The 57,671-nt window shown below is 61.2% G+C and carries 39 protein-coding genes and 3 pseudogenes (1 of these 42 only partly in view); 26 read left to right on the top strand and 16 right to left on the bottom strand.

Annotated elements, in window-relative coordinates:
• Positions 1–629 precede the first annotated feature (629 nt).
• On the top strand, positions 630–1,004 hold the full coding sequence (locus JQF37_RS23320) for a transporter (RefSeq protein ID WP_130211046.1): 375 nt from the start codon (positions 630–632) through the stop codon (positions 1,002–1,004).
• 10 nt (positions 1,005–1,014) lie between these two features.
• Positions 1,015–1,413 carry an EamA family transporter gene (locus JQF37_RS23325; RefSeq protein WP_204149767.1) on the top strand — a complete coding sequence of 133 codons (399 nt, stop codon included), beginning with the start codon at positions 1,015–1,017 and terminating at the stop codon, positions 1,411–1,413.
• Between the two features lie 50 nt (positions 1,414–1,463).
• Here JQF37_RS23325 and JQF37_RS23330 read toward each other — a convergent pair whose 3' ends face one another.
• Positions 1,464–2,225: a MipA/OmpV family protein gene (locus JQF37_RS23330; protein ID WP_204149768.1), complete on the bottom strand. Its 762-nt coding sequence runs from the start codon at positions 2,223–2,225 to the stop codon at positions 1,464–1,466.
• A gap of 219 nt (positions 2,226–2,444) precedes the next feature.
• Between JQF37_RS23330 and JQF37_RS23335 the strand changes: the two genes are divergently transcribed.
• From JQF37_RS23335 to JQF37_RS23355, 5 genes are all read left to right on the top strand, one after another.
• Positions 2,445–3,143 carry an HAD-IB family phosphatase gene (locus JQF37_RS23335; RefSeq protein WP_130207567.1) on the top strand — a complete coding sequence of 233 codons (699 nt, stop codon included), beginning with the start codon at positions 2,445–2,447 and terminating at the stop codon, positions 3,141–3,143.
• Positions 3,136–4,530 (top strand): aminotransferase class III-fold pyridoxal phosphate-dependent enzyme, encoded by a 1,395-nt coding sequence (locus JQF37_RS23340; RefSeq protein ID WP_130207565.1) that lies wholly within the window; start codon positions 3,136–3,138, stop codon positions 4,528–4,530. Before JQF37_RS23335 ends, JQF37_RS23340 begins: the two co-directional genes overlap by 8 nt.
• Positions 4,527–5,417, top strand: coding sequence for an alpha/beta fold hydrolase (locus tag JQF37_RS23345; RefSeq protein WP_130207563.1), 891 nt, complete (start codon positions 4,527–4,529; stop codon positions 5,415–5,417). The genes JQF37_RS23340 and JQF37_RS23345 overlap by 4 nt, the downstream gene beginning before the upstream one ends.
• A 116-nt stretch (positions 5,418–5,533) precedes the next feature.
• Positions 5,534–7,306, top strand: a complete 1,773-nt coding sequence (locus JQF37_RS23350) for an ATP-binding protein (protein ID WP_130207561.1) — start codon at positions 5,534–5,536, stop codon at positions 7,304–7,306.
• On the top strand, positions 7,296–8,687 hold the full coding sequence (locus JQF37_RS23355; RefSeq protein WP_130207559.1) for a sigma-54 dependent transcriptional regulator: 1,392 nt from the start codon (positions 7,296–7,298) through the stop codon (positions 8,685–8,687). Before JQF37_RS23350 ends, JQF37_RS23355 begins: the two co-directional genes overlap by 11 nt.
• Before the next feature lie 56 nt (positions 8,688–8,743).
• Here the strand turns inward: JQF37_RS23355 and JQF37_RS23360 are convergent, their stop codons facing one another.
• From JQF37_RS23360 to JQF37_RS23370, 3 genes are all read right to left on the bottom strand, one after another.
• Positions 8,744–9,652, bottom strand: coding sequence for a hypothetical protein (locus JQF37_RS23360; protein WP_130207557.1), 909 nt, complete (start codon positions 9,650–9,652; stop codon positions 8,744–8,746).
• Complete coding sequence (locus JQF37_RS23365; protein ID WP_130207555.1) at positions 9,649–10,344, bottom strand: hypothetical protein; 696 nt, start codon at positions 10,342–10,344, stop codon at positions 9,649–9,651. Before JQF37_RS23365 ends, JQF37_RS23360 begins: the two co-directional genes overlap by 4 nt.
• A gap of 135 nt (positions 10,345–10,479) precedes the next feature.
• Positions 10,480–11,511 carry an alpha/beta hydrolase gene (locus tag JQF37_RS23370; RefSeq protein WP_130207553.1) on the bottom strand — a complete coding sequence of 344 codons (1,032 nt, stop codon included), beginning with the start codon at positions 11,509–11,511 and terminating at the stop codon, positions 10,480–10,482.
• Between the two features lie 209 nt (positions 11,512–11,720).
• Here JQF37_RS23370 and JQF37_RS23375 point away from each other — a divergent pair, with 209 nt between their 5' ends.
• On the top strand, positions 11,721–16,934 hold the full coding sequence (locus JQF37_RS23375) for a DUF6543 domain-containing protein (protein WP_130207551.1): 5,214 nt from the start codon (positions 11,721–11,723) through the stop codon (positions 16,932–16,934).
• 141 nt (positions 16,935–17,075) lie between these two features.
• Here JQF37_RS23375 and metE read toward each other — a convergent pair whose 3' ends face one another.
• Positions 17,076–19,388 carry a 5-methyltetrahydropteroyltriglutamate--homocysteine S-methyltransferase gene (gene metE / locus JQF37_RS23380; protein WP_130207549.1) on the bottom strand — a complete coding sequence of 771 codons (2,313 nt, stop codon included), beginning with the start codon at positions 19,386–19,388 and terminating at the stop codon, positions 17,076–17,078.
• Positions 19,389–19,495: 107 nt separating this feature from the next.
• On the opposite strand from metE, the gene metR reads away from it, so the two are divergent.
• A complete protein-coding gene (metR, locus tag JQF37_RS23385; protein WP_130207547.1) occupies positions 19,496–20,413 on the top strand; it encodes a transcriptional regulator MetR in 918 nt (305 codons plus the stop codon).
• 78 nt (positions 20,414–20,491) lie between these two features.
• Here the strand turns inward: metR and JQF37_RS23390 are convergent, their stop codons facing one another.
• The 3 genes from JQF37_RS23390 to JQF37_RS23400 are packed head-to-tail and all read right to left on the bottom strand — an operon-like array spanning position 20,492 to position 22,138.
• Positions 20,492–21,031, bottom strand: a complete 540-nt coding sequence (locus tag JQF37_RS23390; protein ID WP_130207545.1) for a GNAT family N-acetyltransferase — start codon at positions 21,029–21,031, stop codon at positions 20,492–20,494.
• 2 nt (positions 21,032–21,033) lie between these two features.
• Positions 21,034–21,672 (bottom strand): LysE family translocator, encoded by a 639-nt coding sequence (locus tag JQF37_RS23395; protein WP_130207543.1) that lies wholly within the window; start codon positions 21,670–21,672, stop codon positions 21,034–21,036.
• A gap of 22 nt (positions 21,673–21,694) precedes the next feature.
• Positions 21,695–22,138 (bottom strand): NUDIX domain-containing protein, encoded by a 444-nt coding sequence (locus JQF37_RS23400; protein ID WP_130207541.1) that lies wholly within the window; start codon positions 22,136–22,138, stop codon positions 21,695–21,697.
• A 192-nt stretch (positions 22,139–22,330) separates the two neighbouring features.
• Here JQF37_RS23400 and JQF37_RS23405 point away from each other — a divergent pair, with 192 nt between their 5' ends.
• The 3 genes and pseudogenes from JQF37_RS23405 to JQF37_RS23415 all read left to right on the top strand — a co-directional run bounded on the left by JQF37_RS23405 (position 22,331) and on the right by JQF37_RS23415 (position 25,082).
• Positions 22,331–22,801, top strand: a complete 471-nt coding sequence (locus tag JQF37_RS23405) for a hypothetical protein (RefSeq protein ID WP_130207539.1) — start codon at positions 22,331–22,333, stop codon at positions 22,799–22,801.
• Positions 22,802–23,028: 227 nt separating this feature from the next.
• Positions 23,029–23,293: pseudogene (locus tag JQF37_RS23410) on the top strand (LuxR C-terminal-related transcriptional regulator); the annotation flags it as partial.
• Positions 23,294–23,462: 169 nt separating this feature from the next.
• Positions 23,463–25,082, top strand: a complete 1,620-nt coding sequence (locus JQF37_RS23415) for an FMN-binding glutamate synthase family protein (protein ID WP_130207537.1) — start codon at positions 23,463–23,465, stop codon at positions 25,080–25,082.
• Between the two features lie 24 nt (positions 25,083–25,106).
• Here the strand turns inward: JQF37_RS23415 and JQF37_RS23420 are convergent, their stop codons facing one another.
• Entirely contained in the window at positions 25,107–26,615 is a 1,509-nt protein-coding gene (locus JQF37_RS23420) for a glucosyltransferase domain-containing protein (protein WP_130207535.1), read from the bottom strand.
• A gap of 365 nt (positions 26,616–26,980) precedes the next feature.
• Between JQF37_RS23420 and JQF37_RS23425 the strand changes: the two genes are divergently transcribed.
• Complete coding sequence (locus JQF37_RS23425) at positions 26,981–28,120, top strand: OpgC domain-containing protein (RefSeq protein ID WP_130207533.1); 1,140 nt, start codon at positions 26,981–26,983, stop codon at positions 28,118–28,120.
• A 95-nt stretch (positions 28,121–28,215) separates the two neighbouring features.
• On the opposite strand, the gene JQF37_RS23430 is transcribed toward JQF37_RS23425, so the two are convergent.
• The gene (locus JQF37_RS23430) at positions 28,216–29,637 is read right to left on the bottom strand and encodes an amino acid permease (protein ID WP_130207531.1); all 1,422 of its coding nucleotides are present in this window, start codon (positions 29,635–29,637) and stop codon (positions 28,216–28,218) included.
• A 633-nt stretch (positions 29,638–30,270) separates the two neighbouring features.
• Here JQF37_RS23430 and JQF37_RS23435 point away from each other — a divergent pair.
• Together JQF37_RS23435 and JQF37_RS23440 are read left to right on the top strand one after the other, a co-directional pair.
• The gene (locus tag JQF37_RS23435) at positions 30,271–33,390 is read left to right on the top strand and encodes a transglycosylase domain-containing protein (RefSeq protein WP_130207529.1); all 3,120 of its coding nucleotides are present in this window, start codon (positions 30,271–30,273) and stop codon (positions 33,388–33,390) included.
• Between the two features lie 164 nt (positions 33,391–33,554).
• Positions 33,555–36,809, top strand: a complete 3,255-nt coding sequence (locus JQF37_RS23440) for a DUF6543 domain-containing protein (protein ID WP_321197582.1) — start codon at positions 33,555–33,557, stop codon at positions 36,807–36,809.
• A gap of 259 nt (positions 36,810–37,068) precedes the next feature.
• Here JQF37_RS23440 and JQF37_RS23445 read toward each other — a convergent pair.
• Together JQF37_RS23445 and JQF37_RS23450 are read right to left on the bottom strand one after the other, a co-directional pair.
• Positions 37,069–38,373, bottom strand: a pseudogene (locus JQF37_RS23445) (TcfC E-set like domain-containing protein); the annotation flags it as partial.
• A gap of 102 nt (positions 38,374–38,475) precedes the next feature.
• Positions 38,476–38,960, bottom strand: a pseudogene (locus tag JQF37_RS23450) (CS1 type fimbrial major subunit).
• Between the two features lie 502 nt (positions 38,961–39,462).
• Here JQF37_RS23450 and JQF37_RS23455 point away from each other — a divergent pair.
• Both JQF37_RS23455 and JQF37_RS23460 read left to right on the top strand, forming a co-directional pair.
• Positions 39,463–40,038: a PadR family transcriptional regulator gene (locus tag JQF37_RS23455; RefSeq protein ID WP_130207527.1), complete on the top strand. Its 576-nt coding sequence runs from the start codon at positions 39,463–39,465 to the stop codon at positions 40,036–40,038.
• On the top strand, positions 40,035–40,820 hold the full coding sequence (locus tag JQF37_RS23460) for a siderophore-interacting protein (RefSeq protein ID WP_130207525.1): 786 nt from the start codon (positions 40,035–40,037) through the stop codon (positions 40,818–40,820). The genes JQF37_RS23455 and JQF37_RS23460 overlap by 4 nt, the downstream gene beginning before the upstream one ends.
• A gap of 104 nt (positions 40,821–40,924) precedes the next feature.
• Here the strand turns inward: JQF37_RS23460 and JQF37_RS23465 are convergent, their stop codons facing one another.
• Positions 40,925–41,584: a Pr6Pr family membrane protein gene (locus JQF37_RS23465; RefSeq protein WP_204149769.1), complete on the bottom strand. Its 660-nt coding sequence runs from the start codon at positions 41,582–41,584 to the stop codon at positions 40,925–40,927.
• 14 nt (positions 41,585–41,598) lie between these two features.
• Positions 41,599–41,829: a VF530 family protein gene (locus JQF37_RS23470; protein ID WP_007985772.1), complete on the bottom strand. Its 231-nt coding sequence runs from the start codon at positions 41,827–41,829 to the stop codon at positions 41,599–41,601.
• 368 nt (positions 41,830–42,197) lie between these two features.
• Here JQF37_RS23470 and JQF37_RS23475 point away from each other — a divergent pair, with 368 nt between their 5' ends.
• From JQF37_RS23475 to cmoB, 7 genes are all read left to right on the top strand, one after another.
• Entirely contained in the window at positions 42,198–43,580 is a 1,383-nt protein-coding gene (locus JQF37_RS23475; RefSeq protein ID WP_130207521.1) for a carbohydrate porin, read from the top strand.
• A 210-nt stretch (positions 43,581–43,790) separates the two neighbouring features.
• Complete coding sequence (locus JQF37_RS23480) at positions 43,791–46,202, top strand: glucose/quinate/shikimate family membrane-bound PQQ-dependent dehydrogenase (RefSeq protein WP_130207519.1); 2,412 nt, start codon at positions 43,791–43,793, stop codon at positions 46,200–46,202.
• Between the two features lie 317 nt (positions 46,203–46,519).
• Positions 46,520–48,937 carry an endopeptidase La gene (gene lon / locus JQF37_RS23485; RefSeq protein ID WP_130207517.1) on the top strand — a complete coding sequence of 806 codons (2,418 nt, stop codon included), beginning with the start codon at positions 46,520–46,522 and terminating at the stop codon, positions 48,935–48,937.
• A 214-nt stretch (positions 48,938–49,151) separates the two neighbouring features.
• Positions 49,152–49,544, top strand: a complete 393-nt coding sequence (locus tag JQF37_RS23490) for a protease inhibitor I42 family protein (protein WP_130207515.1) — start codon at positions 49,152–49,154, stop codon at positions 49,542–49,544.
• Positions 49,545–49,546: 2 nt separating this feature from the next.
• Positions 49,547–50,182, top strand: a complete 636-nt coding sequence (locus JQF37_RS23495; RefSeq protein ID WP_130207513.1) for a lysoplasmalogenase — start codon at positions 49,547–49,549, stop codon at positions 50,180–50,182.
• Between the two features lie 181 nt (positions 50,183–50,363).
• Complete coding sequence (gene cmoA / locus JQF37_RS23500) at positions 50,364–51,143, top strand: carboxy-S-adenosyl-L-methionine synthase CmoA (RefSeq protein WP_189340409.1); 780 nt, start codon at positions 50,364–50,366, stop codon at positions 51,141–51,143.
• Positions 51,140–52,096: a tRNA 5-methoxyuridine(34)/uridine 5-oxyacetic acid(34) synthase CmoB gene (cmoB, locus tag JQF37_RS23505; RefSeq protein WP_130207509.1), complete on the top strand. Its 957-nt coding sequence runs from the start codon at positions 51,140–51,142 to the stop codon at positions 52,094–52,096. Before cmoA ends, cmoB begins: the two co-directional genes overlap by 4 nt.
• Positions 52,097–52,218: 122 nt before the next feature.
• Here the strand turns inward: cmoB and tadA are convergent, their stop codons facing one another.
• Both tadA and JQF37_RS23515 read right to left on the bottom strand, forming a co-directional pair.
• The gene (gene tadA, locus JQF37_RS23510; protein ID WP_047538171.1) at positions 52,219–52,716 is read right to left on the bottom strand and encodes a tRNA adenosine(34) deaminase TadA; all 498 of its coding nucleotides are present in this window, start codon (positions 52,714–52,716) and stop codon (positions 52,219–52,221) included.
• Positions 52,716–54,092: a multicopper oxidase family protein gene (locus JQF37_RS23515; protein ID WP_130207507.1), complete on the bottom strand. Its 1,377-nt coding sequence runs from the start codon at positions 54,090–54,092 to the stop codon at positions 52,716–52,718. Before JQF37_RS23515 ends, tadA begins: the two co-directional genes overlap by 1 nt.
• Before the next feature lie 188 nt (positions 54,093–54,280).
• Here JQF37_RS23515 and JQF37_RS23520 point away from each other — a divergent pair, with 188 nt between their 5' ends.
• Both JQF37_RS23520 and JQF37_RS23525 read left to right on the top strand, forming a co-directional pair.
• Positions 54,281–57,307, top strand: coding sequence for a membrane-targeted effector domain-containing toxin (locus JQF37_RS23520; RefSeq protein WP_204149770.1), 3,027 nt, complete (start codon positions 54,281–54,283; stop codon positions 57,305–57,307).
• A gap of 250 nt (positions 57,308–57,557) precedes the next feature.
• Positions 57,558–57,671 carry the beginning of a membrane-targeted effector domain-containing toxin gene (locus JQF37_RS23525; protein ID WP_130207503.1) on the top strand. Its footprint extends 2,850 nt past the window's final position, so only the first 114 of its 2,964 coding nucleotides appear in the window; it begins with the start codon at positions 57,558–57,560; its stop codon lies beyond the right edge, outside the window.

A 57,671-nucleotide genomic window follows, 5' to 3' on the forward strand; every position in this document is an offset into this window, starting at 1 on the left:
AGTGTTCGTGGATGTACGCCGAGTCCGTGAACGCACCAAATCCTGTGGGAGCTGGCTTGCCAGCGAAGGCGGTGTGTCAGGCGACATCGATGCTGAATGTGCCGCCCCCTTCGCGGGCAAGCCCGCTCCCACAGTGTTCGTGGATGTACGCCGAGTCCGTGAACGCACCAAGTCCTGTGGGAGTGAGCTTGCTCGCGATGAATATGCAGGCGATGGGGTTTTCCAGGCAGCCTGCGTCGTCGTTAACGTCCATCGCGAGCAGGCTCGCTCCTACAGTGTTCGTGGATGTACGCCGAGTCCGTGAACGCACCAAACTCTGTGGGAGCTGGCTTGCCAGCGAAGGCGGTGTGTCAGGCGACATCGATGCTGAATGTACCGCCCCCTTCGCGGGCTTGCTCGCGATGAATATGCAGGCGATGGGTTTTTCCAGGCAGTCTGCGTCGTCGTTAACGTCCATCGCGAGCAGGCTCGCTCCTACAATGTTTGTCCCGGGTTTGGCGCGTCCCTTGCATTTACCCACTAAAGCCCTCTCGCCCGGCCTTCAGGCTGGATGAACCTGCGGGGGCGATTGCCAAAGGGTAAATCCTGACTGTGAACATCGTGATTGCAAACCGAAAGGCGCCACGCCCATGACCTTCACCGTGATCGTGCTGGTGGCGTGTTCCATTGTGATGGACGTCATTGGCCAGCTCTGTTTCAAGCTCGGCCTGGACCGAATGCCGGAGCTCGAAGGCGGGTTTCGCCTGAATGCGTTCTGGGGCCAGGTGTTCAACGCACCGCTGCTGTGGTGCGGGATCGGCGCCTTTGTGGTCGAGTTTCTGGTCTGGCTCGAGGCCCTGTCCCGGGCGCCGCTGAGCCTGCTGTTTCCGGCGGCGGCCCTGGCTTACTGCGGCGTGGTGCTGGCGAGCAAAGTGATCCTCGGTGAAACCGTCAGTCGCCGTCGCTGGGCGGGTACGCTGGTGATCTCGGCGGGCGTGATGCTCGTGTGTGTCGCTCATGGATGAGGGTCAATCGATGATCGACAGCAAGACGGGCTGGCTGCACGAACGGCTCGGCACCCTCGTGCTCTGGGCCTTGCTGATCAGCTTCGAAAGCGCCGGCCAGATCGCCAGCAAAGTCGGCGGCGATCAACTCGGGCAGATGGACTTCACCCTGCAATGGCTGTTGGCCGTGGCCGACAATCCCGGGGTGTGGGTGGCGATCGCCTGCTACATCGGCGCGTTCTTCGTCTGGATGCTGATCCTGCGACGCAGCAGCCTGTCCCTGGCGTTTCCCCTCAGTTCGCTGGTGTTTGTCGGGGTACTGCTGGGGTCATGGCTGGGGCTGGGAGAGCAGATCAGCGTGCTGCACTGGGTGGGGGTGGCGGTGATCATGGGCGGGGTGGCGTTGCTGGCCGAGGGTGAGCAAACCTGAAGCTACCGCGACTTTTGTGGCGAGGGCGCTCACTCCCTCGCCACACCCTCTCATTTGAACTTGTAGGCAATCGCCACCTGCGCTTCACCCTGATTGGTATCGCCAACGGCTTTGACAATGCTGCTGTCCGCCGCCGACCCCGTCAGGTGAATCCAGCTGGCACTGGTCAGCAGCGACCAATGGGGCGCCAACGGGAACTCGAAACTCTGGGTCAGCGCCACGTTCTGCAACCCGCCGCCGGCGTTGTAGCGACGAATCCCCGAGGCCTGTGACTCATCGGCGCTGACGCCGAAGTAGGTCTGGGTCTGTCGGGCATCGGCGAAATGCGCCGTCAGGTTCGTGCTGCCGATCACCCCGCCACCGAGCGGATAACCCACCTCGCCACCGACCCGCCCCAGCACCCCACCCTGCCCGCTGCCGCCGCCCACTGCCTGGCCGACCGAGGCAAACACCCGCCAGAAATCGGCCGGCGCGTACTGCACGAACCCGCCCACCTCGGCCATATCCGGCACATCGCGCAAGCCACGCAACGACCCGTTCGCGGTGCGGCCCGGCAGGTAGTTCGCAAAAGGCCCGGCGCTGAAACCGTTGGCCTTGAAGGCACTCCAGGTCAGCCCGTCGTCAGTGCCGAGACTGACATCGCCCCAGTCCAGATCGAGGTACGGCACGGGTCGGGTTTCGTATCGACTGCCGGTCGGATCATGGGGTTCATAGCTCAGGCCCAGCCCGGCTTCGCCGGTGAGGCCATCGGCGTGGGCGTTGATGGAAAGACAGGTCAGCGCGGTAAAGAGCGCAACGGTAATCCTCGACATGAGGCAATTCCTTATACGGTACATGCGCGCATCAATCCCTGAATCGATGCCATCAGGCAAGCACTCATGTTGTTTGTAGCGACCTACAAAAATTGTAGCTTCACCAACGCGAACACAGGCCGGAACCCCAGCCCCGCTGGGCCGGACGCGATTGGCACAGTCCCTGCTCTACCCCTTTGGCAAGCGCAAACAGCGCGAAACGCTCAATAGGTACAACAGATGATTGACTGGCATATCGTGTGTGATTTCGACGGGACCATCACCCGCACCGACGTGATCGACAGCATCCTCCAACGATTCGCCGACCCAAGCTGGGAAACGATCGAAGAGGAGTGGCTGGCAGGCGACATCGGTTCCCGTGAATGCCTCAGTCGCCAGCTCGCACTGGTCAAGGCCACCCCGACCGAACTGCTCGGGTTCTTCGACGGCATCGACATCGACCCGGACTTTCCTGATTTCGTCGACCACGTCATCGGCCTCGGTGCGTCCCTTGAAGTGGTCAGCGACGGCATCGAACAAGGCATCGCGCGCATCCTGGCGCGCCACTACGTCAGCCTCCTGCCGATCCTTGCCAACCGCTTGCGTCAGGTCGATCACGACAGCTGGCGCATCGACTTCCCATACGCCAACGATGCCTGCCGCGCCGCTGCCGGCAACTGCAAATGCAAATCCACACCCAAGGCCAGGCGCGTGCTGGTGATCGGTGACGGCCAGTCCGACATGTGCGTGGCCTCCACCGCCGATTTCGTGTTCGCCAAGGATCGCCTGGCCGAGCACTGCGAGCGCAACGGCATTGCCTTTGCGCGCTTCGACAGCTTCGCGGAACTACCAGCCCTGGTGGCCCTTTTACCCAACGCCAACGCCGCCAACGCCACCTCTTTCAACGCAGAAACACAGGAACTTTTCCACCATGTCTGATATTCGAATCGCTACCGCCGAAGACCAAATCCTGCTGGAAAAGGAAGCCAGATACTGCTCCTACGGCGACACCGTTCACTACATCGAGCCGCCGCGCATTTTCAGTCGCTGCGAAGGCTCCTACGTCTGGGACACCAGTGACCAGGCTTATCTCGACCTGCAAATGTGGTACTCGGCGGTCAACTTCGGTTACGCCAACCCGCGCCTGAACAATGCACTGAAACAGCAGATCGATACCCTGCCGCAGATCGCCAGCCAATACCTGCACAAAGGCAAGATCGAGCTCTCGGAAATGATCGCCGTGGACGCGAAGAAGAAGTTCGGCCTCGACGGTCGCGTGCACTTCAACGTCGGCGGCTCGCAGTCCATCGAGGACTCGTTGAAAGTCGTGCGCAACGCCACCAACGGCAAGAGCCTGATGTTCGCCTTCGAGGGCGGTTATCACGGCCGCACTCTTGGCGCCTCGTCGATCACCTCCAGCTACCGCTATCGCCGCCGTTACGGCCACTTCGGCGAGCGCGCCAATTTCATCCCGTTCCCGTACCACTTCCGTGGCCCCAAGGGCATGACCAAGGAAGAGTACGGCAGCCACTGCGTGCAGCAATTCGCCCGCTTGTTCGAGACCGAATACAACGGCGTCTGGGACCCGAAAGTCGGCCAGAGCGAGTACGCCGCGTTCTACGTCGAGCCGATCCAGGGCACTGGCGGCTACGTGATCCCGCCGATGAACTTCTACAGCGAACTCAAGCACGTGCTCGACCAGCACGGCATTCTGATGGTGGTCGACGAAATCCAGATGGGCTTCTACCGTACCGGCAAGTTGTGGTCGATCGAGCACTTCGACGTCAAACCGGACGTGATCGTCTTCGGCAAGGCCTTGACCAACGGTCTCAATCCGCTGGGCGGCATCTGGGCCAGGGAAGAGTTGATCAACCCTAAAGTCTTCCCGCCGGGCTCCACCCACTCGACCTTTGCCTCCAACCCCCTGGGCACGGCGGTGGGTCTGGAAATGTTCAAGATGACCAGCGAAGTCGACTACGGCGCGATGGTCATGAACAAGGGCAAGTACTTCCTCGAAGGCCTGAAAGACTTGCAGAAACGCTACCCGATCATCGGCGACGTCGATGGCCTGGGCCTGGCCCTGCGCTGCGAAATCTGTGGCCCGGACGGCTTCACGCCGGACAAGGCGACCCTGGATTTCATGGTCGAAGAAGGCATGAAGGGCGACATCGAAATCGACGGCAAACGCCTGGGCCTGATCCTCGATGTCGGCGGTTACTACAAAAACGTGATCACCCTGGCCCCGTCGCTGGAAATCAGCTACCCGGAAATCGACCTCGGCATCGCCCTGCTCGATCGCCTGCTGCACCGAGCGATGAAACGATGAACGCGACGGTTTCACCGGACGCGATCGACATGGGTGAAGGCCGCGCCGGGTTTGTCCTCGGCAGCGGCGAGGTCGCGGTGTTGTTGATCCACGGCCTCACCGGCACCCCGACGGAACTGCGTCGGGTGGCCATGGGCCTGGCGAAAGCCGGGCACACGGTCTACGTGCCGACCCTGGCCGGCCACTGCGGGGGCAACGCCGACCTGCAAGCCACCGGCTGGCGTGACTGGTACGAAAGCGCCCGCAACACTTTCGTCGGTATACGGCGCAAGCACGAGCGCGTGTTCGTCGGCGGCTTGTCGATGGGCGCGGTACTGTCGATGTACCTGGCCGCCGAACACCCCGGGCAAATCGAAGGCTTGATGCTGTATTCCACCACCCTGCGCTACGACGGCTGGAGCATCAACAAACTGGCGTTCCTCACGCCCTTGCTGATGAGAATCCCGTTCGGCGTGCACCTGTGCAGCTTCGAAGAAAAACCGCCCTATGGCATCAAGAATGAACGCCTGCGAGCGATCGTCGAGCGCCAGATGAAAGAAGGCGAAAGCAGCCAGGCCGGTTTGCTGACCATGGAAGGCGTGACCGTGCGCGAACTGCACCGACTCAACGCCGTGGTGAAAAAGCGCATGCCGTCGATCACCACACCCACGTTGGTTCTGCACTCCCTGGAGGACGACATCACCAGCCGCTGGAACGCCGACTATGTCGAACGCAAGCTCGGCGGGCCAGTGGTCAAGGTCATGCTGGACGACTGCTATCACATGATCACCGTCGACCTGCAATACCACCGGGTGATCGAGCTGAGCGTCGACTTCATCCAGCAGCGCTTCATCCAGCAAATCTCCCTGCCACAGCCCCTGCGCCAGGACCATCGGCAACTGGCCTGACCCCCAGAGGGCGAGCCCGGCTGCAGCCGGGCTGCCACTGCCGAGGCAATGTCGGCTACTGTATTGCATCAGGCTTCACGATTTATCCCGAAATGGCTTTCGACAAGCGAAACCCGATGACCAGACACCGCCCCTCCAACGCCCGACCCTTTGCCCTCTCCGGCTGGAGCCTGCAACGCAAACTGGTACTGGCCTTCTGGCTGGTCAGCGTGATCCCAACCATGATCGCCGCCGAACTCGCGGCCACTACCCTGTCGCAGATTTTCGACAGCAACGTACGAATCTGGCTGCAGGAATCGACCAAGATCGTCGAAGACGAAATCGGCGAAATACTGCGCGACAATGCCCGGGCCGCACAGCTGTTCCTGCGTTACAGGCGCCCACCCATCGATCAACTGTCGGCCCAGAACGACCAACTGACCGCCGACATCGCCGACGCCATCGGCATCGACGTGGTGGCGCTGGTGCGCAACAGCGATCAGAAAGTGCTGTTCAGCACGGCCTCCGACGACATCGTCCGGCAGATCAGCCTCGCCCCCAAAGCCGTTTTGCAAACCCTGCAAGTCGGCGGTATCGCCACCGGCACGGTGGTCTCGACCTTCGAGACAGAGCAGGCCGGTGTCGAGTACAAACTGCTGGTGGCCACTTACCTGGACAGAAATTTCCTCACCAGCGTGGCCGAGGTGCACTCCCTGGACCTGCGGTTGTACCTGGCCAAGGCCAATGACTTCGCGGAAGTGTTCTCCTCCCAGCGCTTCGAAGATCACCCGTCGGCCGTACCGGAAAAAATCGAACAGATCCTGCGCGCCACCCGGGAACCGACCGAGCAGTTCACCAATCGCTACAGCGGCATCTACCGCCCGATCTTCAATGAAGAAGGTGAGCTGCAAGGCGTGATTTTCAGCGGTCTGCTACGCCACAGCAGCCTGTTGGGACTGGTCAATCAAAGCAACCTGTTCATCCTGATTTTCCTGCTCAGCTCGGCGGCGTCCCTGACGGTCGGCTGGCTGGTCTCGCAGCGCCTGACCAAACCCTTGCGCGGGCTCTCCAACGGCGTTCAAGCCGTGATCGCCGGGGACTACCGCCAACGCTTGCCGGTGACAGGCGGTGACGAACTGGCGGAACTGAGCAGCACCTTCAACCACATGAGTGAGCGCCTCGGCGAGTTGCAGCATCTGGAATCGCAGCTGCGTCGCCGCGATCGCCTGCATGCCCTGGGCGAAGTCGCGATGGGCCTGGCCCATGAAATCCGCAATCCACTGGGCATCATCAAAACCGCCACGCAACTGCTGCATCGACGCGCCGACCTGCCCGAAAGCGACAAGCGGCATCTGGAATACGTGGTCAGCGAAGTCAGCCGGATCAATGACCTGATCACCGACTTCCTCGATTTTGCCAAGCCCAGCGCACCGATGCGTTCGACCCAATCGGCGCGCCCGCTGGTGGATGAACTGGCCGGGTTCTGCGCGCCGGAACTGGCCAGCCACCACATCGACGTGCGCATCGACGATCAGGCCCCCGGCGCCACGGTTTACGCCGACGCACGGCAACTGAAACAGGCCGGCCTGAACCTGATCGTCAACGCCATCGACGCCATGCCCGACGGCGGACACCTGACCCTGGGCATCAGCCGCGACGGCCCCTACACCGTGATCAGCATCAGCGACACTGGCGAGGGCGTCGAACCGGACATGCTCGAACGCATCTTCACACCGTTCGTCACCACCAAGGCCTCTGGTACCGGGCTGGGTCTGGCGAAGGTCTTCTCGATCATGGAAAGTCATGACGGACGCATCGAATGCGTCAGCGAAAAACAGGCCGGGGCCACCTTCAGCCTGTACATCCCGGCCAACGGTGCCGACTTCGACGAGGGCAGCGATGACACATAACGTACTGGTGGTCGATGACGAGCCCAAGCTCTGCGACCTGCTCGCCTCGGCGTTGAGCCAGAACGGCATCAGCGTCTTCACCGCCGGCAACGGCCTGCACGCGCTCAAGGTGCTGGAGGTCGAAGACATCGACCTGGTAATCAGCGACTGGCGCATGCCCGGCATGGACGGCCCGCAATTGCTGGCGGAAATCAAAAGCCGTTTCCCGCAGCTGCCGGTGATCGTCATGACCGCCTACAGCACGGTGAAAAACGCCGTGCAGTCGATGCGCAACGGGGCCTTCGACTACATCGCCAAACCCTTCGACATCGATGAACTGGACATCACCGTCAGCAAGGCCCTGCAGTTTCGCGACATTCTCAAAGACAACCAGCGCATGCGCGCCGAACTCGATGAACACCAGCAGATCGACAGCCTGATTGGCGACAGCCCGAGCTTTCGCCGGGTGCTGCAGGCGATCGATTCAGTGCGCGAAAGCAACGCGACGATCCTGCTGACCGGCGAAAGCGGCACCGGCAAGGAAATGGTCGCCCGGGCGATCCACAAGCACGGCAATCGCGCCGACAAACCCTTCGTTGCGGTGAACTGTGCGGCCATCCCCGAAGGCTTGCTGGAAAGCGAAATGTTCGGCCACCGCAAAGGCGCCTTCACCGGCGCCGTGACCGACCGGATCGGACGGTTCCAGCAGGCCGACAAGGGCACGCTGTTTCTCGATGAAATAGGCGAAATGCCCCTGGCCCTGCAGGCGAAAATCCTTCGGGCCTTGCAAGAACGGGTGATCGAACCGGTGGGCGATCCCCGCGAGCGCAAGGTCGATGTGCGGGTCATCGCCGCCACCAATAAAAACCTGCTGGACGCGGTGGCCAACAAGGAGTTTCGCGAAGACCTCTACTATCGGCTCAACGTGTTCCCGATTCCCCTGCCGGCCCTGCGCGAACGCGTCGAAGACATCGCCCCGCTGGCCCGGCATTTCGCCCATTCGCTGGGCGCTGCCGCCGGCAAACGCATCACCGGTTTCAGCCCGCAAGCGTTACAGGCCATGGCCAATTATTCATGGCCGGGGAATATCCGCGAACTGCAAAACTGTGTGGAGCGCGCCACCATCGTCGCCTCGGGGGCGGTGATTGAAGACGATGATCTGCCGGCGTACCTGTTTGCTTCGTCGCCAGCCGGCAGCGGCGCCATTCTCAGCGAGGGCGCCAGCGTGCCGCCGGATCTGGACGCCGCGTTGGCGGAAGTCGAAAAGACCTACATTCTGGCGGCGCTGGCACAGAGCAACGGCGTACAGGCCGCCGCCGCGCAGTTGATCGGAATCTCCGAGCGCAGCTTCTGGTACAGGCTGAAAAAACTCGGGATTCATGTGGACAAGATCGTGCGCTGAGCCAGGAAACACACCACCCACTGTGGGAGCGAGCCTGCTGTGTCAGGCCTGGAGCGCTAGCGCCCTGAAACCTGCTGCAATTGCGCCTGGGTCATCGCATCCTCAAACGGCACGGGCACAGACTTCACCGCGCCGTAGAGGTTGCGATAGCGCCAATAGTTACCGTTGTTGGCCAGTTGATAACCGCGCTCGACCACGCGCCGACCGTCCAGTACATAGCGCAAGGTTTCCTGGGCTGCCGGAGGCGGTGTCGGCTGCATCAGGTCGGTGGCCAACACCCGCATGGACTCATCGATGCATTCATCGAGCACGGCGGTAACCTTCGCCAGTTCCAGGCTGCCGTCATCGATGCACTGCTGGCCGCAGCGGCGAATCGGCTGGCTGGCCACCTCGATGCGCATGCGATACAGCGGCGAACCGGCAATGTCCTGAACCTGCACCTGATTGACCAGCACAAAACTGCCGCGATCCGGGGTCAGCATCAGCTTCGGTTCGATCAACAAACGAGCCGTGACCTGGCCTTCGCCCTGCTTGAGCCCGGCACTTTGCGAAGCCCGTTGATAGCGCTGCTGCAGGCGTTCCTGCAACGCCACGCCACCGAGCAAATCGGCCATGGGTTGCGCGTCTTTGAGTGCGGCTTTTTCCGCATCGCGCTGCAGGCTGCCGCTGCCCACCTGGGTATTGACCACACTGGCCACCAGCAGCCCGGCCAGTCCGGCACTGTTACCCGAGTTCGCGACCAGGTTCTGGCTGATCGAAGCCGCCTTCAATGCAGCCTCGGAATCGATCACCGTGCTGGCACCGACAAACGCTTGCGGCACTTGGACATCGACCTTGAGCCCGTGGGCCTGGACGTAGGGCAATGCGCCCTGATCCTTGAAACCGGCGTCGGGGGCCGGTTTTTGTGCGCAACCCGTCAACATCAACAGGGCCAGCGCGCTGGCCCCAACGATTGGACGCTTCATTGTGCGAACGGAGTGATCATTTGCTGACGGCTGGTATCCACAGCCTGGTAGAACGCATTGGACAGGTTGCTGTAGGTCGGCTCATCCCACTCGCCCTGAGCGGCTTGAGTCACGACAAAAGGCTTGAACCACAACAGTTTGTTGTCGGCCAGGTCGACCACCAGGCCCTGCCCACCCACCTGCGCCATCGGCACGCTGGTCGGTATAAAGCCGTGGTAGCTTCGCGTGGCACCGGTGGCGTAGACGTTCACCAACAGCAACCGGTCCACCCCATAAGCCGCCTTGACCGGCGTCAGGTCGCGGGTCATGTAGCCTTCGTGGAACGAGATTTCCTTGTAGGTTTTCAAATCCAGCGGCTCGTCGATACGCTTGGCTTTGTAGCCCTTGGCCTGCAACTTGGCGACGATCAAGTCCGGCAAGGTGGTCAGATCACGCACTTGCCACTGCTCGACATTGGCACTGAGTTTGCTGTTGACGCCCTTGTTGATGGCGTAGTCGAGAAATCCCTGATTTCCGGTCAAGGCCAACACCGGCGGCGGTACCACGGTGATCGCCACACCAATGGTCGGCTCCTTGGCATCCCAGAATTGATGATCCAGCGGTACGGGAGGTTGGACATTGGCACAACCGGTGAGGGTCAGGCAGGCAAGCAAAGTCAGCGCAGCGATAGTGCGTAGAGCGTGAAAATTCATGGATCAAATCCCTATGATTGAAAACATCGCTGCCTGTATCGGCAGCCACGGTCAAAACCATAGTGGCATATAGCTACTTTTTTGACGACTGAAAAATGTCAGTCGACGGTTGCCCTCATGATCTGGGGCGGGGAGTCACAGCAGATTGTGTTCGGCCACCGGCTCTATCTGCGCCCAATGCGAGGTGTCCTCGCGATGAGCCCGCAAGTACGGCAACACCGCCGCCAGCAACGGCGCCTTGAACGCCTCCTGGAAACGATGGGCCAATCCCGGAATCAATTTCAACTGGCTGCCACGGATATGCGCCGCCAGGTGCACGCCATGCATCACCGGCAACAACGGATCGGCGGTGCCATGCACCACCAGCGCCGGAACGCGTAACTGGTTGAGCAACGCCACACGGCTCGGCTCGGCGAGGATCGCCATGATTTGCCGTTTCACCCCTTCAGGGTTGAACGCACGGTCATAGGACAGCGCCGCCTGATGCAACAGCGCCTGGCGATCATCCGTCACCATCGGGCTGCCCAGGGCCGCCAGCAAGTCAGCCTGTTGCTCCAGCGCGACCTCACGATTGGGTGCCCCGCGACGTGCGAGCAACTGCACCAACGCCGCACTCGGCGCCGGCAAGCCTTCGGCCCCGGAACTGGTCATGATCAGGGTCAGGCTTTCGACCCGTTGCGGGGCCATGGCGGCCATATGCTGGGCGATCATGCCGCCCATGCTCGCCCCCAATACGTGGAATTGCTCGATGTGCAAGGCATCCATCAGCCCCAGGCCGTCATCGGCCATGTCGGTCAACGAATACGGCGCCGACACCGGCAAGCCGAGCTTGTAGCGCAACACTTCGAAGGTCAGGTTGGCCTCGACCGGCGGTTGCCGCCAGGTGGACAGGCCGACATCGCGATTGTCATAACGGATCACCCGGAAGCCCTGCTGACACAGCGCGACCACCACCTCGTCCGGCCAGTGAATCAACTGCCCGCCCAGGCCCATCACCAGCAGCAACGCCGGATCGGAGGCGCGGCCGATGCTCTGGTAGGCCAGGCTCACCTGCGCCAGATCAACCCGTTCGGTCGGGACATTGACATCGCAACGAGACGCCGCCCATGACGGCAGGCCAAACAACGCGGCCATGAAAAAGACTGTCGATAAAAACAAAGCGCGCATGAAGAAACACCGAAACGCAGAACCCCAGTAGAGCGCGAGTCTGATGAAGTTTGTTCAAGCGCGCTGCCACAGTTCGATGACAGTTTGATGAAGTGTGCCGGGCGGTCATCAGGGCACACTCAGCGCCGCGCGATAACTATGTACCGCCCGCCCCTCGTTCGACCGACCTCTAATGACCCCGACTTTTTCACCCATCGGAGTCCTGCTTCATGCTCGAAACACCCACCGCACCGCCGGCCGACTTCGGCCTCGTTCCTCCATCAGCCCAAAACACCGACGAAAACCTGTACCTGAGCGCCTCGGCGCGCTGGAACGATTGTCGCGATCAGTGGCTGGCGCTCATGGCGCAGAACCCGCAAGCCCCCTTGACCGCCGACTGGTGGCAGGCACGCGCACGCGGCACCGACCGGTCGCGCAAGGCACAGGCCATTGGCTTGTATCGCCAGCATTTCGAGGCGTCGTGCCAATGGGCATTCACCCAGGGCACCTTGAATGCCGAACAGCTCAACGTGCTGCTGGAGCTCGTCACCCCGACCGCGCCAAACACCACCCCCGAAGTCCTGGTGTACGTCGAAACACTGTCGCTCAGGGGCGACAGCGGCCTGACGGTCGAACTGCCGGGCGCCCTGGTCATTACCCGCAACACCGACCAACCGGTCAGCCAAATGCTGTATTGGCCGTCTCGGCAAGTGCCGTGGATGACCTTTGAAAGCCGCAACGACATGGAACGCTGGTTGATCCGGCAGCAACCGCAACCGGGGACCAAGGTCACGGTCGACTACACCGTCCTCGACAAACCCGAGCTGGGGAAAAGTGCCGAATCCCTGTTGGCGCGACTGGCCACCGCCGCTGCCGAGCGGCCACGCAACGACGATGTTTTTGCCCCGCCCCCCGACCTGCCCATGGCGGACGCCAATGACGACGTCGCCCCGTTCGCGCAACTGAGCCCGGACATTCCATTTGACCTGCGCCGCAGTGCCGTACTGCACCAGCAAACAGCCCTGGAGAACCTGCTGGGCCCGAACTTGCCAGGCGACCCGAACGACCCGCGCCTGCAGCGGCTGCAACAGCAATTCGACGCCCTGCGCAGCGCCGAGCAGGCCAGCACCGAGGCCGCCAGCGCCCTCCTGGGTACCGACGGTGCACCGCAACTGCTCGAATTGCGCAAGCAGTCAGGTCCCCATTACACGGCCCTGTATCAGGCGCGCCTGAGTGGCCTGCGTGCCGAAGCCGACCTGCAATTGCGCCTGAATCAAATCAGCAACGATGAACATCAGTGGCTCACGACCGTGCTCGACGCGCCCGATCAGCCACGACCGGCTGACACAGCGGTCGCCCGACTGGTGCTGTCAGCGACGGTCAACGAAGGCGACACCGCCACGACGCACACCCAGGAACTGGATGGCGTGTTGGTGTTCGCCCGTCCATCGGCCTTGCTGGCGTCTGCCAGCGACAGTCTGCTGCTCTATTGGCCCGGACGTTTCGGCGGCCTGCAACGGTTCGCCTCCCGCCAGGCGCTGGAGCAGAGGTTGTTCAAGCGGCCGGCCAACGACGACACGCAAACCCTGGACCTCCCGACGCTGACCGGCAATCCGTTCGAATACGCCTTGCAAACCCAGCTTCAAAGCTGTGAACAGCAGGCGGCGCGACTGATGACCGCCAACCCCGTTCCGTCCCATGCCAGCCAACGCGCGGCGGAACTGGACAACCTGCGCGAACAGACCCTCGCCCGCCTCACCGTTCCCACGGCCCCCGCACGGGAGCTGGCCTTTGCCCACATCCTCGAGCAGAACCGCAGCGTCCTGCTGGCCACAGGCTTGCCGTCGTCCCTCAGCGCACTGTCCGCGGCCCAGCGCGACCGCATCAAAGCGCTATTCACCGCCTACATCGCGGCGATGAAGCGCTCCCATCAGTTGCTGGAGCGGGAACTGCCGCTGCGCGAGGCCTTCAGTAAAAAGGCCATCGACGCCCGCCTGCGCAAAGACTTCGCGCTCACGCAAAACGTTGAAGTGATGCTCGACCTCCCCGACACCACCACCTGGCGCAGAGAGCTGATCCAGGGCCCGGCGCCTGGCACACCGCAAAAAAGTGTACTGATCGGCAGCGAGCAACGCAGCCTGTTGTCCATCGCCGAACTGGCGCAAGGCAATATCGATCAGCCGATGGGGTGGCGCTTGTCGTTGATGCGGGTCCAGATCAGCGGCGCGGACGAGGGCGAACGGCAGAAGCTGCAAACCGGCATCACCCTGGCCTACCTGCGCAAACTGGTCACCGAACTGGATCTGGCCGGAAAATACGAGACGTTGATCCGCGAGACCTTCCTGGGCACTCCGGCCGCCTCGGCCTTCAGCAATGAATATCGACGTGAATGCCTGAGCGAACCCTGGCGCCTGATGCTTGAACTGCAAGGGGAGTTCGCCGTGCTCGCCAAAGACATCGATGTCGCCGGCCAGCGCGTGCTTCGGATCGCCATCGACGCCAACAGTCGTGAAGCCTTTGCGGTCGACGGCAAGCGCATCGTGTTGTTGCCTGCGCACCTGACCGTTGGCGGCACGGACACGCCGGGCCAGGGACCGAGCACCCTGGCCGGCGTGACCTTTATCGTCGAGCAAATCAGCGGCCTGACCCTGCTCTATCGGCCTGACTGCCCCGACGGGGTTTTTCTGCGTCAGTTCGACAGCCTCGAACAGGCGCGGAAGTTTCTGTTTAACCAATGCCTGCACAGCACGATGGTCAGCTACCTGGCCGGTCGCGCCCTGACCGGGGAGTTCGCCCGGCACGTCAGCCGGATCAACCAGGCCCTGCTGAAAAACTTCGACGCCCTGATCGGCATCGGTACCGCCTGGCCGAGCACCACATCCCTTACAGCGCATCTGCTCAATGTGCACATGGGCCGTCTGCTGGAGGCGCATCGGGCGACATCGCGCTCCAACGATGCCTTGTATCTGGAGCACGTCGCGCTGCGCTGCGGGGCCCTGTTCAACTACCTGAAAATGGCGCTGGGCGTCGTGCCTTTCGTGGGTACGGCCATTGCCCTGTACGACGCCTGGAGCAGCGCCAACCTGGCGGTGGCGGCCTTCTTGCGCGGTGATGTCGGCCATGGCCTGGCCGAGGTGGAAGCGGTGTTGCTGTCATTGATCGACGCCGCCATGGACCTGCTGCCCGGCGCCAGCGCGACGTCCGGCACCGCGCGTGCCGCCACGCGCGGGCGACAACTGCGCGCCATGACGAAAACACCGGGCGCCTTGCAGGTGTCGACCCCGCAGCAGGTCCGACGCACCCTCGAGCGCTTCAGGGGCTATGAGTACGAACACGAGATATCCCTGGCCGGCCTGCAACCGGGCACCGAAGGGATCTATCGCAACGTTTATCGACACACTGACGGCGACTTCATGGTCAGCCAGGGTCGCATCTATCGCATCGAATTGACCGACAACCCACCGCAATGGCGCTTGAGCGCCACGGGCACACGGACCTATAAACAACCCATCGCCCTGGACGAAGCCGGCCACTGGAATACCCACTACGCGGTGTACGGCACCGTGACCGCCGGAGGGGGTGCCGGTGGCGGCGCGGTGCTCGGGCATGTGGCTGACGGCCTCGACCCGCTGTGGCCCGCCGCGATTCGCCGCTGGTTGCCACGCTGGTGGGCCGACCGGGCCTTGCGCCGCCAGTTGACCCTGACCAACACCGTCGACGCCTACACCCGGCGGCTGCAAACCCAGACCCACGGCTCCAACGCGGTCCTGGGGCACTACTTCAAACTTGAATTGAACCAGCGTCCCCCCCTTCGTGCCAAAGTCGACACCGCCTGCGTGAACGACATCGAACTTGCACAGGCCCTGTACCTGAACCTTGAAGAGTTGATGCTGTTCAGCCATGGCCGAAAACGCACGCAGATCGAAGACTTTCAAAGCCGCTGCGCCTGGGTCATCGTTGATCGCACGGTGCGGCGGGTCGAATTGGCCAGAGAGCGACTGGTGGCACATCTCGACCGTATCGATCAACTGGTGGCCCGTTCGGACGCCACGCACTACAGCGATACCGCTGCACACGTGCAATTGATGGCGCAACGCAAGGAAGTGCGAATCGAGTTTCTCAAGGATTTTGAGCAGCTTCACGCACAGGCCGCAGAAGCCAATCGATGGAACGGCAGGATCACCCATCGCGTACAAAAATCGAAGATGGCCCCGGAGATGGCCACCATTAACGAAAAATTCAGCAATGCCAATTACCACTACCTCAAAGCGGCGCATGTGCTGGAGATCATCACCCACTACAGCGCCGTCACCGACCAGTCCTGGGTCTACTTTCACGTGCAATTGAAGGAGGCCCGCAACAAGGTCGGGCGTGCCCTGCTGACCCAACATCATTTGCCGGAAGTACAGGCCACGTTTACCCAGCGCAACAAGGTGCTCGAAGATTGCCTGGCGACCTATGCCAAGTTTCGCCGCCACCTTGGGGCCTGGTCGCTGGGTTATCCACAGCATCTGGATCTGGAGCGCGTCACAGCGTTTCTCGACATCCTGGAAAACGTCGAAGCGTCGGCTCGCCAGGCCATCAAGACACGCCCATCCAACACCCCGAAAGCGGGAAGCGCCGGGAAACAATTGTTCGAGACCGAAGACAACCAACTGCTCATCGGCGTTGCCAGCACCGATGCCGTGACCCGACAACAGCGCTTCACCGTCGAGGGCGTCGATGGTCACAGGGAAACCTGGCTACCCCGTTCCTCCAGCGGCAAATACCACCTCAGTGAACCCGTGACTGCTGCGCCAACGGAGCTGACGACCGATATCACGCCGTTGCTGGTGGAGGCCAGGAAACGACTCGGCACCGTGGACGCCTACAAAAGCAAAGTCGAAGGCTACGCCCGCCAGGACATGTTGCCGGTCGATCTGGAGCACATGATGATCAGTGAAGCCGCGGAACTGAACATGCGCGCCCGGGCCATCGAACGCCTGTCGCCCACGGAGACGGTCGCGCTGCAATTGCGCAATCGCGCGAATGAATTGACCCGTGCCGGCCGCACCCTGCGAATCGACCAGACCCTGAACAGCAAAACCCCGACCGAGGGCTACCTGGACTATCTGCTCGAACAACGCGTGGTGGACATCCGCAAGGAGGGCGGCCTGCGCGATCTGGGCAAACGCGCGGACGGGCGCAGGGATTTCCTCCAGGAGTACGAGGTCCGCGATGTGCGCGGTGAGTCACCGCAGACCTTGTGGTACGCGCATTTCCACTACGGCTCGGCGAAACCTGCGTTCAACGACTTCGTCAAAGGTCATTTGAAACTGCCGGAGCAACGCAACCTGGGCCTGCAATGGCAGCAGGCCCAGGCCGAGAGTGGCGCCCACGTGCAAGCGATCTGGCGCGGCGACATCGGCAAACCGCTGGGGATCAAACACTTCGCCGAACTCTAAACAGCGCAAACCCTTGTAGGAGCGAGCCTGCTCGCGAAAAACGCAGGTGCACCGCTGAGTATCCGGCTTCCCGCGTTATCGTTGACGTCCATCGTCGGAACGCCGCCCGGAGCCGGCTCGCTCCTACAGGGGGGGTAGTGATCAGGCCAGTTGGCTGCGCAACTGTCGCGCCGCCGCCACCATGTTGACCAGCGCTGCTTCGGTTTCCGGCCAGGCACGGGTTTTGAGACCGCAATCGGGGTTGACCCACAAACGCTCGGCCGGAATGCGCTTCACCGCTTTGCTCATCAGCTTGACCATCTCGGCGGTGTCCGGCACCCGTGGCGAGTGGATGTCGTAGACGCCCGGACCGATGTCGTTCGGGTAGTCGAACGCCTTGAACGCCTCCAGCAATTCCATGTCGGAACGCGACGTTTCAACGGTGATCACGTCGGCGTCCATGGCCGCGATGGCTTCGATCACGTCATTGAATTCGCTGTAGCACATGTGGGTGTGGATCTGGGTTTCGTCACGCACACCGCTGGCACTCAGGCGGAACGCTTCCACCGCCCAGTCGAGGTATTCCTGCCATTGCGCCCGACGCAGCGGCAGGCCTTCACGGAACGCGGCTTCGTCGATCTGCACGATCTTGATGCCTGCGGCTTCCAGGTCCAGCACTTCGTCACGCAGGGCCAGGGCCAGTTGTTGCGCCTGGACTTTGCGCGACACGTCTTCACGGGGGAACGACCACATCAGCATGGTCACGGGCCCGGTGAGCATGCCTTTCATGACCTTGTCGGTCTGGCCCTGTGCATAAGTGATCCAGTCGACGGTCATGGCGTTCGGTCGGCTCAGGTCACCGTAGATGATCGCCGGTTTCACGCAGCGCGAACCGTAGCTCTGCACCCAGCCGAAACGGGTAAACAGGTAGCCATCCAGCTGTTCGGCGAAGTACTCGACCATGTCGTTGCGCTCGGCTTCACCATGGACCAGCACATCCAGCCCCAGGCGCTCCTGGATCTGCACGGAGTGGCGGATTTCGTGGCGCATGGCATCGTTGTAGTCATTGGCCGACAGCTTGCCTTGCTTGAAGGCCTGGCGCGCCAGACGGATGGATGCCGTCTGCGGGAACGAGCCGATGGTGGTGGTCGGAAACGCCGGCAGTTTCAGGCGTGCACGCTGCTGTTCGATGCGCTTGGCAAACGGCGCATGACGCTGGCTGTCGTTCGGGCCGATCGCCGCGACACGTGCCTGCACGTCGGCCTTGTGGATGCGCGGCGACTCCGCGCGGCTGAGCTGAACGGCGCGGCTCTCCGCCAGGGCGGCTTGCACCTTGGGCGCCTGAGGATCGTTCAAGGCATCGCGCAACACAGCGATTTCGCCACACTTTTGCACGGCAAACGCCAGCCAGCTTTTCAGTTCCGGATCGAGTTTGTCTTCACGCTCCACATCCACCGGGCTGTGCAGCAGCGAGCAGGAACTGCTGACCCACAGGTTGTCGCCAAAGCGTTCCTGGGCAAATTGCAGTTGCGCGAGGACCGGCTCCAGTTCGCAGCGCCAGACGTTGCGGCCATTGACCAGGCCCACCGAGAGAATCTTGTAGGTCGGCAGCCGATCGAGCACATGCAGCAGTTGGTCGGGCGCGCGCACCGCATCAATGTGCAGACCTTGCACCGGCAGGCCAACGGCCAGGCCGAGGTTGTCTTGCAGACCGCTGAAGTAGGTCGCCACGAGTTTTTTCAGCGGCGAATACTGGAGGATGTGGTAGGCGCGTTCGAAGGCGTTTTTCCAGGCTTGCGGCAGGTCGAGGGTCAGGATCGGTTCGTCGATCTGCACCCATTCGACGCCTTGGGCGGCGAGGCGGCCGAGGATTTCGTTGTACACCGGCAGCAGGCGTTCCAGCAGGTCGAGCTTGTCGAAAGGGTTGCCTTTGGCCTTGCCCAGCCACAGGTACGTCAGCGGGCCGATGATCACCGGTTTGACGTTGTGACCGAGGGCCCTGGCTTCAGCGACCTCGTCGAACAGCTGTTCCCAGCTCAGCTTGAACGGCTGCTCGGCGCTGAATTCCGGGACCAGGTAGTGGTAGTTGGTGTCGAACCACTTGGTCAGTTCCTGGGCGTATTGCGTCTGGCCATGCTCACCGCCGCAGCAGGTCGCCGTGGCGCCACGGGCCATGGCGAACAGGGTGTCGAGGGTCGGCAGGCCGTGCGCGTCCCGGGTGCTGTCGAAGCGCTCGGGGATCACACCGAAGGCCAGGGAGTGGGTCAGTACCTGGTCGTACCAGGCGAAGTCGCCGACGGGCAGCAGGTCGATGCCGGCGTCTTCTTGCAATTGCCAGTGGGTGGCGCGCAACTGGCGGCCGACGCTTTGCAGCGCCTCCTGGTCGAGATCGCCCTTCCAGTAGGATTCGAGGGCTTTTTTCAATTCGCGGTCGGCGCCGATGCGCGGAAAACCGAGGGTGTGGGCCAAGGCCATGGTGAGTTTGCTCCCTTAAAAGATGGCGCTATTGTCGACAGCCAGGGCAACATGAGACAAACTCAACCTTTTCGTGTTGATCACAAGTTTTCCTCATGGAGCCTACGGTGCTTGAAATCCGTCACCTGAAGACCCTGCACGCCTTGCGCGAAGCCGACAGCCTGGTGGATGCGGCCGATCGCCTGCATTTGACCCAGTCGGCGCTGTCCCACCAGTTCAAGGAACTGGAAGAGCGCATGGGCATGCCACTGTTCGTGCGCAAGACCAAACCGGTGCGCTTCACCAGCGCCGGCTTGCGCCTGCTGCAACTGGCCGACGCCACCCTGCCGCTGCTGCGTGGCGCCGAACGCGACATCGCGCGGCTGGCCGGTGGCACCGCCGGTCGCTTGCACATGGCGATCGAGTGCCACAGTTGCTTTCAGTGGCTGATGCCGACCATCGATCAATTCCGCGACGCCTGGCCGGAAGTCGAGCTGGACCTGGCGTCGGGGTTTTCCTTCGCGCCGTTGCCGGCCCTGGCCCGTGGCGATCTCGACCTGGTGGTGACCTCCGATCCGCTGGACCTGGTGGGGATCACTTACGTGCCGTTGTTCACCTACGAGGCAATGCTCGCCGTGGCCAACCAGCACCGTCTGGCGAGCAAGGCCTACATCGTCCCGGAAGACCTGGTCACGGAAACCCTGATCACCTACCCGGTGGAACGCGACCGCCTGGACATCTTCACCCGTTTCCTGGAACCGGCCGATATCGAACCGGCGCAGGTGCGCACATCGGAACTGACGGTGATGATGATGCAGCTGGTGGCCAGCGGACGCGGCGTCTGCGGCATGCCCCATTGGGCGCTGCACGAGTACAGCTCACGGGGTTACGTGAAGGCCAAGCGGCTGGGCGAGAAAGGACTGTTCGCGACGCTGTACGCGGCCGTTCGCACCGACATGCTGGATGCGCCGTACATGCGCGATTTCCTGCTGACGGCGAAGGACACGTCGTTTTCGACGCTGGATGGGGTTAGCGCGGTTCGCTAGACCACCACACCCTCTGTGGGAGCGGGCTTGCCCGCGATGGCGTCAGGTCAGTCGACACATGCTTTGAATGTCAGACCGCTATCGCGGGCAAGCCCGCTCCCACAGGGGTTGGCGATGTGCCTGGATCTCACGCCACATGTGAATCTTGTCGAAGTACTCCTCGCCCACCCGCACCGCCATCGGCTCAAGCCCGAACTGGATGAACCCGCAACGGCGGTACAGGTTGAACGCGGCGTCATTGCCGGCGGTGACGGTCAGTTTGATCAGCCGCAGTTCCGGATGCTGCTGCGCCTCGGCCAACACCGCCTGTACCAGCTGATAGCCGAGCCCGCGCTGACGGACATCGGCGGACACGTACATGCCAAACAGCGTCGCCTTGTGCCGGGCCTTTTCCCGAGTCTCCAGAGCCAGCCCGACAATGCCCGCCATCCTGCCCTCTTCGAACGCGCCGAACACCGGATCCAGCTTGCTGGTCAGGCGTGACTCCCACCACTGCAAGGGCATGGAGGCACGCTCGCGCACGCTGGAGGTGAACGCCTGCGGGTGACGGTCATAGGCTTCGAGCATCAACTCCCGGTAAGCCAGGGCGTGGCCGGCATCCAGACGTTCGATCCACATGTTCAAGCCATCCGGCGTTGTTCAAGCATCAGCCGCAGCGCCAGCGCCGACAGCACGAAGCCCATGAAATAACGCTGCAGCGCCAGCCAGGTCGGGTTGCTGACGAACCACGAGGCGATGCCCGCGGCAAACAGCGCGATCAGCAGGTTGACGCAGAAACTGACGCTGATCTGGGTCAGGCCCAGCACGATGCTTTGGGTGAACACCGAACCGTGTTCGGGGCTGATGAACTGCGGAAACACCGAGAGGTAGAACACCGCGATCTTCGGGTTCAGGGCACTGGTCAGAAAACCCATGGTGATCAGTTTGCGCGACGAATCCGGCGGCAACTGTTGTGCCTCGAACGGCGACCGCGCACCGGGTTTCACCGCTTGCCAGGCCAGCCACAGCAGGTACAGCGCGCCGGCCCATTTCAACACTTCATAAGCCATCGGCACCGCCAGGAACACAGCGGTCAAGCCGGCCGCCGCGGCGAACAGGTGCACGAAAAAACCCGAGACCACACCCAGCAACGACGTCACACCGGCCTTGCGTCCCTGGCAGATCGAACGGGAGATCAGATAGATCATGTTCGGCCCCGGCGTCAGGACCATCAGCAACGCGGCAGCGGCGAAAATCAGTAAATCCTGAAGTGGGATCATGGCAGTTCCTTGGCGTGGATGATCAGGCGATCGCGGTCAGCGAAGCCCGATAAAACGGCAGGATCAGGTCACGTGTCAATGGCGCGAGGGTGACATTGCCATCGGTGGCCGGGTCGATCCAGATCACTTCTTCGATCTCTGCCGCCGGGGAAACGTCGGCATCAATGGTCAGCAGATAGATTTCCGCCTGTACGACAAAACCCGGTTCGTTGGCAGCCGGAGCCGAGAACTGCCCGAGAAAAGTCGCGCAGGCTGGATCAATGATCAAACCCAACTCCTCTTCCAGCTCACGGGCCAGGGCATGGACCGGTTGCTCATGGGCCTCGATTTTGCCCCCCGGCTGCATGAACGCCTCGGTGCCACGCTTGCGCACCAGCAAGGTACGGCCGTCGGGGCCGATCAGCAGGGCGGCGGCGATGTGGATAAGTCCGGAATCAATGAGAGAAACTTCAGTAGGAAAAGACATCGCTGACCAAGGGTCCATGTGAGGGCCGTACAGAATCCCACGCCTTTTTGCCTCGGCCAAGGGCTGAGTCTCGTCAAGGACCAGAACGGTCCGCTGACAAGTCCGGAAATTTCCCACGAACGAGTTTGGTAGCGTGTTTGCACCGATTTTCTACGGTCCATCACCCCGTTCGCAGCCTATGGAAACCCCTGCATGTCCGACATCTCAACGCTGAAAGAAAAAATCGACACCAAGACATTTCATCTCGTTCTGTTGGGGCTACTGACAGGTGGGCTCTATTTGAACATCTGGATGTATAAAACCTTTACCGCACTGGAGGATGTCACTCACATAAAAACCATGAGTTCGGCCTTTTTTATCGGCTACCTGGCCCTAATCGGGGCAATCGGATATATCAGCGTCGTCCCCCATCTCTATGCGCTCGTGCTGACCGGTATCCTGTTGTTATTACTCGCAGCACTTTCCCTGCTCTGGTGCTTTCGCGTGCGGCGGGTGCTGAAGGCTTACGCCTTGGCTGTACACAACTTCGAGCTGCGTATGAACCTGGTCTATACCGGGCTTTTTACCTTTTACTACATCAACTACTGCATCAACGCCCTTCCGAGTGACAAGCAGAAGCACGAAGACAAGACGCGGGCGAAACACGAAGCCATTCAAGCCTGAACGAAAAAGGATCCGCGCAAACGCCTGGTTGCAGGCCGTGTCGTTGTCACGGCCCGCCAATTGGGCGAGTTCGACCTTCATGGGTATTCCTTGTCATGGATGCCGGGCGGCGCAAAGATTGCCCGGTCGCTGCCTGTGCGCCAGTATGCGCGGCAAGCCAGCAGGCGGGGAATTACGCCGCCGGGGTAACACGATAGGGGTAGAGGCATGACACTTTCGTTGGACAACATCGCCTGTCGGAGGTGGCGCCGGAGCATTTCGAACTCACCGAGTACTATCAACGCTACTTTCGTGTGAATGTCGTGGCGGACGAAATCCAGTTTAATTGTCAGCTCGAAGGCGACCGCACGCTGTGCCTTTCACTGGGCAGCAAGCAGCCAGGATATCTCCATCGAAACCGTAAAGGTCCACAAGAAACACATGTACAGCAAGCTGGGGATCAAATCCCAGTCCGAGCTGTTTTCGATTTTTCTACAGGCACAAAATGCCTGACATGGCACTGAAATGCTTTTCTGCAGGAGCGAGCCTGCTCGCGATGATCGTGAACGATAACGCGGGGAACCTGATGCCCCGCGGTGTTCTCTGGTTCATCGCGAGCAGGCTCGCGCCTACAGTGATTTGCGTTTAGCCGAATATTTGAGTCCGAACCCACGGAAACCGTATGAGTCTGTCACTCCTGAGCCGCTACGCCTTCTTTGCCGTCTGCGTGATATTCACCCTCGCCAGCCTGCCCTTTCTCGAGCACGACTGGCTGTGGCCGATCACCGCTGTCACGGGCGTACTCAGCCTGATCGGTGTTTTCGATTTGCTGCAAAGTCCCCACGCAGTTCGCCGCAATTACCCGATCCTCGGCAACATTCGTTACATGTTCGAAGCCATTCGCCCGGAAATCCGCCAGTATCTGCTCGAATCCGACAGCGACGCCCTGCCGTTTTCCCGGGCCCAGCGTTCACTGGTCTACTCCCGGGCCAAGAATGAAAGCGCCGACAAGCCGTTCGGTACCCTGATCGACGTGTATCAATCGGGCTTCGAGTTCATCGGCCATTCCATGCGTCCGGCGCCCTTGAGCGACCCCGCCAGTTTCCGCGTGATGGTCGGTGGCCCGCAATGCACCCGGCCGTATTCCGCGTCGGTGTTCAACATATCGGCCATGAGCTTCGGCTCGCTCAGTGCCAACGCCATCCGCGCCTTGAACCAGGGCGCCAAACTCGGCAACTTCGCCCATGACACCGGCGAGGGCAGCATCAGCCCGTATCACCGCGAACACGGCGGCGATCTGACCTGGGAACTGGGCAGCGGCTACTTCGGTTGCCGTACCGCGGACGGGCGTTTCGACCCCGAACGCTTCGCGGCGCAGGCACAGACGCCGCAGGTGCGGATGATCGAAATCAAGATGAGCCAGGGCGCCAAACCGGGCCACGGCGGGATTCTGCCCAAGCACAAGGTCACCCAGGAAATCGCCGATACCCGCGGCATCCTGATGGGCGAAGACTGCATCTCGCCGTCACGTCACAGCGCGTTTTCCACGCCTATCGAGTTGATGCACTTCATCCAGCAGTTGCGTGAGCTGTCCGGCGGCAAACCGGTGGGCTTCAAGTTTTGCCTCGGCCATCCATGGGAGTTCATGGGGATCGCCAAGGCCATGCTGGAAACCGGCATTCTCCCGGACTTCATCGTGGTCGACGGCAAGGAGGGCGGCACCGGCGCCGCCCCGGTGGAGTTCACCGACCACATCGGCGTGCCGATGCGCGAAGGGTTGCTGTTCGTGCACAACACCCTGGTTGGCCTGAACCTGCGGGACAAGATCAAAATCGGCGCCAGCGGCAAGATCGTCAGCGCCTTCGACATCGCCAGCGTCCTGGCCATCGGCGCCGACTGGGCCAACTCGGCGCGTGGCTTCATGTTCGCCATCGGCTGCATCCAGTCGCAAAGCTGCCACACCAACAAATGCCCGACCGGTGTTGCCACCCAGGACACCTTGCGCCAACGGGCGCTGGTGGTGCCGGACAAGGCCCAGCGCGTCTACAACTTCCACCGCAACACCCTCAAGGGCCTGGCGGAGATGCTCGCCGCCGCGGGCCTCGAACATCCGTCGCAGTTGTCGGCCAAACACCTGGTGCGGCGCATGTCGGCAACCGAGATCAAACTGTTCTCGCAGTTGCATGTGTCCCTGAAACCAGGGGAGTTGCTGAACGGTGAAGTGAATGGCGAGTTTTACTCGCGGATGTGGCAGATGGCGCGGGCCGACAGTTTCGAGCCCAATGAGATCGCGGCTGCTTGACCGCCACGGCCCCGTCACCGCGCTTCACCAGCGAAGCGTTTTGATCGGGGCCGGTTCCTTCATCACGATAAAACCGTAATCCCCGATCAGGTAGATCCGGTAGTACCGGCTCTCTACCAGCGAGGGAAAGCCTTGATACCCCACCTTCGTCGCGTTACGCCGCTCCTTCTCCGCGACCACGTTGGTGATGCCCACCTTGGGCAGGTTTTCGGCCAGCATGTAAAAGTCGGTGTTCAGCAGATAGTGCAACACCGGCATGTGCTTGAATGAGCCCGCGGCCCCCGTTAACCAATGATCGGAATAGGTCACCGACAGGTAAATGCGCTTGGCCTCGCGCAGCGCCCGATGGCTGGCGATGTCGTACTCGAGGCTGTAGAGCGCGCTGCTGGCGAAGGTTTTCTGCAGCGTCAGCACACGCCCATAGGCGAACGACAGTGACAGCATCGCCAACAGCGGCACCACCAACAGCAGCGGCAATCGCTCGTGCAGGGGGGCCAGTGCCAGATGAGCCAGGTAGAACATCAGCACCAGCAAGACCGCGAAGCCCATCAAGGTTCTGGCGCCTTCGTTGAAGTCGCGGAAAAACAGGGCAACCCCCGACACCAACAGCAGCACCATGGGCACGCTCAGCACACAGAGCAGGCCGATCAACAGTTTCTTCGGTCCACTGTCCGGACGCCGCACAACCCGTGAACCCAGGCGAACCGCACCGGCAATGGCGCACAGCAGCAATCCGGCGAACACCCAGGCAAACCCGCCATGGAACAGCAACACCACTTTCTCCAGCACCCGGCCGATGTTGATCTGGATTTGCAGCAAGGGTTGCGCGCCCCCGTTCAGCAACAGCGTGCGCCCCTCTCCCATGAAGGGGTAAGCGCTGACGCCGTAGATCAACCCGCCCAGCACCAGTTGAGCGAACTTCCAGCCGATCAGACCGCCCCACTGCGGCCAGGCCACTTTGTCATTGGCGGCCCGCAACACTTCCAGGCAACACAGGCCGAGAAACACATTGAGGCTCACCTGATACAACCCGAGCGCCAGTGCAATCAGGAATGACGGCACCAGCCATTGCACATTGCGCGAGGGGTGGCGAAAGGTGATGGCGTAGATCACCGCCACCACGCTCAGGACCATGATCGGGCCGTCGTACTGATAAGAGAGGTTTTGCAGGAAGAACGGGTTGTACCAGAGCGGCAACAGCACCAGACAACTGGCGACCGTCGGTTGACGGAAGTAATGAAAGGTCAGGCTGGTCAGTGCCGAGGCCATGGCCACGGTTGCGATCAACAGCGGCAACGGAAAGATGTTCGGCGCGGCGTTGCTGAAGGTCAGCGCGTTGTAGAACAGCTCGGCGAACAATCGCCCCTGTTCGGCCCAGGCCATCCCTGCCGACAGCGAGCGCCAGTTGTCATCGATGTAGGGGAAGTCTGCCAGGATCAGCGGCAGCACATACAAAAAGGTCGCGAGCAGGAAAAACAGCCAGACCTGACGGCGACCGAGTTCCCTGACGAAGAAATCACTGAATCTGCCCATGCTAAGGCCCAGGCCGGTCTTTGCCGCCGCCCATGTGTTTGACCACAGCGAGGGGCCGGTGAATCCGCGTGTTCGCAACGCCGATCACCCAGTCGCCGGACAAGCCTTTGCGCACCCGTCTCATGCTGACAACCCTGTGTTGGAACCCAGTACGTCCACCTACATTTGAGCTTGTCTACTGTCAGAAATCACAGGCGTGAGGGCCTTTCAGACCAGCGGTTAAACGCTGCGAGACATTCCGAAATATCCCGACTTTGCATTTGTCGGCGAATCACGCCACCCTGCGCGCCGCCGATGTGCCGGGGCGCAACCTTTCGCCCCCTTCCGGACTCCTTTGTTTAACCCCCGTTCAAGAGCCTGATGTCATGACGTTCGAGCGCGATCACCGGATCGACTTTTTTCGCGGTCTGGCACTGATCTTCATTTTCTGGGATCACGTGCCCCACAACCCTCTGGGTCAAATCACCTTGCGCAACTTCGGCTTCAGCGACGCGGCTGAAGTCTTCGTGTTTCTGGCCGGTTATGCCGCGGTACTGGCCTACGGCAAAATCCTCGCCCGCGAGGGGTTCCTGATCACCTGCGTGAAAATCCTGCGCCGGGCCTGGGTGCTCTACGTGGTGCATATTTTCCTGCTGGCGATGCTGATGGGCATTGTGTTCTTCGCCAACAGTCACGTGGAGACCCGGGACCTGGTGGAGGAAATGGGCATGCACCACTTCATCGCCAGCCCGCAACAGGCCCTGATCGATGAACTGCTGCTGCGCTTCAAACCGAACCTGATGGACCCGCTGCCGCTGTACATCGTGCTGCTGGCCGGGTTACCGCTGGTGCTGCCGTTGCTGGTGCGCAAGCCCTGGGCCGTGGTGGCGGGGTCATTGACGGTGTATCTGCTGGCGCAGTGGCTGGGCTGGAACCTGGCCGCCATCAAGGACGGCGTGTGGTACTTCAACCCTGTCGCCTGGCAATTGCTGTTCGTGCTCGGTGGCGCGGCGGCGATTCACTCACAGCGCTCGCGCGTGCCCGAGACTCGACCTTTGATTCGCCAGCCTTTGTTCATGACGGCAGCGGTATACGTTGTGGTCGCCGGCGTGCTGACTGTGTTGTGGCGCTGGCCGCAGATCCACGATGCGCTGATGCCGGCCAGTCTGAGCAACCTGTTGTACCCGATCAGCAAGACCAACCTGTCACCCGTGCGCCTGTTGCACTTTCTGGCGCTGGCCTACGTCACCGCGAAACTGCTGCCCGACACCGGCTGGACGAAAAACTGGCTGGCCCGGCAAAGCTGCCGCATGGGGCGGTTTTCCCTGGAAATCTTCTGCCTCGGCGTGCTGCTGGCGCCCCTGGCGGACATGATCAATGCGATGACCGACGATGCCTTCGCCATGCAGATCTTCACGGCGCTGGTGGGGGCCGGGTTGATGGCGTTGCTGGGGGCCTGGTTGGAGTTCAACAAGCGCTTGAATCAGACCATCAAAAGATCGCAGACGGTGACAGCGTCTGCCTGAGCAGATCGCGTGCGCCTGTCGATGCCGAGTTGATCTGCAAAAATACAAAAGCCCCAGCCAATGGACCGGGGCTTTTGCGTTTCAGGCGTGACGACTTACGAAGCCGACTGCATCGCACCCTGCGGCGCAGAGGTCGGTTGCAGCTTGAACACATAGAACAACACGGTCAGCAGCACCAGGAACGCCGGGCCGACATACAAGGCCACGCGAGTGTCCGGGAAGTAGGCCATCAGACCGACCACCAGCACCAGGAACGCCAGCGCCAGGTAAGAACTGACCGGGTACAGCCACATGCGGTATTTCAAGCCCGCACGTTCGCTGGCGCTCAGGCCCTTACGGAATTTGAGCTGGGCCAGCAGGATCATCACCCAGGTCCAGATCGCACCGAAGGTCGCAATCGCCGTCACCCAGACGAACACCTTTTCAGGCACCAGGTAGTTGAGCAGCACGCCCAGCAACAAGGCGCCCATCGACAGCAGCAACGCGCGACGCGGCACGCCGTTGCTCGAGGTCTTGGCGAAGCCGGCCGGGGCCTGACCGTTCTGCGCCAGGCTGTAGAGCATGCGCCCGGTGCTGAAGATGCCGCCATTGCAGGACGACAGCGCCGCCGTGATCACCACGAAATTGATAATGCCAGCGGCGGTCTTGATTCCCAGACGCTCGAAGGTCATCACGAACGGGCTGCCCTGGGTACCGATTTCATTCCACGGGTAGATCGACAGGATCACGAACAGTGCGCCGACGTAGAACAGCAGAATCCGCCAGAACACCGAGCCGATCGCATCGGGAATGGTCTTTTGCGGGTTCTTCGCTTCACCGGCGGTCAGACCGATCATTTCCACGCCGAGGTAGGCGAACATGACCATTTGCAGGGACATCAATACGCCTTGCACGCCATTGGGCATGAAGCCGCCATAGGTCCAGAGATTGGAAATGCCCAGCGCCACCCCATCGTTGCCCAAGCCAAAGGCGATGATGCCGATGCCACCCAATACCATCGCAATGATGGTGACGATCTTGATCAGGGCGAACCAGAACTCGAATTCACCGAAGGCCTTGACCGCGATCAGGTTGATGGTGCCCATGCTGACCAGGGCCGACAGCGCCCAGATCCAGCGCGGTACGTCGGGGAACCAGACGCCCATGTACACCGCCACGGCGGTGATTTCAGCGACACAGGTCACCAGCCACAGGAACCAGTAGTTCCAGCCGGTCAGGAAGCCTGCCAGAGGGCCGAGGTAGTCTTGGGCATAACGGCTGAACGAACCGGCAACCGGGTTGTGCACGGCCATTTCGCCGAGGGCGCGCATGATGACCAGAATGGCCAGGCCGCCGATGATGTAGGACAGCATGATCGCCGGCCCTGCCATCTCAATGGCCTTGGCCGAACCGAGAAACAGACCGACACCGATACAGGCTCCGAGTGCCATCAAGCGAATATGCCGTTCGCCGAGTTCACGTTTGAGCGGGCCGCCCTGAGCGGTCTCGCCGTGGGGCAGATGATTGCCAACTGGCATAGGGGTACCACCTCGTCTTGTTATTGGATATAGCCACCGAGTGTCGAAGCAATGACTGATAAGTCACCGCTTCCCATAACCGGCTCGGCCTCGTGGGCAAAACCGTCTTCCAGGACACATCCTGCAAGATCAGCGGGGCGTGCAGTATAAAAAGCCGGCGACAGAAATTTTCACTCTATAAACCACAAAATTCAGGCATAAGTCTCGGCAAAAGCGGGATCGACGGAGCTGGATTGCCTGACTTATGTAGGATTTTTCGCCATTTTGTGACGGCAGGGAGTATTGCACGGTATTGGTGCGTCGCCATGCCCGCAGACAGGCCGTTTTTACCCGATGGACGCGTCTAGAACAGCACTTCCAGCGTGCAGCGGTCCCAGTGGCGAGGGCGCTCGTTCCCGCCGGGCTGCGAAGCGGCCCCAATCCCTGTCATCGGGTTGTGCCTGACTGAACCGGTTGCCTGGTGTTGCGACTGCGGCGCACTCGAGGGGGACGGTGCGGCGATCCGACAAGCTTCCTCGCCACAGGGAACGGAAGAAACCCGATAGTTGGAGGTTCACAATTTTTTCACCATCGCCAAGCACCGTCTAAGCTTCAGACAAGTCAGATCAATCTGCGTGAATGGATCAGTCGACTATGGGCGCGTTATGGCAAACCGATTCGAGTAAAACCGTGGTCCCGACTGAACGTGTGGATGAAGCGCCTATACCTGAAAAACCCCGTCGCAGTCGCGTCAAGCATGGGTGGAAGGCGTTTTGGTTGCTGATATTGATCATTGCGATTGTCGTAGGCCTGGCGGCGTCCAAGGAGATGCGCACGTCGAGGTTTCAATCGCGGGAGATCAGCAAGTTTGCCCAAACCCTCAACTATGAACTCAAACCCGGCCCCAGTGATGCCATTCACTACCCTGGCGCCGGCCCGTTCGATCTGCGCCTGGGCTATAGCTCGCTGGGCGAGTTCCTGCCCCGTTTGCTCAAGCGTGATTTCGTCATCGAAGCGCAAACCCGATTTTCTCCGGCGCTGATGAATTACACCGACAGGGGCCTGTTCGTGCCCTATGCCGAGAAAATCCAGGCCGGGTTATCGATTACCGATTGCCACGCCGCGCCGTTGTACCAGTACCACTATCCGCAACAGCTCTATTCCAGCTTTGCCTCGATCCCGCCGGTGGTGGTCAACAGCCTGTTGTTTATCGAAAACCGCTTTCTGCTCGACCCCAGGCAACCCCTGGCCAACCCTGCCGTGGACTGGCCGCGCTTCGGCATGGCGGCATGGTCCCAGGTTGCCAAGTTGCTGCACGTACCCGGCCAGTCCGCCGGTGGCAGTACTCTGGCCACGCAGCTGGAAAAATACCGGCACTCGCCCGATGGCTTGACGGTCAATGGCGCGGAGAAAATCCGCCAGATGATCTCCGCCACCGTACGTGCCTATCAGGCCGGGCCACAAACCCTCGAAGCCCGGCAGAACATTGTTCGCGACTACCTCAACAGCGTGCCGCTGTCAGCCGTACCCGGCCACGGCGAAGTGCATGGCATGGCCGAAGGCTTGCGGGTGTGGTACGGCTCCGATTTCAACCAGGCCAACGAAGCACTGACCCGCACCGCGACAGACCCGCAAACCATGGCGGCGAAAGGTCTGGCCTTGCGCGAGATGCTGTCATTGATGATCGCCCAGCGCCGCCCGTCCCATTACCTGACCAAGGGTCGTGACGAACTGGTCGACCTCACCGACAGCCATATTCGCTTGTTGGCCCAAAATGGCGTGATCGACGCCCCGTTTGCCGCCGCCGCATTGGCCAGCAAGGTGACGTACCGCGACTGGGCCACCCAGCCGACCATCCAGCCGATCGAAACCAACAAGGGCATCAGCGTGGCCCGCAGCCGTCTGGCCGGGATGCTCAATCGCCCGCTGTACGACCTTGACCGCCTTGACCTCTCGGCCACCAGCACCCTGCAAGGCGAACTGCAAACCCAGGCCACCGAGTACCTGAAAAAACTCGCCGACCCGGCCTTCGCTTCGCAGATCGGCCTGATCGGCGAGCGGCTGTTGACCACCACCAGCACCACGCAAGTGCGCTACAGCTTCACGCTGTTCGAACTGACCCCGGACGGTTCGCGGGTGCGGGTGCAGACCGACAGCACCGATCAACCGTTCGACATCAATGAAGGCAGCAAACTGGAACTGGGCTCCACAGCAAAAATGCGCGTGCTGACCACCTATCTGCAGATCATTGCCGAGTTGCACGATAAATATGCCGGCATGACCATCCCGGAACTGAAGAAAGTCGAGGTGCCAGAACAGGATCACCTGAGCCGCTGGGTGGTCGATTACCTGATCCAGAACAAGGACCGCAGCCTGCAGCCCATGCTCGGTGCGGCGCTTGACCGCAAATATTCCGCCAGCCCCGGCGAAGCGTTTTTCACCGGTGGCGGATTGCACGTGTTCCATAACTTCCGCAAGGAAGACAACGGCCGCATGCCGACCCTGCGCGATGCCCTGCGGGAGTCGATCAACCTGCCGTTCATACGCCTGATGCGCGACCTGGTGCGCTACACCACCTATTCCGGCCCCAACAACAGCTCCGAATTGCTCAAGGACGACCGCGACCCACGTCGTCAGGAATACCTGGCCTCGTTCGCCGACCGCGAAGGCACTTCATTCCTGCTCAAGTTCTGGAAAAAATACAAGAACAAGGACACCCAGGCTCGGCTCGAAACCTTCCTCGACGGCATGCGCCCAACCCCGATCCGCATGGCCGCCGTGCACCGATACCTGTTGCCACACGCCAGCCAGGAAAGCTTCAACACCTTCGTGCGCTCGCACCTCACAGGCGCCAAGCTCACCGAAAAACTCACGGATGAACGCCTGATAAGGCTCTACGACAGTTACGGCCCGGGCAGCTACGACCTGCCGGACCAAGGCTTCATCGCCAAGGTCCACCCGCTGGATCTGTGGATGATGGGCTATTTGCTGAACCACCCGGACGCCACGTTCAAGGACATCGTCAAGGCCAGCCAGTTCGAACGCCAGGAGGTCTACAGCTGGCTATTCAAGAGCAAGCACAAGGGTGCCCGTGACGGCCGCATTCGTACCATGCTGGAGATCGAGGCGTTCCTCGACATCCACCAGCGCTGGCAGAAAGTCGGCTATCCGTTCGACCACCTGGTGCCGTCGCTGGCGACCGCCATCGGCAGCTCCGGCGACCGCCCTGCCGCCCTGGCCGAGCTGATCGGCACCATCCTCAACGACGGCGTACGCATGCCGACCCTGCGCATCGACAGCCTGCATTTCGCCGCCGGCACGCCCTATGAAACCAAACTGATCAATGACCCGGTCGTCGGCAAGCGAGTCATGCCGTCCGAAGTCGCCACCGCCATGCGCGAAGCCCTGTCACAAGTGGTGGATGCCGGTACCGCCAAGCGGGTCGCCGGCAGTTTCAAACTGCCCGATGGCAGGCCGCTGGCCATGGGAGGCAAGACCGGCACCGGCGACAACCGTATCGAAGCCATCGGTTCCGGCGGACGGATCCTGAGTTCCAAGTCCCTCAACCGCACGGCGACCTTCGTGTTCTACATCGGCGATACCCATTTCGGCACCCTGACGGCGTTCGTACCGGGGCGCTCGGCGGAAGCCTTCACCTTCACCTCGGCACTGCCGGTGCAGGTGCTCAAGGGCATGGCGCCAATCCTCACGCCTTACCTGCAACCGGGCACCCACACCATGTGCCAGCCAACCGAGGTCACCGCCGGCCGCTGAGAGAACTCAATGGAAGGATGGCGGTACATATGTATTTTTCACTCTCGATTTTTGCGAGAACGGTGCCGGCAACGGCGCCGATTCAAACCGATTTTTGCGCTTTTTCTGGGCCTCATGCCTACCTAGTCTGGTCGTCCGATTCATGATCAAAGGACGATCAGGCAATGCCCATTACCCCCTCGGCGATTCAAGGATCAGACCCCCTCGATAAAAGCATCCACTTCCATCAGGTCAGAAAGGCGATTCCTGCCTGGCTGCTGAACGCCTCGCCATCGCGTGTCGCCCCCCTGAAATCGGTCAGGCTGACGGTGCCCGACTGGCACAAGAACGCGTCAACCACCGCTCACCGCCAGTTGAAAAAAGCCATCCAGCTCGGCTGGACCGCGCAAAACACCGCAGATAAGGCTCTGAGTGGTGTGCAGGATATTTCCGCCTTTGCCAAACCTCTGCTGCAGAAAGCGCTGAAGGACCGCTTCGGCGTCGAAGACGATGTCGAGCAAACCTGGCTGCGACTCTATGCCCCGGTGACGACGGCCTGGTGGGTGCATGACTTTTCCGGCGGAACCACCAGCCGCACCGTCTCGCTGCTGGACGCCGCGCTGCACAACTTTTCCCGGGACGAGACGTTCACCCAGGACTCCGAGTTCATCACCCGCCCCGATGCACGCGGGCATTTCAACGTCAAACCGCTCAAGCACAGACTGAGCATCGAGCAGTTCAAGTCCCTGTGTCGCGACCTGGACATCGGCGCCCGCTATCAACAGCACCTGAAAGACACCTTGCTGCCCACCGACAAAGCGGCGAGCAATGTCCTGCGCCACAAAGTCATCCTCAGCCAGAAAAGCGCACTGAATGTCGCCGCGCACATGGCCCTGATGAAAAACGACATCGACCAGGAGGCCTTTGATGTCGTGCAAGGCATGCTCGACGATCGTTCGCGACTGAAGTGGAACGGCCAACCCGTCGACTATTACAACCTGGCGATGATGGACACGCGCCTGAGCGGCATCATCCTGATCGCGGCGGACACCTCCAGCGCCAGCGGCGCGGTCCCGGTGATTGCCTATGTTCCCCATGATCCGCTCCACCCACTCAAGCGGTACGCCTCGTCACTCGAGTTCATGGCTGAACTGACGCGCCAGTTGCGCGATGGCGAATCCGCCAACAGCTATCAACGGTTCTTCAGCCAGTTCGTGCCCCATGAGCAACGCGGCCATTTTTTTGCCGGGTTGAACGCGCGCCTGAGCACGGTGAAATGGCAGCCGGTGGCCGCCGGTTCCAGCTTGCCGAGCTGGCGCGAAACCCCTGTGGATAAACCCGATCTGCAATTCAGCGTGTCGAGCATCAAGATCGACCGCGAGACGACCTTCAACAATGACCTGTGGGGCTATCGCTACCGGCAGACCCTCAACAAGGTGTTCAACGATGCCCGGCAGATCGCCATTTCCACCGAATACGCCGACCGCATGGCCAGGTGGGCCTGGTGGGACAACCTGGAAAAAATGCTCTCCGACATCCTCAACGTTGCCCTGCTGGTGGCGACACCGCTGGTGCCTGGCCTGGGCCCGCTGATGCTGGCGTACACGGCCTGGCAACTGACCGATGGCGTGGTCGAGGGCCTGGTCGACCTGGCCGAAGGACGCCTGGCCGACGCAGGTGAGCAGACCCTCGGCGTGCTGGAAAGCGTCATCCAGCTGGGCGTGTTCGCGGCGGCAGGCGCCGTCGGCAATGTGGCACGGACGAAGCTCTCGCCGTTTTTTGAAGGCCTGAAACCAGTGCAGTTGGCCAACGGTGAGACGCGTTTGTGGAACCCTGACCTCAGCCCCTATCAACGCACCGACGTGAATTTGCCCACGGACGCCCGGCCGGATGACCAGGGTATTCACCAGCATCAGGGTCGACGCATCCTGCGCCTGGACGATCAACATTTCGAAGTGCTGGAAGACCCGGTCACCGGGCAACCACGCATCCGCCATCCGCAGCGCTTCGATGCTTACGCCCCGACCCTGCGCCACAATGGCCATGGCGCCTGGGTCTGCGAAACGGAAAACCCGCGCCAGTGGGAAGGCTCGACCCTGATGCGCCGCCTCGGCCACAGCACCGAGGGTTTCAACGATGAACAGCTGGAGGAGATCCGCCAGATCAGCGGCACCGATGAAGGCGTGCTGCGCAGGGTGCATGTTGAAAACGCCCCGCCCCCACCGCTGCTGACCGATACCCTGCAACGCCTGGCTTCACCCCCCATTGCACCCGCGCCACTATCCACTGAAATCGCGCCGCTGTTCAGCGAATTCCCCGAGCTGCCGGCGACCGTTGCCGAACACATCATCGAGGGCGCCAGTGCCACGGAAGATCAGCACATCGCCCAGAAGAAACGCCTGCCCCTGCGCCTGAAAACCCAGGCCCGAGAGCTGCAATTCGAAACCCGGGCGGTGCGGGCGGCCCAGGGTCTATACCCGAGCGCATCAATCACCCCCGACACCGAGCGCCTGGTGCTGGGCACCCTGCGCTTCAACACCGATACCTTCGGCGACCTGCGCCTGGAGATTCGTCAGGGAACCATCGATGGCGAGCTGCGTTACAGCGTCGGCCCCGATGACGCCACGCGGGTGCGGGTCCTGATTCGCGACGAGGCCGGGCAGTATCAGGTGCGTGACGGTGACGATCAGCCGATCCATGAAGCCGATGACTTTTTTGAAGCCGTGCTGCAGGCCACGCAAGTGAATGGACAAAACGCCCTGGGCTACAAACCGGGGGATGCAGAACTGTTCAGGCAGTGGGTCATGGTCAAATCGGCTCCGCCGAGCGAACGCCGGGTGGTGCTCGCCGAGCCGCCCGTTCGCATGGTGGCCGAGCATGAAACGATGCTGTTGGTGCGTGGGGGCTGGCTCAGCAAGGAAGGCAAAACATTGCACGAACGCATCCATGACCTTTATCCGCACTTCAGCGATACCGAGGTCGATACGTTTGCCCGTGCCCTGACTGAAAGGGGCGAGCCGATGAGGCTGCTTGAGGAACAGGAAAACGATCTCAACCAACTGCGCAATCTGATCGATCTCTGGCACGCGCAGGCCGCCGGACTGGATGCCGACAATCCGATGCCGTTGCGCGGAACTCGACAACACATTGCCGAGCGATTACTCGCCTGTTTCGAAAGAAAAAATGCCGAGCTCGGCAGCCGTACCGAACCCCATGGCTATGCACTGGATCTGTCACGGGAACTGCTTCCGATAAATCTGCAATCCGAATGGCCCGATCGGCCGCAGCTACAAAGTTTTCTGGACAAGGTCACGATCCTGAAACTCGACAACACCCGCTTTTCCGCCAAAGCCAACGGTTTGCTGAAAGACTTCCCCACATACTTGGAGCCTATGCCGGTAATGCGCATTTTTACCGTCTCCACCGCTCCGGATTCATGACGAACCGTCAGATCGCGCCATTGCGCCGGCACCCTGAACGTTGCGCCCTGGCGCGGCGACCCATGGTTGGCCGGGATCGCCTGGCTGGACTCGAACTGAATCGGCACTTGCAGGCTGAACGTCTGATTTTCGACACATTGCCCCGGGTATCGCTCGCAGTAACCGCTGGGCGGGGTGGTGTTCTTGAATTGGTTGAGATGGGGTTGCGTCGGATCAGGCTTGAACAACGCCGTGATTGAAACGTCCTGGGCCAACGCCTGTACAGGCCTTGCAGGTCGGCACCGGTGCCGTGGTCCTCGGTCTGGTAGAGGTTGGCGTAGACACTGGTGCTGTTGCCCAGGGTCCAGTCGATGGAGCTGCCGTACTGGAGCTTTTCCCGCACCTGGCGTGCGGACAGGCCGAGAATCACCCGTGGGTGCAACAGATAGTTGATCGAAGCCCCCGCCGTCGCATCGCCACTGCTTTGTTGATCCCAGTTGCTCAGCAGCTTGCTTTCCTGCCCGGCGAACAGGTTGTAGCGCCAGCGCTCATCGTGGTTGCGCCAGTTGCTCGGCTTGTAGATCAGCTCCTGAGTGGTCGAAGTGACTTGACCGTCCTCGATCAGCCGTACTTCCACTTCGTAAATGCCGCCGGGCAATGGCCGTGTGTCGAGGGTTTGCAACCCGGCCGGGACCGACTGGGTGTTGATCAACAGGCCATCGCGATAGATCTCCACCGATGCCTGGCGGTTGGCCGTGACATAAACCGGGTACACGCTGGGTTTCGGACTGTCGATGGCCAGGCTGTCGGAGCTGCCATACATCACGCCCACGGCGGTGTCGGGACTGGTGCCGAACGAACGGGGCTGGCGGGTCAGGCCTTCGGCGTTGGGCGTGAAGTAGCCCAGGCGGAAAAAACTGCCCTCCAGTTCGCGCTGGGTGAACAGCTCATGCACCGCGTGGTAGGTCTTGTCATCCGGCCCGCCCAGACGCGCCAGTTGCATGTTGAAGGTCTGGCTCCAGTTGCCCAGGCTGCCGCTGGCCTCCAGACCGAAACGACCGCCCAGGTCTTGATCCTGGCCGCCGTTGAGATTGAGCTGGTTACGCACCATCAGGCCGCTGCTGCCGCCTTCGGGCTGAGCGTAGAAACGCTTGGCTTCGCTGTCGCGCTCGGCATTTTCGGTGACGATCGACAGCAAGGAATTTTCCAGGTTGTAGTGAACCGCCAGCATTTGTTCCGGGCATTGCCCCGTGCAGGCTCCCAAGGCCACGCCGGGCTTGAGGATGTCGGCCCAAGTCTCGCGCTCCCCGGCACCCAAACGGCTTTCACTGGTATCGGTGAAATCGAGCAACGTCACCCGGTCATCGCGGGACAACACAATCATCGCCTCACCGAGTGGCTGTTGATCGAGCTCGACCCGAACCGCCAACGGAACGTCAAAGAAATGCTCCTCGAACTCTGCCGGCAAGCCTTTGGCCTGGGCCAGCAAACTTCGCGGCGTATGATCAACAGAAGTGGGCGCCGCAAATGCACTGCTACATAACAGCAACGCAAGCGCTGCCGCGATGGGCGTCATCGGGAACATGAACGAGTACTCTAATAACAAAGAAGTTAAATCCCGACCGGCAACTTTTTACAGCGCCGGTCGGTCACGTTACTTATACAAGTAAGTGCTTATGACTCTTGATCAAGGAGCAGGAGGAACAGCATCGAACATCATGGTGACCGCACCGGTGTAATCACCTGGCGCAAAGGTAGTGCCCAGCGCCTTGATGTGAGAGGGGCACGATAGTTCACGTTCGATTCGGTTTCGCCGACGACCATTTGCGGAGTGGTCGTGAGCACTACATTGTTGAGTGCCACTTGCAGGTCGATCTCCGAAGCACCGCCGATCAGCTTCGGCACACTTTCAAGGCTGGCGTGCACCGAACCGTTGTTGTTGCGCACGTCGAAGAAACCGTTGACCTCATCCATGGTGCCTTTGCTTGGCAAGTAATCCATTCTCTGATCCTTGTTGACCAGATCCGGATCGACCGGCACCACGTAGAAACCATTGGTGGGTACATGAGCGACAAGGTTGATGGAATGACGGGCTTCACCCGCGGCGAATACGGCGGAAGAACTCAGTGCCAGAACAGCCAGAGGAGCAGCGAACGCGATTTTCTTGAACATCTTTCAGTACCTGTCTTTTAAAAGGATAAAGCGCAGAAAGTTCAAGTTGAGCAAAACCGTCACGAGCAGTTATTTGCTCAGCTGAACTTTCAACGCCGAAAGATGATCGACCAATTTATCTGGAAAGTAAGCAGGCAAGTTCCTGCAAGTGCGTAGCCAAAGTGCTATCGAGGCAGAAAGAAAAAACCTGAAATTACTTAAAATTGAATGCCTGACTGTAAGAGAAATACTACAAAGCTGACACTAACGACAATGACTCGCAGATACTAACCTAGTTGCTTCTGTAAGACCAATACCACAAGTCCCGCATTTAATAGGCCAAAACATAACATTAGAGAGTTAACACTAATTTCAGGTTTTTCACCTGCATTGATTGCCACCATTTTTGCCGTTTTGGCGGGCAAATCGGCCCGACGCTCGGGACGGCCATCGGTCGGGGGGGCTTGCGCCCCCATTAAGATATATCTTAAGTTATGTCTAAACACGACGAGAGAAAGCACAAATGAGAGACCATCATTCCCCCCACCGTGAACACGGCGACGGCCGCGACGGCTTCGAGAAACGTCCCGGACGCGAGCGCGGTGGTCGCGGTCCCCGGGTCTTCGCCCCCGGTGACCTGAAATTGCTGTTGCTGGCGCTGATCGCCGAACAGCCTTGCCACGGCTACGACCTGATCCGCCAGATCGAAGGCATGTTCGACGGCGCCTACAGCCCCAGCCCCGGCGTGATTTACCCGACCCTGACCTTTCTGGAAGAGAGCGAAATGATCCAGGGCGACGCCGAAGGCGGGAAAAAACGCTATTGCGTGACCGACGCCGGGCGTCAATCCCTGGCCGAGCAAGCCGTCGCCCTTGAAGGCGTGCGGGTGCGCATCGATGTCAGCAAACGCTCCCTGCGCGGCCATGATCGCCCACCCGAAATCCACGAGGCGGTGCACAACCTGCGCCACGCCCTGCAACTGCACCACGGCCGCTGGAGCGCGCAAGAGATCCAGCGTGTCGCGGCCCTGCTCAACGACACCGCCAAAGCCATCGTCGACGGCCCCGCCGTTCAAGCTGCCCAGGAGAAAGCCGAATGACTGAAGTCGTTACCCAAGCCATTCATCGCGTCATGCACGAAATCAAACGCCGGCGCCTGAAAGTGTTGCGGGTGGTCGACCTGACCCCGCGCATGCGCCGGATCACCCTGGGCGGGCCCGAACTGGCAGGGTTCGTCAGCCTCGGCACGGACGATCACGTCAAACTGCTGTTCCCGCAGAACGCGGCGGAACAGGCAGCCCTGGAAACCCTGGTACTCGGCGCCGGCAAAAGCGACGGACCGATGCCGGCCATGCGTGACTACACCCCGCGTCGCTATGACCTGGACACGCTGGAGCTGGACATCGACTTCGTGCTGCACGGCGACGGCCCTGCCTCGACCTGGGCCGAACAGGCCAGGCCGGGGCAGTTCCTGCACATCGGCGGGCCGCGCGGTTCGATGATCGTGCCGGACATGTTCGACAGCTATCTGCTGATCGGCGACGAAACCGCCCTGCCCGCCATTGCCCGGCGTCTTGAAGGCTTGCCGGCGAATCGGCGGGCGCTGGTGATTGTCGAAGTGGAAAACGGCAAGGAGCAGCAAGTGCTGCAGAGCGCTGCCCAGGTCAACGTGATCTGGGTGCTGCGCGAAGGTGGCAAGGACCACCTGCTGAGCACGGTGCGGCAGATCAAGGTGCCCACGGGCAGCCTGTACGCCTGGGTCGCGACCGAGACCAAGGTGTCACGGCAAATCCGTCGAGTGTTGCTCGATGAGCATGGGTTGGACGAGCAGTTCGTCAAAGCGGTCGGCTACTGGCGGCTGGATAACACTGACGAAGAGTGACCGGCTTTAGGGCCCCATCGCGAGCAGGCTCGCTCCCACATTGGATCTGTGTGCAGCAAACCTTTGTGGGAGCGAGCCTGCTCGCGATGGCGATGCCACAAACACTACAAATTCAGCCCCTTGGCACGGCGTCCCAGCCAACCATCCAATCCAATCAACAGCAACGCAATCAACACAAACCCCGCCAACAATCCCCCGGCATTGATGAACACCTGTGGATAACCCAGCTTCTCCACATCAACGAACGGATAGGGATAAACCGCCAGCAAATGCCCGCGCAGCAGCGAATAGCCGAAGTACAGCAGCGGATAAATCACCCACAACGCGATGTGCCCCAGCCGCAACCGGCCCTTGGGCACACGACACCACCAATACACCAGGAACAGCAGCGGCATGATGTCGTGCAGCAGCTCATCGGCCAGCCATTGCCAGCCCTGCGGGTGCCACAAATGGCGCAGTAACAGGTTGTAGGCCAGGCTGACCACGGCGATGCTCACGGCAATGCCGCTACTGACCGAGGATTGTAAAAACCAGCGCCGTGCAGCGGACTCGCGGGACGTCAGTTCACAGGTCAGGACCGTCGCCACCAGCGTATTGCTGAGCACGGTGAAGTAGCTGAAAAAACTCATCAACCCACCCAGCAGACTGGCGCCCAGGGTCCACCGCGAATAGAAAATCAGGTACATCTGGATGCTCAGGCCGGCCCAACCCAGGACCGCTGCCACGGCCACAAAATGACGTCGTGCGGCAGACCCCATCGCCATCGGGTTGACCCTGTTCAGAGCGGACGCTTGGTGCGCATCAGCTTTACGTAGAGGCGCTCGACCTTCTCCCGTGCCCAAGGGGTTTTACGCAGGAACGTCAGGCTCGACTTGATGCTCGGGTCACTCTTGAAGCAGCGAATATCGATGCGCTCGGCCAGCCCCGACCACTCATAATGCTCAACCAGGGCGTTGAGGATCTGTTCCAGGGTCACGCCGTGCAGCGGGTCAGTGTTGTGTTCGGTCATGCCAGGCCTTCGAGCAGAGTGTGGATTGGAAGCCGCGCACCTTAGCCGAGGGCTTCTTCGGGTGGAAGCGATCTATCAAATGTAGGTGATCTTGGGATCCCGGGACCCTGTAGGAGCGAGCTTGCTCGAGAAAAACGCAATGACACCGCTGGGCATCTGGTTTTACGCGTTTTCGTTCAAGTCCATCGCGAGCAGGCTCGCTCCTACAATTGTTACCGAATCCGAAATAATTCATCTCAACAAAGCGCTTTCTCTATTTGTAACAGAACATTATCCTTGCACTGGCCTTTGCTGAAACGCTTCCGCTGATACGCATCTCGCCTGCCGCGTCCAATCATCCCCAGAAAAAGATCAAGAATTTCCCCTCTATGCCTGATTTACAACCTTCGAAAGACAGCGCTGTCTTTAAGCCTGTCGCCTGCCGGAACGCCTTGAACCTGATCGGCGGATTGACCGCGATGAGCCTCGTCACCTGCGCCCAGGCTGCGGCGGCCTTTGATAGCGACTCACCGTGGATGCTCGGCGACTGGAACGGCACGCGCACCGAACTGGCGGAAAAAGGCTACGACTTCAAACTCGATTACACCGGCGAAATGGGCAGCAACCTGCACGGCGGCTACGACCACGACCGCACGGCGCGCTACAGCGACCAGTTCGGCCTCGGTACGCATCTGGATCTGCAGAAGATCCTCGGCTGGAACGACGCCGAATTTCAGCTGACCGTGACCAAACGCAGCGGCAACAACATCAGCAACGACCGGATCAACGATCCGCGTGTCGGCGGCTTCACCTCGGCCCAGGAAGTCTGGGGGCGTGGCCAGACCTCGCGCCTGACGCAGATGTGGTATCAGCAGAAATTCCTCGACCAGACACTCGACATCAAGGTCGGCCGCTTTGGCGAAGGCGAAGACTTCAACAGCTTCCCTTGCGACTTCCAGAACCTGGCGTTCTGCGGCTCCCAGGTCGGCAACTGGGCCGGTGGCATCTGGTACAACTGGCCGGTCAGCCAATGGGCGATGCGGGTCAAATATCACCTGACGCCGCAGCTGTACGCGCAGGTCGGTGCCTATGAGCAAAACCCGTCCAACCTCGATCGTGACAACGGCTTCAAACTCAGCGGCAGCGGCACCCAGGGCACGGTCCTGCCGGTGGAACTGGTGTGGACGCCGAAGCTCAACGGCCTGCCCGGCGAGTACCGCGCCGGTTACTACTACAGCAGCGCCAAAGCCAGCGACGTCTACAAGGACAGCAACGGTCAGCCCGCGGCCCTGAGCGGTGAGGCCTACCGCAGCGCGTCGAGCAAGCACGGCGTATGGCTCGGCCTTCAGCAGCAGGTCACCAGCGTCGCCAGCGATAACAGTCGTGGTTTGAGCCTGTTCGCCAACGGCACGATGCACGACAAAAAGACCAACGCCATCGACAACTATGTCCAGGCCGGCCTCGTCTACAAAGGCTTGCTCGATGCCCGGGCCAGAGATGACATCGGCTTCGCCCTGGCCCGCGTCCACGTCAACCCGGCGTATCGCAAAAACGCCGAAGCGACCAATCAGGCCCACGCCGTCTTCGATTACGACGACCCGGCCTTCCTGCCGCCCCAGGACACCGAATACAGCGCCGAACTCTATTACGGCGTGCACGTCACCCACTGGCTGACCGTGCGCCCGAACCTGCAGTACATCCGTCACCCCGGTGGCGTAGACCAGGTCGACGACGCGCTGATTGGCGGGATCAAGATCCAGTCGTCGTTCTAAAAACACCATTCCCCTGTGGGAGCGAGCCTGCTCGCGATGGCGGTGTATCAGTCGACATTAATGCTGAATACCAGACCGCTATCGCGAGCAGGCTCGCTCCCACAAGGGTTGCATCAACCAAACCGTTTTTATCTGAACCATGCCCGCGCCGGATCGTCATCTACAGTGAACTGGCGCGGGACAACTTGAAACGTCACGGAGAATCACACTATGAGCACTGAGGGTGCCTTGGGTCGAAGCCGTCTATTGCCGACCTTGCTCGGCATACTGCTTCTGCTAATGGGCCTGGCCATGCTGGCCGGGGGGGTCAAGCTGAGCATGCTGGGCGGCTCGCTGTACTACCTGCTGGCCGGTATCGGCATCGCGTTGACCGGCGTTCTGCTGATCGCCGCCCGTCGCGCCGCACTGGGCCTGTACGCACTGGTGCTGTTCGCCAGCACCGTCTGGGCCTTGTGGGAAGTGGGCCTCGACTGGTGGCAACTGGTGCCGCGCCTGGCGCTGTGGTTCGCCCTGGGTGTGGTGATGCTGTTGCCGTGGTTCCGCCGTCCATTGCTGCGTGACGGCACTGCGCCACTGGGCACCGGCGCATTGAGCGTGGCCGTGGCGCTGGCCGGTGCAACCGCCCTTGCCAGCCAGTTCACCCACCCCGGTGAAGTCCTTGGCGAGTTGGGCCGCGACAGCACCGACATGACCAGCACGGCGCCAGCAATGCCCGAAGGCGACTGGCAGGCCTATGGCCGCAGCGAATTCGGTGATCGCTACTCGCCGCTCAAGCAAATCACGCCCGGCAACGTCGGCAAGTTGCAGGAAGCCTGGCGCATCCGCACCGGCGACCTGCCAACCGCCGATGACCCGGTGGAACTGACCAACGAAAACACCCCGCTCAAAGCCAACGGCATGCTCTATGCATGCACCGCCCACAGCAAGGTGCTGGCGCTGGACCCGGACACCGGCAAGGAAATCTGGCGCTTCGACCCGCAGATCAAGAGCCCGTCGGGCTTCAAGGGCTTCGCCCACATGACCTGCCGTGGCGTTTCCTACTATGACGAAAACGCCTACGCCAAGGCCGGCGATGCGGCGTCCGCCGTCGTTTCCGAAGCCGGTAAAGCAGTGGCCCAGGCTTGCCCGCGTCGTCTGTACCTGCCGACCGCCGACGCCCGCCTGATCGCACTGAATGCCGACACCGGCAAGATCTGCGAAGGCTTCGGCACCAACGGCGTAGTAGACCTGACCCAGGGCATCGGCCCGTTCACGCCGGGCGGCTACTACTCCACCTCGCCGGCCGCGATCACCCGTGACCTGGTGATCATGGGTGGCCACGTCACCGACAACGAGTCGACCAACGAGCCGTCCGGCGTGATCCGCGCCTATGACGTGCGCGACGGTCACCTGGTGTGGAACTGGGACAGCAACAACCCGGACGCCACCGAGCCTTTGGCACCGGGCCAGATCTACAGCCGCAACTCGGCGAACATGTGGTCGCTGGCCAGCGTCGACGAAAAACTCGGCATGGTTTACCTGCCGCTGGGCAATCAGACGCCTGACCAGTGGGGCGCGGACCGCACCCCTGGCGCAGAAAAATTCAGCGCCGGCCTGGTCGCTCTGGATCTGGCCACCGGCAAGGTGCGCTGGAACTACCAGTTCACCCACCATGACCTGTGGGACATGGACGTTGGCAGCCAGCCGACCCTGCTGGACATGAAAACCGCTGACGGCATCAAGCCGGCTGTGATCCAACCGACCAAGCAAGGCAGCCTGTACGTCCTCGACCGTCGCGACGGCACGCCGATCATTCCGATCCGTGAAATCCCGGTCCCGCAAGGCGCCGTGAAGGGTGACCACACCGCACCGACCCAGGCCCGTTCGGACCTGAACCTGCTGGCCCCGGAACTGACCGAAAAAGCCATGTGGGGCGCCAGTCCGTTCGACCAGATGCTGTGCCGCATCCAGTTCAAGGAACTGCGTTACGAAGGCCAGTACACCCCGCCATCGGAACAGGGCAGCCTGATCTACCCGGGTAACGTCGGCGTGTTCAACTGGGGCGGCGTGTCGGTCGACCCGGTTCGCCAGATGTTGTTCACCAGCCCGAACTACATGGCCTTCGTCTCGAAAATGGTCCCGCGCGCCCAAGTGGCGGCCGGCAGCAAGCGCGAGAGCGAAACCGCTGGCGTGCAACCGAACACGGGCGCCCCATACGCGGTGATCATGCACCCGTTCATGTCGCCGTTCGGCGTGCCGTGCCAGGCGCCGTCCTGGGGTTACGTGGCCGGTATCGACCTGACCACCAGCAAAATCGTGTGGAAACGCAAGAACGGCACCAGCCGCGACAGCTCGCCGCTGCCGATCGGCCTGCCCATTGGCGTGCCAAGCATGGGCGGCTCGATGGTCACTGCGGGTGGCGTCGGCTTCCTCAGCGGCACCCTGGACCAGTACCTGCGCGCCTATGACGTCAACACCGGCAAGGAACTCTGGAAGTCGCGCCTGCCGGCCGGCGGCCAGGCGACACCGATGACCTACACCGGCAAGGACGGCAAGCAATACGTGCTGCTCGTGGTCGGCGGTCATGGTTCGCTGGGCACCAAGATGGGTGACTATGTGATTGCGTACAAACTGCCCGAGTAAGTTTTAGCGGCAGTAAAACGAAAGGCGACGCCCTCACAGGCGTCGCCTTTTTTGTGGCCGCAGATTTCAAAACACCACACGCCCCCTGTGGGCGCAAGCTTGCTCGCGATAGCGTGATGTCAGACACCTAAAATGTTGACTGACACTCCGTCATCGCGAGCAGGCTCGCTCCCACAATTGTCCGCGCTAAGCCGAGGTTCAGCTAACCTGAATCCCTGCTGAATACACCTTTGAATGACCGCTTAATGCCCAAGCATCATTGAAACCACCGCCAACCTGCCCCATCTAAGACCCATACCCATTGCGCAGGTGCCCAAATGAGCGACCAGCAAGAATTCCCTGAAGACCCGAGCGAATACGCCGATCCGGAAAACGCCACCCCTCACTCCACCGGCAAAGGCCTCGCCCTGCCTGGCCAGAACCTGCCGGACAAGGTCTACATCATCCCGATCCACAACCGACCGTTCTTCCCGGCCCAGGTGCTGCCGGTCATCGTCAATGAAGAACCCTGGGCCGAAACCCTCGACCTGGTCGCCAAATCCGATCACCACTCCCTGGCGCTGTTCTACATGGACACCCCCCAGGAAGACCCGCGTCATTTCGACACGTCGGCCCTGCCGCTCTACGGCACGCTGGTCAAGGTGCATCACGCCAGCCGCGAAAACGGCAAGTTGCAGTTCGTCGCCCAGGGCCTGACCCGCGTACGCCTGAAGACCTGGCTCAAACACCATCGCCCGCCGTACCTGGTGGAAGTCGAATACCCGCACCAGCCCACCGAGCCGACCGACGAGGTCAAGGCCTACGGCATGGCGCTGATCAATGCGATCAAGGAACTGCTGCCGCTCAATCCGCTGTACAGCGAAGAGCTGAAGAATTACCTCAACCGCTTCAGCCCCAACGATCCGTCGCCCCTGACCGACTTCGCCGCCGCCCTGACCTCGGCCACCGGCAGCGAACTGCAAGAAGTGCTCGACTGCGTACCGATGCTCAAGCGCATGGAAAAAGTCCTGCCGATGCTGCGCAAGGAAGTCGAGGTCGCGCGCCTGCAAAAAGAAATTTCTGCCGAAGTTAACCGCAAGATCGGCGAACATCAGCGTGAGTTCTTCCTCAAGGAACAGCTCAAGGTCATCCAGCAGGAGCTGGGGCTGACCAAGGACGACCGCAGCGCCGACCTCGAACAGTTCGAACAGCGACTGGTGGGCAAAGTCCTGCCGGTGCAGGTGCAGAAGCGCCTCGAAGAGGAAATGAACAAGCTGTCGATCCTCGAGACCGGCTCGCCGGAGTATGCGGTCACCCGCAACTACATCGACTGGGCGACCTCGGTGCCGTGGGGCGTGTACGGCGAGGACAAACTCGACCTCAAGTACGCCCGCAAGGTGCTGGACAAGCACCATGCCGGCCTCGATGACATCAAGGACCGCATCCTCGAGTTCCTCGCGGTCGGTGCCTATAAAGGCGAGATCAGCGGCTCCATCGTGCTGCTGGTCGGCCCGCCGGGCGTGGGCAAGACCAGCGTCGGCAGATCCATCGCCGAATCCCTCGGCCGGCCGTTCTACCGTTTCAGCCTCGGTGGCATGCGCGACGAAGCCGAGATCAAGGGCCATCGCCGCACCTACATCGGCGCGCAGCCGGGCAAACTGGTGCAGGCGTTGAAAGACGTCGAAGTGATGAACCCGGTGATCATGCTCGACGAGATCGACAAGATGGGCCAGAGCTACCAGGGCGACCCGGCCTCGGCGCTGCTGGAAACCCTCGATCCGGAGCAGAACGTCGAATTCCTCGACCACTACCTCGACTTGCGCATGGACCTGTCGAAGGTGCTGTTCATCTGCACCGCCAACACCCTGGATTCGATTCCCGGGCCGTTGCTCGACCGCATGGAGGTGATTCGTCTGTCGGGCTATATCACCGAAGAAAAAGTCGCCATCGCCAAGCGTCACCTGTGGCCGAAACAGCTTGAGAAGGCCGGCGTGTCCAAAGGCAGCCTGAGCATCAGTGACAGTGCGCTCAAGGCATTGATCGACGGTTATGCCCGTGAAGCGGGTGTCCGCCAGTTGGAAAAAAACCTCGGCAAACTGGTGCGTAAAGCGGTGATGAAGCTGCTCGACGACCCGGATGCCGTGATCAAGCTCGGCCCCAAAGACCTTGAAAGCTCGCTCGGCAAACCGGTGTTCCGCAACGAGCAAGTGTTGTCGGGCATCGGCGTGATCACCGGGCTGGCCTGGACCAGCATGGGCGGCGCCACCCTGCCGATCGAAGCGACGCGCATCCACACCTTGAACCGTGGGTTCAAACTCACCGGGCAACTGGGTGATGTGATGAAGGAGTCCGCGGAAATCGCCTACAGCTACGTCAGTTCCAATCTGAAGTCGTTTGGCGGTGATCCAAAGTTCTTCGACGAGGCTTTCGTGCACCTGCACGTGCCGGAAGGCGCCACCCCGAAAGACGGCCCGAGCGCCGGCGTGACCATGGCCAGCGCCCTGCTCTCGCTGGCGCGTAACCAGCCGCCGAAGAAAGGCGTGGCGATGACCGGCGAACTGACGTTGACCGGGCACGTACTGCCGATTGGCGGGGTGCGTGAAAAGGTCATCGCGGCGCGGCGACAGAAGATATTCGAGTTGATTCTGCCGGAGGCCAACCGGGGTAATTTCGAGGAGTTGCCGGAGTATCTGAAGGAAGGCATTACCGTGCACTTCGCCAAGCGATTTGCGGATGTGGCCAAAGTGTTGTTCTGACAGTTCTCTGGCGTCCGCACTACCGCTATCGCGAGCAGGCTCGCTCCCACAGTGGTTGGTGTTCACAAATTTTGTGTTCGCTGCAAAAACCCTGTGGGAGCGAGCCTGCTCGCGATGGCGTTGGCCCTGGCGACGCCAATTCCCAACACTGTCACACTTTGTCTCATCTCAGTTATGCTCGCCGTTCGTCGTGAACGCCGGAGCCATTGATCTTATGTCCCCCACCCGCCTGTTTGTCCCCCTCGCCCTCGCGCTGCTGGCCGCCTGCGCCACGCAACCGAAGCAGAATGTGACCGTGGAAAAACAAAGCGAATGCCCGGTGAAGCTCACCAACGGGCAAAACCTGATCCTGACCCTGCCGAGCAATCCGACCACGGGTTACCGCTGGGCCATCCAGGATTCGGCCGGTGGCGTGTTGCGTGCGCTCAGCCCCGAGGTCTATACCAACCCGGAAGATGCCGGTGTGGTCGGCGCGGCAGGGATTTCCACCTGGCGCTTTCAGGCCTTCGCCACCGGGACCGGGCGTTTGCGCCTGACTTCGCAACAGCCCTGGGCGCCGGAAGTGCTGCCGGTGGACGCCTTCGACTGCAACATCTCGGTTAACTGACCGTGGGCTGGCTGATTCTGGCGCTCATGGGCGCGGTGACGTTCCTCTACGGCCTGAGCGTGCACGCCGCGCTGCTCTGCCTGCTGGTCAAGCCGCTGCCCGTCCTGGCCCTGCTCGGCTGGCTGCACGATGCGCCACCGAGCGAGTATCGGCGCTGGATCAGCCTCGGATTGATCTTCTCCCTGCTCGGTGACGTGCTGCTGGCGTGGCCGGGGGATTTGTTCGTGTTCGGCCTTGGGGCGTTTCTGGTCGCGCATCTGGCTTACCTGAAAGCGTATTTGAGCGATTGCCGGCGCCTGGCCTTGTTGCCACTGATCCTGGCCTTGGGTGTCGGTGCCGTGCTGCTGGGAATTCTGATCGCTCACGGACTTGGCCCGTTGCTGATCCCGGTGATTGTCTACGGCCTGGCGATCAGCGCCATGCTCTGGCGCGCACTGGCCCGACTCGGCACCGAGGTGCCCAAGCGCTCGGCGCTGCTCGCGGCGGGCGGTGCCGTGGCGTTTGTATTTTCCGACAGCGTGATTGGCATCAGCCGCTTTGTAGTGCCGTTCGAGGCGGCGCCGTACGTGATTATCCTCAGCTATTGGCTGGGGCAATGGGGCATCACCGCTTCGGCGTTCACTCAGAAACCGCGTTGACCCCATCGCGAGCAGGCTCGCTCCCACAATTGATCTGCTGTGAATACAAGATTCATATCCGACGAAATCCCCTGTGGGAGCGAGCCGGCTCGCGACAGCGATCTCACTGACGACGAAGAATCCGGACTTGCCCCGCCGCTTTATCAGACAACCCGCGCATCGCCGCGCCAACTTGGCTAAAATGCCGGCCTTTTCCACCTACGCCGCTGGAACCGCCGTGAGCAAAGAACCCGATCGCCTTTTCGCCCAGCCTTTGGCCCAGGTGCCTGACTTCGCCTTTAACGAGGACGTGGTGCGGGTGTTCCCGGACATGATCAAGCGCTCGGTGCCAGGTTATCCGACCATCGTCGAAAACCTTGGCGTGCTCGCCGCGCAGTTCGCCCAGCCCAACAGTGTGCTGTATGACCTGGGCTCGTCGCTGGGTGCCGTGACCCAGGCCCTGCGCCGTCACGTGCGTACCGACGGTTGCCGGGTGATCGCTGTGGACAACTCGGCGGCGATGGTCGAGCGCTGCCGCGAGTACCTCAACGGTCAGGACTCGATGTTCCAGGAATTGTTGCCGGTCGAAGTAATCGAAGGCGATATCCTCGCCCTCGACTTCCAGTCTGCCTCGGTGGTGGCGCTGAACTTCACCCTGCAATTCATCGCCCCGGAGCAACGCACGGCGTTGCTGTCGCGCATCCGTCAGTCATTGCTGCCCGGCGGTGCCTTGATCCTCTCGGAAAAACTGCGCTTCAACGACCCCGAAGAGCACGCACTGCTCACTGATCTGCACGTCGCGTTCAAACGCGCCAACGGCTACAGCGAACTGGAAATCGCCCAGAAGCGCAGCGCCATCGAAAACGTCATGAAGCCCGACAGCCTCGAAGAACACCGCGAACGCCTGCTGGCCGCCGGGTTCTCGAAAGTCGTGCCGTGGTTCCAGTGTCTTAACTTTGCCTCGTTGATTGCCTTGCCATGATTGATTTGTCCCCCCTCGCCCGCCGTCTGGCGGGCACGCCACTGGCCGACTGGGCCAACACCCTGCAGGCGCAACTCGACAAGAAAATGGAAAAGGGTCACGGCGACCTGGAGCGCTGGCAAAGCGCGCTCGACGCCCTGCCAAATATCCAGCCGAGCGAAGTCGATTTGCTCAATGGCCTGAAGCTGGACACCGATTGCGACGATGCCACCCGCGCGCAGATGCGTACCGCGTTGATGGGCCTGTCGCCGTGGCGCAAGGGGCCATTCGACCTGTTTGGCGTACACGTCGACACCGAATGGCGCTCGGACTGGAAATGGTCGCGGGTGGCCCCGCACCTGGACCTCAAGGGCAAACGCATCCTCGATGTCGGCTGCGGCAACGGCTATTACATGTGGCGCATGCTCGGCGCCGGCGCGGACAGCGTGATCGGTGTCGATCCGAACTGGCTGTTCTTCTGCCAGTTCCAGGCCGTGCAGCGTTACCTGTCCGAGCCGAACGCCTGGCACCTGCCCTTCCCCTTCGAAGACCTGCCGCCGAACCTGGAAGGCTTCGACACGGTGTTCTCCATGGGCGTGTTCTACCACCGTCGCTCGCCGATCGAACATTTGCTGGCGCTGAAGGATTGCCTGGTCAAGGGCGGCGAACTGGTGCTGGAAACCCTGGTGGTCGAAGGCGATAAACACCAGGTGCTGGTGCCGGAAGACCGTTATGCGCAAATGCGCAACGTGTGGTTCCTGCCGTCGGTGCCGGCGCTGGAATTGTGGCTGCGCCGCGCCGGGTTCAGCGATGTGAAGTGCGTGGATGTGAGCGTGACCACGGTCGAGGAACAGCGCGGCACGGAGTGGATGAAGTACCAGTCCCTGAGCGACTTCCTCGATCCCGAGGATCACAGCAAGACCATCGAAGGGCTGCCGGCGCCGATGCGGGCGGTGATTGTGGCCAGAAAATAATGCAGAAACCTGTAGGAGCGAGCCTGCTCGCGATGGTGGACAACGATAACGCGGGCTTTCCGAATGGACGCGGCGCTCTCAAGTACATCGCGAGCAGGCTCGCTCCTACAGAGAGGCGGTGTTTAGTCTGATGGTTTTGCGCGCCGCGCCTTGAAGAACTCGCTCAACACCGCCCCGCACTCCTCGGCCAACACCCCGCCTTCATACAACACCCGGTGATTCAAGAAGCCCTGGGTGAAGAACTGCCCCTGGCTCTGCACGATCCCCGCTTTGGGCTCCAGCGCGCCATACACCACCCGCGCAATCCGCGAGTGCACGATCAGCCCGGCGCACATGCTGCACGGCTCCAGGGTCACGTACAGCGTGCTGCCCGGCAGGCGATAGTTGCTCACGGCCTGGGCGGCGGCGCGGATGGCGACCATCTCGGCGTGGGCGCTCGGGTCATTGCCACTGATCGGGCAGTTGAAGCCGCGGCCGATGATTTCGCCGTCCTGCACCAGCACCGCGCCCACCGGCACTTCGCCGAGAGCGGCGCCCTGGGCGGCCAGGGCCAGGGCTTCACGCATGAAGTCGCGATCACGGCTACGGTCGATGATGGCGGCGGGACGAATCTGTCGCATCACGCCACCTCGATGGCGGCCATCAGGCCGGTTTCCATGTGGTCGATCACATGGCAATGGAACATCCACACGCCCGGGTTATCCGCCACCAGCGCCACTTGCGCGCGCTCGTTCTTGCCCAACAGGTAAGTGTCGGTGAAGTACGGGATGACCTTGTGCCGGTTCGAGGCGATGACTTTGAAGCTCATGCCGTGCAGGTGAATCGGGTGCTGGTATTGAGTCATGTTTTTCAATTCGAAGATGTAACTCTTGCCCTTCTCGAGCCTGGCAATCGGCCGGTCGGCGCAGGTCTTGTCAGTGATGTCCCAGGCCTTGCCGTTGATCTGCCACAGGCTCGGCGGCTTGCCATTATCGACGTTCACCGACACCGAACCCACCCACTCGAAATTGAAGTTGAGTTTCTCGGCATTGGCCAGGTCCGGTTCGGCCACCGGGTTGGCGGGCAGCGCGGGGGGCCATTCAGTCGGCGCATCGGTATTGGCCACGGAGCGCAACGTCGCCAACCGTACGGGGCCGTTGCGCAGCGACAACTCTTCGCCGACCGGCGGGGCCTTGATCGCCAGGCAAATGCGCATGCCGGGACCGAGCCAGTATTCCTTGCCGAGCGGGCGCGGCTCGACCGGGTTGCCATCCAGCGCATAGATCTGCGCTTCGACGCCGGGGATGTTCAGGCGATAGGTCAGGGTGTTATCGAGGTTGAGCAGGCGCACGCGGGTGATCTGGCCGGCGGGCAAATCGATGACAGGTTGAGAGACCCCGTTGATGGTCGAAAGACGCCCCGCCGTACCGCCACGAGCCGCCTCGCGAGGAACGCTGAACGCGACGAAAGCACCTTCCTCATCGACGTGCCAGCTCTTGAGGCTCAAGGTTTTTTCGTACTTGAAACCGGTCGGCTCGCGCTCTTCGATGATCAGCGGGCCAACCAGGCCACGGCCGAGCTCTTCGCTGCTGTTCACATGGGGGTGATACCAGTAGCTGCCGGCGTCCGGCACGCGGAACTTGTAGTCGAAGTATTCACCCGGCAGCACCGGCAGTTGCGAAACGTAGGGCACGCCGTCCATTTCCAGCGGCAGGCGGATGCCATGCCAGTGAATGGTGGTGGCGACCGGCAGGTGGTTGATGAAACGCACCCGCAACCATTCGCCTTGACGCACCCGCAGTTCGGTGCCGGGCGCCGACGGGCCGAACGCCCAGGCTTCGGTTTTGTGTCCCGGCACCAGCTCGACGTCCAGCGGCGCGGCGATCAGCTCGTAGTCATGGCCCGCCTCGGCGTCGGCCCTTTTGCCCAGCCAGTAACGCGACGCGCCACCCGCCCCCACGCCAACCACTACAAGACCGGCCAGACCACCGAGTATTTGTCGACGGGTAAAGGACATGGACTCAACTACCTCACGTATCAGCTTCGGGCCCTGGGCCCGCAAAAGGCGAATACGATACACCTGCAATTGCGAAACAGTAAGGGTGACGTGTGGCCGCACATCCGCCGAGGGCATAACTATGTAGTGCACATGCCTTGTATTAACGGCTCATCCTGCACTGCCGTTGTCTCAAGGAATGAGAGTGCATGAACACCAACGAAACACACCCACTGCCCAATGCCGCCGATGAAGCGGCGCTCCAGGCCATCGCCATCCGGATCATCCGGACGTGCCCCAGCCTGCAGGACACGGCCCATGAAGTCGCCAGCAACCTGCTGAAAAAATCCGGCATCGCCGGTCTTGACCCGGACCAGGTGTACTTCCACCGTTTCGACGCCGCCCAAAGCAGTTCGAAAGCCTTTATCGGCTGGGAGCACGTCCACGCCACGCCGACGTCCTCCATGACCCTGACGCAGCTGGTCATCCACCGCTTTCGCGCCAGCGATCAGGACAACGCCGACTTGCTGGATGTCTATGCCGGCTTCTACACCGCCGGCCCGAACGCCGGGACCTTCAATGAAAGCAACGAAGTGCGCCTGCACGGCAACGAGGTGCTCAAGGCCTTCTGGAGCATCGATTTCAGTTCGATGTACCGCGAGCGCCTGACCACCTTCTGGGACACATCTGCCGCGGACTTCCGCACCCTGGCCAAGTGCAATTTCCTCATCCAGGCGGTGAAGGCCCGGGACAAGCGCCAGCTGAGCGACGACGACTTTCAATTCGTCACCCAGGCCGTGATCGGTCCGATCACCTGGCCGGTGAATCTGTCGATGCTGCAAGCACAACATCCTTGTGCCGGCAACGTCAGGACCCTGGACGTCGACGGTCACGTCGCCACCAGCCTCCTTCGTTTTGTCGCGCCCAACGGCCGCCAGATTGTCTACCTGCCCGGCGACACCGTCGCCTTCAAGGTGCTGGAAACCGCGACGGACATGCATTACTGGATACTGCAGGAAATGAACGAGGAAGCCGCGCGCCAGACGTTCATGACCCATTTTTCCCTGGCCGATCGCCAGACCATCGCCGAGAACATCACCGATCTCATGAACAGGCTGGTCAGCACCTGGGGCAAATACGACCATCACCTGATCAACAAAGAAAACCGGATCATCAGCGACGATGCCTTCAGCTGGCTGCGCGATTCGAGCAAGGACGCGATGTTCGCCGAAGCTGAACTCTCGCTGACGTCCAATGGCGATCTGCGCAAGAAACTGTGGATCGGTTACCTCAGCGCCGGTTTGAAAATATTCGGGCCCATGGCAGTGGTCGGTTGGCCGATAGCCCTGCCGCTGGTGGGTGCCAGTATCGCCAGCATGGGTTTGAACATCGATCAGGCGGTCAACGGAAAAACCGCTGTGGAGCGCAAGGCCGGCGTTCTTGGCGCCGTGCTGGGCGGTATCGATTTGCTGTTCAACCTCCTGCTCCTCAAGGGGCCGGGATCGCTGGAGGAAATCGTTCCGGAAAACCTCGATGAGCTGAAAGAGGCGTTGGTTGCCGAGGACACGAAGCCCGTGGGCTGGCCCGCCGAACGGCCCGTTGAACTGGATTCATCCTTGCCTGAAACGTCGCAACCCATCGAAATTCCCGAGCATTGGCAAGCCAATGAGCTGCTCGAAGGTCGTACGCCGATGAGTGAGTCCGGACAATTCCAGGGCATTTATCGACTCGATTCCAACCCCTCCACCGCGATCATGCTCAATGAGGCCGCCTATTACGTACGTTACGAAGCCGACCTCAACGGCGGCGGTACCTGGGCGATCATTGATCCGGAAAATCCAAACGCGTTTTCGGGATCTCTGCCTGTGCGCCTCAATGCCCAAGGCGAGTGGGAGCTGACACCCCGAGCCGGACTCAAGGGCGGCGGCAACCGGCATCCGGGATCGTCACGAGCGCCTGCGCCTGCACCTGTGCCCGAGCCCGAGCCCGCTTCTACGTCCGCTTCTGTTCAAGCGCCATCACAGGCCATCCTGCGCGGCCCTTCCACGGAATACGATGTCGTTAACCGGTTCCGTCTCAGACAGCTTGCGCTGGGCGAAAGAGAAACCCATATCAAACTGGTCCGTCAGCCAGACGGAAGTTTTCGCGGGGTGACCACTTACGAAGAGTACATCGCAGCGTCACGCGCCAAGCTGTCACAGGATGCACGCCTGTTCTTCGCTCGCAACGGATTCACTGCCTCATTACCGCCGCGCCCTGAGCTGCCCGCCGTGACACCCTCAACCACTACCGCCGAACTGATTCCGAAGATATTCAATGCAGCGCCTGGCCTGGTCATTGGCGAAAGCCAGGACCGCATTGCCAGCATGCGGTTTCTCATCGAGAACATGCCGACCCTGGCCCAACAGGAAATCAAGACGATCTATTTCCACCGCCTGCTCAACGATTTCAACCAGGTAGAGCTCGATCAATTCTTCAAGACCGGGTCAATGCCCAGTGATCTCGAGGCGTATCTGGAAAAGCTGACCAGCGACCCTTCCGGGCGCTTCACCCCGCTCGAAGTGGTCAAGGCGGCTCAACAACATGGCATTCGTATTCAGGCAACCGACTGCCTGGCCAGTTACCGCTTCCCCGGTTCATCACTGCCCGACATGCACGAGCAAGCCATCAAGACCTACCTCACCCACACCCTCATGCAGGCCGATAAAGCGCTGAACGGCGCGGGCAAATGGGTGGTGCTGACGGATCAGGAAAACATCAACACCTTTCGCGGCATGGCTGGCATCAGCGAAATGCAGGGCGGCATTGGTTTGCGCATCGAAGAGGTGCTGCCGGAAGAGGGGCCGCTGATTGAAACGGATCGAGGAAGGGAGGTAGGTCGCGGCTTTGCCACACAACCCGAATCCATCGACGGCAATGTCGACACCTTGCACGCAGACCTGAGCTTGCAGATGCCACTGCCCTTGCTCGAAAGAACGCCGGAGGAACTGAGCCGGATGCTGTTCAGGCAAGGCATGTTCACCTTTGAAAAGTCGAACGGAAACTGGACGCTGATCCATCGCAGCAGAGACGGCCAGGTGACCCGGACACTGGTCGAGCGCACGGCCGACGGCAACTACCTGATCAATCGCCCCGCCTGGACCGAGGTGCATCAGGTGCCCTATGCCAGCATCGAAGAGCTGTCGTGGGGGCTCAGCCGCATGGGCATGCACCTCGAAGGTCGCTTGCCGCTGTAAGTCTTTCAAGGGCTTCCCGCCCCACTGAAAAACACCGGAAACCTTGTGGGAGCGAGCTTGCTCGCTCCCCTATGGGGTCGCAAATGTGTCGCGCGCCGCGTTGAGCCCTGATTTCAGCGTGCGTTCCATACTTTTCTTACAGCATCTATCCATTAAAACGACCTGACATTCACTCAAAGCCCTACAGATCCAATCTCGCCTGCGTCACATAGTGCCGACCTCTTACCCCTCCACTTCTCAAGGACAGAGAATGCATTCATCTGACACAGGCAACTCATCGCTCCTGCCCAACCCGGCCGATCTGCGCGCCCTCAAGGATCTGGTGATCCCGTTCGTAGAGGCCTGCCCCGACATGCACGACATG

Origin of the sequence: Pseudomonas sp. MIL9 (assembly GCF_016887925.1) — a bacterium.
GTDB classification, from domain to species: Bacteria; Pseudomonadota; Gammaproteobacteria; order Pseudomonadales; family Pseudomonadaceae; genus Aquipseudomonas; species Aquipseudomonas mohnii.

What these genes read in the sequence shown, in the direction of transcription:
- JQF37_RS23320 (WP_130211046.1), top strand. Translation starts at nt 630, where the DNA reads ATGACCTTCACCGTGATCGTGCTGGTGGCGTGTTCCATTGTGATGGAC.
- JQF37_RS23325 (WP_204149767.1), top strand. Translation starts at nt 1,015, where the DNA reads ATGATCGACAGCAAGACGGGCTGGCTGCACGAACGGCTCGGCACCCTC.
- JQF37_RS23330 (WP_204149768.1), bottom strand. Translation starts at nt 2,225, where the DNA reads ATGTCGAGGATTACCGTTGCGCTCTTTACCGCGCTGACCTGTCTTTCC.
- JQF37_RS23335 (WP_130207567.1), top strand. Translation starts at nt 2,445, where the DNA reads ATGATTGACTGGCATATCGTGTGTGATTTCGACGGGACCATCACCCGC.
- JQF37_RS23340 (WP_130207565.1), top strand. Translation starts at nt 3,136, where the DNA reads ATGTCTGATATTCGAATCGCTACCGCCGAAGACCAAATCCTGCTGGAA.
- JQF37_RS23345 (WP_130207563.1), top strand. Translation starts at nt 4,527, where the DNA reads ATGAACGCGACGGTTTCACCGGACGCGATCGACATGGGTGAAGGCCGC.
- JQF37_RS23350 (WP_130207561.1), top strand. Translation starts at nt 5,534, where the DNA reads ATGACCAGACACCGCCCCTCCAACGCCCGACCCTTTGCCCTCTCCGGC.
- JQF37_RS23355 (WP_130207559.1), top strand. Translation starts at nt 7,296, where the DNA reads ATGACACATAACGTACTGGTGGTCGATGACGAGCCCAAGCTCTGCGAC.
- JQF37_RS23360 (WP_130207557.1), bottom strand. Translation starts at nt 9,652, where the DNA reads ATGAAGCGTCCAATCGTTGGGGCCAGCGCGCTGGCCCTGTTGATGTTG.
- JQF37_RS23365 (WP_130207555.1), bottom strand. Translation starts at nt 10,344, where the DNA reads ATGAATTTTCACGCTCTACGCACTATCGCTGCGCTGACTTTGCTTGCC.
- JQF37_RS23370 (WP_130207553.1), bottom strand. Translation starts at nt 11,511, where the DNA reads ATGCGCGCTTTGTTTTTATCGACAGTCTTTTTCATGGCCGCGTTGTTT.
- JQF37_RS23375 (WP_130207551.1), top strand. Translation starts at nt 11,721, where the DNA reads ATGCTCGAAACACCCACCGCACCGCCGGCCGACTTCGGCCTCGTTCCT.
- metE (WP_130207549.1), bottom strand. Translation starts at nt 19,388, where the DNA reads ATGGCCTTGGCCCACACCCTCGGTTTTCCGCGCATCGGCGCCGACCGC.
- JQF37_RS23390 (WP_130207545.1), bottom strand. Translation starts at nt 21,031, where the DNA reads ATGTGGATCGAACGTCTGGATGCCGGCCACGCCCTGGCTTACCGGGAG.
- JQF37_RS23395 (WP_130207543.1), bottom strand. Translation starts at nt 21,672, where the DNA reads ATGATCCCACTTCAGGATTTACTGATTTTCGCCGCTGCCGCGTTGCTG.
- JQF37_RS23400 (WP_130207541.1), bottom strand. Translation starts at nt 22,138, where the DNA reads ATGTCTTTTCCTACTGAAGTTTCTCTCATTGATTCCGGACTTATCCAC.
- JQF37_RS23405 (WP_130207539.1), top strand. Translation starts at nt 22,331, where the DNA reads ATGTCCGACATCTCAACGCTGAAAGAAAAAATCGACACCAAGACATTT.
- JQF37_RS23415 (WP_130207537.1), top strand. Translation starts at nt 23,463, where the DNA reads ATGAGTCTGTCACTCCTGAGCCGCTACGCCTTCTTTGCCGTCTGCGTG.
- JQF37_RS23420 (WP_130207535.1), bottom strand. Translation starts at nt 26,615, where the DNA reads ATGGGCAGATTCAGTGATTTCTTCGTCAGGGAACTCGGTCGCCGTCAG.
- JQF37_RS23425 (WP_130207533.1), top strand. Translation starts at nt 26,981, where the DNA reads ATGACGTTCGAGCGCGATCACCGGATCGACTTTTTTCGCGGTCTGGCA.
- JQF37_RS23430 (WP_130207531.1), bottom strand. Translation starts at nt 29,637, where the DNA reads ATGCCAGTTGGCAATCATCTGCCCCACGGCGAGACCGCTCAGGGCGGC.
- JQF37_RS23435 (WP_130207529.1), top strand. Translation starts at nt 30,271, where the DNA reads ATGGGCGCGTTATGGCAAACCGATTCGAGTAAAACCGTGGTCCCGACT.
- JQF37_RS23440 (WP_321197582.1), top strand. Translation starts at nt 33,555, where the DNA reads ATGCCCATTACCCCCTCGGCGATTCAAGGATCAGACCCCCTCGATAAA.
- JQF37_RS23455 (WP_130207527.1), top strand. Translation starts at nt 39,463, where the DNA reads ATGAGAGACCATCATTCCCCCCACCGTGAACACGGCGACGGCCGCGAC.
- JQF37_RS23460 (WP_130207525.1), top strand. Translation starts at nt 40,035, where the DNA reads ATGACTGAAGTCGTTACCCAAGCCATTCATCGCGTCATGCACGAAATC.
- JQF37_RS23465 (WP_204149769.1), bottom strand. Translation starts at nt 41,584, where the DNA reads ATGGCGATGGGGTCTGCCGCACGACGTCATTTTGTGGCCGTGGCAGCG.
- JQF37_RS23470 (WP_007985772.1), bottom strand. Translation starts at nt 41,829, where the DNA reads ATGACCGAACACAACACTGACCCGCTGCACGGCGTGACCCTGGAACAG.
- JQF37_RS23475 (WP_130207521.1), top strand. Translation starts at nt 42,198, where the DNA reads ATGCCTGATTTACAACCTTCGAAAGACAGCGCTGTCTTTAAGCCTGTC.
- JQF37_RS23480 (WP_130207519.1), top strand. Translation starts at nt 43,791, where the DNA reads ATGAGCACTGAGGGTGCCTTGGGTCGAAGCCGTCTATTGCCGACCTTG.
- lon (WP_130207517.1), top strand. Translation starts at nt 46,520, where the DNA reads ATGAGCGACCAGCAAGAATTCCCTGAAGACCCGAGCGAATACGCCGAT.
- JQF37_RS23490 (WP_130207515.1), top strand. Translation starts at nt 49,152, where the DNA reads ATGTCCCCCACCCGCCTGTTTGTCCCCCTCGCCCTCGCGCTGCTGGCC.
- cmoA (WP_189340409.1), top strand. Translation starts at nt 50,364, where the DNA reads ATGCCGGCCTTTTCCACCTACGCCGCTGGAACCGCCGTGAGCAAAGAA.
- cmoB (WP_130207509.1), top strand. Translation starts at nt 51,140, where the DNA reads ATGATTGATTTGTCCCCCCTCGCCCGCCGTCTGGCGGGCACGCCACTG.
- tadA (WP_047538171.1), bottom strand. Translation starts at nt 52,716, where the DNA reads ATGCGACAGATTCGTCCCGCCGCCATCATCGACCGTAGCCGTGATCGC.
- JQF37_RS23515 (WP_130207507.1), bottom strand. Translation starts at nt 54,092, where the DNA reads ATGTCCTTTACCCGTCGACAAATACTCGGTGGTCTGGCCGGTCTTGTA.
- JQF37_RS23520 (WP_204149770.1), top strand. Translation starts at nt 54,281, where the DNA reads ATGAACACCAACGAAACACACCCACTGCCCAATGCCGCCGATGAAGCG.